The 53246-nt window shown below is 56.6% G+C and carries 67 protein-coding genes and 1 tRNA gene (2 of these 68 running past the window's edge); 27 read left to right on the top strand and 41 right to left on the bottom strand.

Translation table 11 applies throughout. From position 1 onward, the window contains the following. The 26 genes from ACVDHI_RS04750 to ACVDHI_RS04625 all read right to left on the bottom strand — a co-directional run. Positions 1–188, bottom strand: the beginning of a protein-coding gene (locus tag ACVDHI_RS04750) for a hypothetical protein (RefSeq protein ID WP_324046026.1). Its footprint begins 193 nt before the window's first position; only the first 188 of its 381 coding nucleotides appear in the window; the start codon lies at positions 186–188; its stop codon lies off the left edge, out of view. A gap of 9 nt (positions 189–197) precedes the next feature. Next, positions 198–764, bottom strand: coding sequence for a hypothetical protein (locus ACVDHI_RS04745; protein WP_323931826.1), 567 nt, complete (start codon positions 762–764; stop codon positions 198–200). A 76-nt stretch (positions 765–840) separates the two neighbouring features. Further along, a complete protein-coding gene (locus ACVDHI_RS04740; protein WP_447211767.1) occupies positions 841–1116 on the bottom strand; it encodes a hypothetical protein in 276 nt (91 codons plus the stop codon). An 80-nt stretch (positions 1117–1196) separates the two neighbouring features. Continuing rightward, a complete protein-coding gene (locus ACVDHI_RS04735; RefSeq protein ID WP_447211766.1) occupies positions 1197–4190 on the bottom strand; it encodes a phage tail tip fiber protein in 2994 nt (997 codons plus the stop codon). Further along, on the bottom strand, positions 4190–5851 hold the full coding sequence (locus ACVDHI_RS04730; RefSeq protein WP_447211765.1) for a hypothetical protein: 1662 nt from the start codon (positions 5849–5851) through the stop codon (positions 4190–4192). Before ACVDHI_RS04730 ends, ACVDHI_RS04735 begins: the two co-directional genes overlap by 1 nt. A gap of 46 nt (positions 5852–5897) precedes the next feature. Further along, a complete protein-coding gene (locus tag ACVDHI_RS04725; RefSeq protein ID WP_447211764.1) occupies positions 5898–6251 on the bottom strand; it encodes a hypothetical protein in 354 nt (117 codons plus the stop codon). Continuing rightward, positions 6248–6574, bottom strand: coding sequence for a hypothetical protein (locus tag ACVDHI_RS04720; RefSeq protein WP_324046022.1), 327 nt, complete (start codon positions 6572–6574; stop codon positions 6248–6250). Before ACVDHI_RS04720 ends, ACVDHI_RS04725 begins: the two co-directional genes overlap by 4 nt. A gap of 24 nt (positions 6575–6598) precedes the next feature. Further along, a complete protein-coding gene (locus ACVDHI_RS04715; protein WP_447211763.1) occupies positions 6599–7984 on the bottom strand; it encodes a hypothetical protein in 1386 nt (461 codons plus the stop codon). A gap of 11 nt (positions 7985–7995) precedes the next feature. After that, positions 7996–8673 carry a phage adaptor protein gene (locus ACVDHI_RS04710; protein WP_261999723.1) on the bottom strand — a complete coding sequence of 226 codons (678 nt, stop codon included), beginning with the start codon at positions 8671–8673 and terminating at the stop codon, positions 7996–7998. Between the two features lie 15 nt (positions 8674–8688). Next, entirely contained in the window at positions 8689–9270 is a 582-nt protein-coding gene (locus tag ACVDHI_RS04705; protein WP_202043853.1) for a hypothetical protein, read from the bottom strand. A 1-nt stretch (position 9271) separates the two neighbouring features. Further along, on the bottom strand, positions 9272–9709 hold the full coding sequence (locus tag ACVDHI_RS04700) for a hypothetical protein (RefSeq protein WP_447211762.1): 438 nt from the start codon (positions 9707–9709) through the stop codon (positions 9272–9274). A gap of 66 nt (positions 9710–9775) precedes the next feature. Then, complete coding sequence (locus ACVDHI_RS04695; protein ID WP_201891280.1) at positions 9776–10165, bottom strand: hypothetical protein; 390 nt, start codon at positions 10163–10165, stop codon at positions 9776–9778. Positions 10166–10232: 67 nt separating this feature from the next. Next, positions 10233–11450: a phage capsid family protein gene (locus ACVDHI_RS04690; protein WP_324046018.1), complete on the bottom strand. Its 1218-nt coding sequence runs from the start codon at positions 11448–11450 to the stop codon at positions 10233–10235. 70 nt (positions 11451–11520) lie between these two features. After that, positions 11521–12447: a hypothetical protein gene (locus ACVDHI_RS04685; RefSeq protein ID WP_324046017.1), complete on the bottom strand. Its 927-nt coding sequence runs from the start codon at positions 12445–12447 to the stop codon at positions 11521–11523. Positions 12448–12686: 239 nt separating this feature from the next. Next, positions 12687–14813: a portal protein gene (locus tag ACVDHI_RS04680; protein WP_447211761.1), complete on the bottom strand. Its 2127-nt coding sequence runs from the start codon at positions 14811–14813 to the stop codon at positions 12687–12689. Further along, positions 14813–16510, bottom strand: coding sequence for a terminase (locus tag ACVDHI_RS04675; RefSeq protein ID WP_447211760.1), 1698 nt, complete (start codon positions 16508–16510; stop codon positions 14813–14815). The genes ACVDHI_RS04680 and ACVDHI_RS04675 overlap by 1 nt, the downstream gene beginning before the upstream one ends. Before the next feature lie 59 nt (positions 16511–16569). Continuing rightward, positions 16570–16971 (bottom strand): hypothetical protein, encoded by a 402-nt coding sequence (locus tag ACVDHI_RS04670; RefSeq protein ID WP_447211759.1) that lies wholly within the window; start codon positions 16969–16971, stop codon positions 16570–16572. Next, positions 16952–17149 (bottom strand): DUF6835 domain-containing protein, encoded by a 198-nt coding sequence (locus ACVDHI_RS04665; RefSeq protein ID WP_109421929.1) that lies wholly within the window; start codon positions 17147–17149, stop codon positions 16952–16954. The genes ACVDHI_RS04670 and ACVDHI_RS04665 overlap by 20 nt, the downstream gene beginning before the upstream one ends. 41 nt (positions 17150–17190) lie before the next feature. Continuing rightward, on the bottom strand, positions 17191–18072 hold the full coding sequence (locus ACVDHI_RS04660) for a terminase (protein WP_447211758.1): 882 nt from the start codon (positions 18070–18072) through the stop codon (positions 17191–17193). Continuing rightward, positions 18073–18258, bottom strand: a complete 186-nt coding sequence (locus ACVDHI_RS04655) for a hypothetical protein (protein WP_045525841.1) — start codon at positions 18256–18258, stop codon at positions 18073–18075. A gap of 35 nt (positions 18259–18293) precedes the next feature. Continuing rightward, positions 18294–18848 carry a DUF2514 domain-containing protein gene (locus ACVDHI_RS04650; protein ID WP_447211757.1) on the bottom strand — a complete coding sequence of 185 codons (555 nt, stop codon included), beginning with the start codon at positions 18846–18848 and terminating at the stop codon, positions 18294–18296. Then, complete coding sequence (locus ACVDHI_RS04645) at positions 18848–19339, bottom strand: lysozyme (RefSeq protein ID WP_323911996.1); 492 nt, start codon at positions 19337–19339, stop codon at positions 18848–18850. Before ACVDHI_RS04645 ends, ACVDHI_RS04650 begins: the two co-directional genes overlap by 1 nt. Beyond that, positions 19336–19548, bottom strand: coding sequence for a hypothetical protein (locus ACVDHI_RS04640; protein WP_047234869.1), 213 nt, complete (start codon positions 19546–19548; stop codon positions 19336–19338). The genes ACVDHI_RS04645 and ACVDHI_RS04640 overlap by 4 nt, the downstream gene beginning before the upstream one ends. Positions 19549–19698: 150 nt before the next feature. Continuing rightward, positions 19699–20718 carry a hypothetical protein gene (locus ACVDHI_RS04635; protein ID WP_323918944.1) on the bottom strand — a complete coding sequence of 340 codons (1020 nt, stop codon included), beginning with the start codon at positions 20716–20718 and terminating at the stop codon, positions 19699–19701. 343 nt (positions 20719–21061) lie between these two features. Continuing rightward, positions 21062–21436: a hypothetical protein gene (locus ACVDHI_RS04630; RefSeq protein ID WP_323918946.1), complete on the bottom strand. Its 375-nt coding sequence runs from the start codon at positions 21434–21436 to the stop codon at positions 21062–21064. Continuing rightward, positions 21433–21627 (bottom strand): DUF3283 family protein, encoded by a 195-nt coding sequence (locus tag ACVDHI_RS04625; protein WP_201894766.1) that lies wholly within the window; start codon positions 21625–21627, stop codon positions 21433–21435. The genes ACVDHI_RS04630 and ACVDHI_RS04625 overlap by 4 nt, the downstream gene beginning before the upstream one ends. Before the next feature lie 123 nt (positions 21628–21750). On the opposite strand from ACVDHI_RS04625, the gene umuD reads away from it, so the two are divergent. Both umuD and umuC read left to right on the top strand, forming a co-directional pair. Beyond that, positions 21751–22173: a translesion error-prone DNA polymerase V autoproteolytic subunit gene (umuD, locus tag ACVDHI_RS04620; protein ID WP_201894767.1), complete on the top strand. Its 423-nt coding sequence runs from the start codon at positions 21751–21753 to the stop codon at positions 22171–22173. Continuing rightward, positions 22170–23450: a translesion error-prone DNA polymerase V subunit UmuC gene (umuC, locus tag ACVDHI_RS04615; RefSeq protein ID WP_447211756.1), complete on the top strand. Its 1281-nt coding sequence runs from the start codon at positions 22170–22172 to the stop codon at positions 23448–23450. The genes umuD and umuC overlap by 4 nt, the downstream gene beginning before the upstream one ends. Here the strand turns inward: umuC and ACVDHI_RS04610 are convergent. The 7 genes from ACVDHI_RS04610 to ACVDHI_RS04580 form a co-directional block, all read right to left on the bottom strand. Continuing rightward, positions 23422–23766, bottom strand: coding sequence for a hypothetical protein (locus ACVDHI_RS04610; RefSeq protein ID WP_447211755.1), 345 nt, complete (start codon positions 23764–23766; stop codon positions 23422–23424). The two genes, umuC and ACVDHI_RS04610, sit on opposite strands and share 29 nt — an antisense overlap. Before the next feature lie 983 nt (positions 23767–24749). Beyond that, positions 24750–25448, bottom strand: a complete 699-nt coding sequence (locus ACVDHI_RS04605; RefSeq protein ID WP_447211754.1) for a TIGR02642 family protein — start codon at positions 25446–25448, stop codon at positions 24750–24752. Next, a complete protein-coding gene (locus ACVDHI_RS04600) occupies positions 25445–25867 on the bottom strand; it encodes a hypothetical protein (protein WP_447211753.1) in 423 nt (140 codons plus the stop codon). The genes ACVDHI_RS04605 and ACVDHI_RS04600 overlap by 4 nt, the downstream gene beginning before the upstream one ends. Next, positions 25864–26181 (bottom strand): Ref family recombination enhancement nuclease, encoded by a 318-nt coding sequence (locus ACVDHI_RS04595; RefSeq protein ID WP_135320222.1) that lies wholly within the window; start codon positions 26179–26181, stop codon positions 25864–25866. The genes ACVDHI_RS04600 and ACVDHI_RS04595 overlap by 4 nt, the downstream gene beginning before the upstream one ends. Further along, complete coding sequence (locus ACVDHI_RS04590) at positions 26178–26837, bottom strand: hypothetical protein (protein ID WP_447211752.1); 660 nt, start codon at positions 26835–26837, stop codon at positions 26178–26180. The genes ACVDHI_RS04595 and ACVDHI_RS04590 overlap by 4 nt, the downstream gene beginning before the upstream one ends. Continuing rightward, positions 26834–27277, bottom strand: coding sequence for a recombination protein NinB (locus ACVDHI_RS04585; protein WP_266136932.1), 444 nt, complete (start codon positions 27275–27277; stop codon positions 26834–26836). The genes ACVDHI_RS04590 and ACVDHI_RS04585 overlap by 4 nt, the downstream gene beginning before the upstream one ends. Further along, the gene (locus ACVDHI_RS04580) at positions 27274–27888 is read right to left on the bottom strand and encodes a Rha family transcriptional regulator (protein WP_322146727.1); all 615 of its coding nucleotides are present in this window, start codon (positions 27886–27888) and stop codon (positions 27274–27276) included. Before ACVDHI_RS04580 ends, ACVDHI_RS04585 begins: the two co-directional genes overlap by 4 nt. Before the next feature lie 432 nt (positions 27889–28320). On the opposite strand from ACVDHI_RS04580, the gene ACVDHI_RS04575 reads away from it, so the two are divergent. From ACVDHI_RS04575 to ACVDHI_RS04545, 7 genes are all read left to right on the top strand, one after another. Next, a complete protein-coding gene (locus tag ACVDHI_RS04575; RefSeq protein ID WP_135319743.1) occupies positions 28321–28653 on the top strand; it encodes a hypothetical protein in 333 nt (110 codons plus the stop codon). Positions 28654–28679: 26 nt separating this feature from the next. After that, a complete protein-coding gene (locus ACVDHI_RS04570; RefSeq protein WP_447211751.1) occupies positions 28680–29069 on the top strand; it encodes a hypothetical protein in 390 nt (129 codons plus the stop codon). 78 nt (positions 29070–29147) lie between these two features. After that, entirely contained in the window at positions 29148–30092 is a 945-nt protein-coding gene (locus ACVDHI_RS04565) for a hypothetical protein (protein ID WP_201891215.1), read from the top strand. A 149-nt stretch (positions 30093–30241) separates the two neighbouring features. Continuing rightward, positions 30242–31189 carry an HNH endonuclease gene (locus tag ACVDHI_RS04560; RefSeq protein WP_447211750.1) on the top strand — a complete coding sequence of 316 codons (948 nt, stop codon included), beginning with the start codon at positions 30242–30244 and terminating at the stop codon, positions 31187–31189. A gap of 387 nt (positions 31190–31576) precedes the next feature. Next, positions 31577–32221 carry a hypothetical protein gene (locus tag ACVDHI_RS04555; RefSeq protein ID WP_447211749.1) on the top strand — a complete coding sequence of 215 codons (645 nt, stop codon included), beginning with the start codon at positions 31577–31579 and terminating at the stop codon, positions 32219–32221. 26 nt (positions 32222–32247) lie between these two features. Then, positions 32248–33153 carry a DUF4365 domain-containing protein gene (locus tag ACVDHI_RS04550; RefSeq protein WP_336565690.1) on the top strand — a complete coding sequence of 302 codons (906 nt, stop codon included), beginning with the start codon at positions 32248–32250 and terminating at the stop codon, positions 33151–33153. Between the two features lie 545 nt (positions 33154–33698). Next, positions 33699–35165, top strand: a complete 1467-nt coding sequence (locus tag ACVDHI_RS04545; protein ID WP_447211748.1) for a KAP family P-loop NTPase fold protein — start codon at positions 33699–33701, stop codon at positions 35163–35165. Positions 35166–35304: 139 nt separating this feature from the next. On the opposite strand, the gene ACVDHI_RS04540 is transcribed toward ACVDHI_RS04545, so the two are convergent. The 6 genes from ACVDHI_RS04540 to ACVDHI_RS04515 form a co-directional block, all read right to left on the bottom strand. Continuing rightward, positions 35305–35712, bottom strand: coding sequence for a hypothetical protein (locus ACVDHI_RS04540; protein ID WP_447211747.1), 408 nt, complete (start codon positions 35710–35712; stop codon positions 35305–35307). A gap of 52 nt (positions 35713–35764) precedes the next feature. After that, a complete protein-coding gene (locus ACVDHI_RS04535; RefSeq protein WP_447211746.1) occupies positions 35765–36526 on the bottom strand; it encodes a helix-turn-helix domain-containing protein in 762 nt (253 codons plus the stop codon). Beyond that, on the bottom strand, positions 36523–36768 hold the full coding sequence (locus ACVDHI_RS04530) for a hypothetical protein (RefSeq protein ID WP_045525500.1): 246 nt from the start codon (positions 36766–36768) through the stop codon (positions 36523–36525). Before ACVDHI_RS04530 ends, ACVDHI_RS04535 begins: the two co-directional genes overlap by 4 nt. 197 nt (positions 36769–36965) lie before the next feature. After that, a complete protein-coding gene (locus tag ACVDHI_RS04525) occupies positions 36966–37184 on the bottom strand; it encodes a hypothetical protein (protein WP_045525499.1) in 219 nt (72 codons plus the stop codon). 3 nt (positions 37185–37187) lie between these two features. After that, entirely contained in the window at positions 37188–37577 is a 390-nt protein-coding gene (locus ACVDHI_RS04520; RefSeq protein ID WP_135319752.1) for a hypothetical protein, read from the bottom strand. Between the two features lie 41 nt (positions 37578–37618). Further along, positions 37619–37825 carry a Cro/CI family transcriptional regulator gene (locus tag ACVDHI_RS04515; RefSeq protein WP_202043880.1) on the bottom strand — a complete coding sequence of 69 codons (207 nt, stop codon included), beginning with the start codon at positions 37823–37825 and terminating at the stop codon, positions 37619–37621. Positions 37826–37990: 165 nt separating this feature from the next. Between ACVDHI_RS04515 and ACVDHI_RS04510 the strand changes: the two genes are divergently transcribed. The 14 genes from ACVDHI_RS04510 to ACVDHI_RS04445 all read left to right on the top strand — a co-directional run bounded on the left by ACVDHI_RS04510 (position 37991) and on the right by ACVDHI_RS04445 (position 49148). Then, positions 37991–38575 carry a helix-turn-helix domain-containing protein gene (locus ACVDHI_RS04510; RefSeq protein WP_447211745.1) on the top strand — a complete coding sequence of 195 codons (585 nt, stop codon included), beginning with the start codon at positions 37991–37993 and terminating at the stop codon, positions 38573–38575. 4 nt (positions 38576–38579) lie between these two features. Continuing rightward, positions 38580–38804, top strand: coding sequence for a hypothetical protein (locus tag ACVDHI_RS04505; protein ID WP_447211744.1), 225 nt, complete (start codon positions 38580–38582; stop codon positions 38802–38804). Positions 38805–39010: 206 nt separating this feature from the next. Further along, on the top strand, positions 39011–39190 hold the full coding sequence (locus ACVDHI_RS04500) for a hypothetical protein (RefSeq protein ID WP_183148640.1): 180 nt from the start codon (positions 39011–39013) through the stop codon (positions 39188–39190). A gap of 295 nt (positions 39191–39485) precedes the next feature. After that, positions 39486–39731 carry a hypothetical protein gene (locus tag ACVDHI_RS04495; RefSeq protein ID WP_408782671.1) on the top strand — a complete coding sequence of 82 codons (246 nt, stop codon included), beginning with the start codon at positions 39486–39488 and terminating at the stop codon, positions 39729–39731. A gap of 286 nt (positions 39732–40017) precedes the next feature. Next, on the top strand, positions 40018–40299 hold the full coding sequence (locus ACVDHI_RS04490) for a helix-turn-helix domain-containing protein (RefSeq protein WP_201891285.1): 282 nt from the start codon (positions 40018–40020) through the stop codon (positions 40297–40299). A gap of 2 nt (positions 40300–40301) precedes the next feature. Further along, the gene (locus tag ACVDHI_RS04485; protein ID WP_201891284.1) at positions 40302–41969 is read left to right on the top strand and encodes a PD-(D/E)XK nuclease-like domain-containing protein; all 1668 of its coding nucleotides are present in this window, start codon (positions 40302–40304) and stop codon (positions 41967–41969) included. Further along, positions 41966–43018: a RecT family recombinase gene (locus tag ACVDHI_RS04480; RefSeq protein ID WP_323943716.1), complete on the top strand. Its 1053-nt coding sequence runs from the start codon at positions 41966–41968 to the stop codon at positions 43016–43018. Before ACVDHI_RS04485 ends, ACVDHI_RS04480 begins: the two co-directional genes overlap by 4 nt. A gap of 52 nt (positions 43019–43070) precedes the next feature. Continuing rightward, entirely contained in the window at positions 43071–43250 is a 180-nt protein-coding gene (locus ACVDHI_RS04475) for a hypothetical protein (RefSeq protein WP_447211743.1), read from the top strand. Between the two features lie 20 nt (positions 43251–43270). After that, positions 43271–44173 (top strand): recombination-associated protein RdgC, encoded by a 903-nt coding sequence (rdgC, locus tag ACVDHI_RS04470; RefSeq protein WP_323943718.1) that lies wholly within the window; start codon positions 43271–43273, stop codon positions 44171–44173. 301 nt (positions 44174–44474) lie between these two features. Further along, positions 44475–45269 (top strand): tetratricopeptide repeat protein, encoded by a 795-nt coding sequence (locus ACVDHI_RS04465; RefSeq protein WP_342018445.1) that lies wholly within the window; start codon positions 44475–44477, stop codon positions 45267–45269. A gap of 156 nt (positions 45270–45425) precedes the next feature. Beyond that, positions 45426–45779: a hypothetical protein gene (locus ACVDHI_RS04460; protein ID WP_342018446.1), complete on the top strand. Its 354-nt coding sequence runs from the start codon at positions 45426–45428 to the stop codon at positions 45777–45779. Positions 45780–45912: 133 nt separating this feature from the next. Further along, positions 45913–46317, top strand: coding sequence for a hypothetical protein (locus tag ACVDHI_RS04455; RefSeq protein WP_342018447.1), 405 nt, complete (start codon positions 45913–45915; stop codon positions 46315–46317). A 169-nt stretch (positions 46318–46486) separates the two neighbouring features. Next, positions 46487–47740: a site-specific integrase gene (locus ACVDHI_RS04450; RefSeq protein ID WP_216987506.1), complete on the top strand. Its 1254-nt coding sequence runs from the start codon at positions 46487–46489 to the stop codon at positions 47738–47740. A gap of 64 nt (positions 47741–47804) precedes the next feature. Beyond that, positions 47805–49148, top strand: coding sequence for a dihydroorotase (locus ACVDHI_RS04445; protein WP_447211742.1), 1344 nt, complete (start codon positions 47805–47807; stop codon positions 49146–49148). Here ACVDHI_RS04445 and ACVDHI_RS04440 read toward each other — a convergent pair. After that, positions 49138–49452 (bottom strand): hypothetical protein, encoded by a 315-nt coding sequence (locus tag ACVDHI_RS04440; protein WP_270665135.1) that lies wholly within the window; start codon positions 49450–49452, stop codon positions 49138–49140. The genes ACVDHI_RS04445 and ACVDHI_RS04440 overlap by 11 nt on opposite strands. A 33-nt stretch (positions 49453–49485) precedes the next feature. Here ACVDHI_RS04440 and ACVDHI_RS04435 point away from each other — a divergent pair. From ACVDHI_RS04435 to ACVDHI_RS04425, 3 genes are all read left to right on the top strand, one after another. Next, positions 49486–49562 (top strand) — tRNA-Pro (locus ACVDHI_RS04435). Positions 49563–49682: 120 nt separating this feature from the next. Then, the gene (locus ACVDHI_RS04430) at positions 49683–50159 is read left to right on the top strand and encodes a CC0125/CC1285 family lipoprotein (protein ID WP_438414137.1); all 477 of its coding nucleotides are present in this window, start codon (positions 49683–49685) and stop codon (positions 50157–50159) included. A gap of 203 nt (positions 50160–50362) precedes the next feature. Beyond that, the gene (locus ACVDHI_RS04425) at positions 50363–51622 is read left to right on the top strand and encodes a dicarboxylate/amino acid:cation symporter (RefSeq protein WP_447211741.1); all 1260 of its coding nucleotides are present in this window, start codon (positions 50363–50365) and stop codon (positions 51620–51622) included. A gap of 70 nt (positions 51623–51692) precedes the next feature. Here ACVDHI_RS04425 and ACVDHI_RS04420 read toward each other — a convergent pair whose 3' ends face one another. Further along, positions 51693–52139: a methyltransferase family protein gene (locus ACVDHI_RS04420; RefSeq protein ID WP_447211740.1), complete on the bottom strand. Its 447-nt coding sequence runs from the start codon at positions 52137–52139 to the stop codon at positions 51693–51695. 179 nt (positions 52140–52318) lie between these two features. Between ACVDHI_RS04420 and alr the strand changes: the two genes are divergently transcribed. Continuing rightward, positions 52319–53246, top strand: the 5' portion of a protein-coding gene (alr, locus tag ACVDHI_RS04415; RefSeq protein ID WP_041212842.1) for an alanine racemase. Its footprint extends 299 nt past the window's final position; the window shows 928 of its 1227 coding nt (coding positions 1–928); it begins with the start codon at positions 52319–52321; its stop codon lies beyond the right edge, outside the window.

Raw genomic sequence — 53246 nt, 5'->3', positions numbered from 1 at the left:
GCCGTAGCCTGCCGAGCTGAGCGGAGCGCGTTGGCGTTGTTCTCATCCACCCGTCCCAGTTGCTCCCGCAGTAACTGGCCGTTAGTGGCCAACTCCATCAGCTCCTGCTGCTTGGGGTAGAAGCGTGTCTTCCAGTCCTGGTACTGCTCTCGGGTGATTTTGGCGTAAGTGTCTGCGGCGTAACCCATGGAACCCCCTTAGTAACCCTTGCCCTGCAGCACTGATGCAGTCGGGCTGATTTTCTTGATCTCCGTTGCCGCCGGCGCTTTCAGGCTGGCCAGCCCATACGAGGTGGCAGCTCCTGCCAGAGTCCCCACCAAGCCAGCTGTCGCCTGCTGGCTTTGGTAAGAGCTCTGTGCGTCACTGGTTGCCTTGCGCAAGCTGGTTGTGGCCACATCCCCCATACCAGCCATAGATTCAGCCTTCTGCCCCGCGCCAATACTCACAACATCCTTGAGCCCAGCCACATGCTTGTCCTGCTGGCTGGACTGCGCTCGGTTGGCGGTATCGGTCTGGCTCAATGCCTGGTCGGTTGCAAGACCTTCCATAGCCTCCTGGTACCTGCCGCTGGTTGGATCTACTCCACTGGCCGCCATGGAGTCAGCCAGCCCGGCGCGCGCCTCACCAAAGGATTGAGCAGTGCCAAGCGCTGCCGTGCCTGCCAGTTTGTCGTACTTCCCCTCACCGTTGAGGTCATCCACCTTCTCGATGAAATAGTCCTCGTACTGCTGCAGGTCGTTCTTGTAGAGCTCCCACTGTTCCATCGCTACACCGGCCGCAGCCCTCTGAGCCTCGGTCTCCTTGATTTCGTTCGAACCGCCCTTCCCCATCACCTACCCCTCACAGGTTGATCTGAAACACATAGAACCCGTCAGCATCATCCGGCTGACGAACCCATCCCATTCTTGGTGCGACCTTGAGCCACCCCATACGCGCCGAGTGGAAGCGCAGCCAGCGTGCCCCAATCAGACGCGCCAGACGCTTCACTTCCGGCAGGTGCCGCTCAGGCGCCCCGCCATCCCCCCACCCCGCCCAGACCAGGACACCGATCACGCCATCTTCTACCTGTGGCTTAAGCACAAACCCGTCATCGCCACGCACAAACAAAAACGCCATCCGGTTTCGGATGGCGTCTTGTAGTTCGAGAGGGAGATTAGGACTCCCGGTATCCCTGGCGATGCGGTTCAAAGCAGCCCTCACCATAGACCCATCAGCCATAGGCTCTCCCCGATAAGGCGCTGGTTCTGGATAGATGACCCAGGATAGGCCACCACTTCGAAGGTAATGTTGACGGTCGCAGTCCCAGCGGGGATCACAAAAGCATCTTGGAAGGTCACACTCATTGGCGCTCTATTCGTACCCACAGGGAACGAGGCTGTGGACGTAGCCCTGGCTACTTCAGTGCCGTTGAGCTTGCACAACAATATAAGCCCTATCGTGCCGGCTCCGGAAACCTCTGCGAGACCTGTGAGTGGTTTGATACAGACCATGTTTCTGGCTCGCTTGTAACCTGCCAAAGAGAAGTTACCTGGCGCCCTGATCATCCTTGTGATATCACCCACAATCCGATCCGCTTCCAACGTCCCCAGGACCACGCAATCGGCAGCAATCGTGCAGTTGTTCATGGTCATGTTCTTCACATAACCGCCTTCTGCACGAAGTCGATTGGTATAGATGCTGCCGTCCGCATAGATCATCGTGTACCAGCCGAATCCCCAACTGGCATAAGGCCCGCCTTTACCGAACCCTGCTGCCCCACCAGACAGGAAGGCATTGCCCATATCGATGGAACCGCCCGAGATCGCAGGCGCCGACATGCTGACCCCTGCTTTGATGTAGTCCGCCGTGATTTTCTCGGACGTCAGGATCTGGATAGTGGCCTTGCGGATGATGGCCTCTGCAATGACCGCCTGGCCATTGTCGATGGCAAACAGCGGCGCCATGGGCGTTGAGCTATTCGGGTTGAATACGAACACCTGGGAAGCAGAGATAGCCACCTGGCTCGTGCCATCAGACTTGGCAATCAACCCGATCCCCGAAGAGATCTGACCGGCATTGGCTTTCGCTGTCCACATGGCCTGTGCACCATTTTGCAAGTCGGCAATGGCCTGGCTCTGGAGTTGAACGGCTGCGGCGTTGGCGGCGATCCGTGGGTCGTCAGTGGCGACCCAGGCCGTACCACTGTAACGGTACGGCCTGTTGTTGTTGGCAGTATCGAACCACAAGTCGCCAGTCCCCATGCCGGAACTGGGTGCCGTGGCTTGAAAGTGGGTTTTATTCTTGCTGCCGGCCACCGCCGACACAGTGTCGATCTGGCTGCTCATTGCACTGATTGCATTCGCTCTGGCCTCTGACTCTGCAGTGATTTGGCTTGAGAGCTGTTGGTCTGCGGCCTGAAATTCAGTAGTGATTTGCTGGATCTGGTTTGCCGTTGACTCGGTCGCGTTCGCAGCAGTCCTGGCAACTTCTGCAATACTCGCCTCGAGAGCGCGGTCTGCTGCGTTGAAGCTGGTTTCGTTTACCGTAATGCGCTGAGATAACGCCTCCGTTTCCGAGGCCCGCACCGTCTGCTCGCTGAGGATTTGCCCACGAAGGTCAGCAGACTCCGCCTGGAAGGTCGCTCCCAACTGCTCGATCGTAGTGGCCATGGCCTCCTGCTGACCGCTCAGCACTTTCTGCTCTCGCCGGATTTCACCGGTTGCTTGGCGCTGTCGGTTCGCTTCGGTGGCAGCCCCCAGTGTCCCCACAATTTCGGCTTCAGCAGCAAGATCCACGCTGGCACTCAGGTTCTCGAATTTGCTCGCCAGTGATTGCCCGTCACTGGTCACCACCTGCTGCAACTCAGTGATGGCCGCAGAGTGTCCGCCGGTCAGCACCTCCAGCGCTTGCAGGCGCTGGGCCTGCGCGCCAGTCGTGCTGGCAACGGCTTGCGCTAGGTCAATCACAGAGGCACTGATCGTCGCGTCGGCCTGTTGCAGCTCCGCCTTTACCTGCTCGATGCGCTGGGCGTTGGCTGATGTAGCGTTGGTGTTGGCACTGAGCTGCTGCTCAGCAGCCGTCAGGCGCTGCCCCTGGGCATCCACCGCGCTCTGGGCTGCCTTCTGGCTCAGCGTGCCCTTGACGGCATTCAGCTCCAGCCCCACCTGGGTAGCTTGCGCCCCCACCGCTGTGACTTCCGACTTGGTAGCCGTCTGAGAGAGTGCGCCATTGATGCCGTCGATCTGCTGCTCAACGGAGGTGATTCGCTCGAACTCAGCGCCAATCTCCGCTCTGGTTACGCATGTTTCAACAATGGCCTCCACAGCATCGAGGTGCTGGCTCACTGTCGAAATCTGAGCGCCCAACTCGGAGCGAACCGCATTGATGGCCTCCATCGTGATCTCCCCGGTGCCGGGGTCAACGCTGAACACGGCGTCACGGAAGCTCTCAAAATCGAGATTGTACTTCTCAATTTTCTTGCGAAGTTGCTCTTGAATGAGCGTGACATTGATGTAGTTGTCACCGAGCTGTGCTTGTGCGGAATTGAGCAGGTCATTCACCTGCTTTTCTCTGGCGTCCAGCTGAGCCAAGTTGGCCTTGGTCTCGTTGATCATCGCTGTGAGCTGGGGAACATCCTGGATCGGTTTCAGGAGCTCTTGGGCAAGATGGCTACCCTCAATCTTCCCCTGCAACTCATCCAGAATGTCCTGCACATCCCGACTGGTTTCGGCTACAACACCATTCACACCCTGGAATGGCCCCTTGTCATCAGCGCCATTGACGAAGCGCACCCAGTAATAAAACTTGGCCCCTTTCCCTATCGCATCCGAAAAGAGATTGGCGGAAGTCGTGCCCACCAGAACGGCATCGGACTGATTGTTCACCTCTGCTCGCCAGATCTCGGCATGAGCATGCCCTCGATACTTCGGCGGATCCCATTCCACTAATACCGTATGAAACGCGCCATTCGCGATCACATTGACTGGAGCGTGGGGAAACTCCATCTGACCGGGCGGGAAAAGGTCCGGGTTCTTGCCCGGGACAAACACACCGCCAGCCCCTTGGCGCAGGGTGGACAATCCCAGAGCAGCCAGTTCCCGATAGGTGACCGCCTTATCCAGGCGATCCCCACGCTGGCCCGTCAGCAGCTCTACGTTTTCTGATGTGGCGGCCTGATCCCGGCCAGCACGATATGCAGGCTTCTTCGACATCAGTTCACCATCTCCATCATGCTGCTCGCCAAAGTGATGCGGCTTACCAACGAGGTTCCGAAGACCTCTACCTGCCAGCGTCGGCCGCGAACTGGTGGCAACCGAAATGCCCCTGCGACCAGGTTTCCAGGGGGGAGCTCCATCACGATCTCTGCGTCCACAAATAGCCGGATCCCGACCAGGTCGATCTCGTCTGCCAGCACACGGCAGCAACTGAATGAGGTACCTTCTGGCACCATGAAGAGCTTCGACCGCCAGATAAACTGACCATTGCTGGCGTTACCTCCCCGCCAGATGTGCAGGTGACGCCCCTTGGTTACGAACAGAGAATCACTCTCCATATCGGATACAGCCGCATCCCACCGATTCGTCAGCTCTCGAAGGTCGCCGCTTTTCGGATCAAAAATCAGTCCATGGGTATCCGTCATGGCCACATACTTGCCTTCGTGGTGCCATGCCCGCATGGTCTCAGGTTTCATGGCGCGCCACTGATTCCGAGTGATGATCTGTTCGGTCACCACCTGACCGCCATTTGCACCGATGCCTACCAGTCCATCTGGGGAGGCATAGAGCACCACCCCATCCATCGCCACCATCGAGCGCGCGCTGATACACGCTTGCGGCAGTTGGCTCAGCTTCTGGGTGGTCACGGATGCCGGGCTGACCCCCTGTGCCAGATACGGGTACCCCTTGGTGCCGATGACCAGAGTGGTGTCGATGGCTGCGATCGCAACAATGTCATGCTCAGTGGTGAGGCGGTACTTCTCTGGCCAGGCATAGGGTAAGTAGGGTTCGCACAAATAGAGAGAGTTGCCCGCAATGCCGGCGCACATGCCGTTCGCCATCTGGCATAACCCACGCAGCGAAGCAGGCGGAGGCGTGTAGCCATAGGTCTCCAGAACCGGACCAAGCTGCGCGTCTGCACGGTTATCAGCAAAAGCCGCCTGCGCGATCGGCAACTCTGCAACCAGCAGATAATCGGCCAGCCCGCCACCTGATACTGAGCGATAAATACGGCGCTTCGTAATGTTGCTGTCTTGGGACTGCGGCGCAGAAAGCACGAGGTTGACGGTCGAGCCGGGAATAGGGATGGTGACCTTGCCACTTACCGGGCCTGGTGCCCCCTCCTCCCCCATGGCGGTCACATAGGTGTCCACGTAGTAGCGGGTTTCATCATCAGTGAGATCGTCATCTGTCCCACCCATCGGTGGAGTAACAGCCCCTATCCCGACAGGCACGCCCGGTGCCGGCACGCCAAGGCGATACCATGCTGTCGGCTTGTTTGCGCCGCCAGTGGCGATTTGGGCATGGGTCACCTTGGGGTATTCACCATCCGTGTAATAAACCCGGCCATAGGGATCCTGGGCGACCGGGGAGCGGATGGCCTCCACAACCTTGTTCCAGGCAAACCAGTGCTGGCCATATCGAAAAATAGTGCTGGGCACGACAGGCAATTCGGTGCCTGCGCTGATGTCGTCTTCAAGCGGGGATATGACCCCATGGTCAAAATGACAGTCACGCGCAATGACCGCGACCTCATCAGACAGAAGGTGTGGCTCCACGCGCGGCATAGTCCCTCGCATGGTGACGATATCGAGTACGGGCATGGGGTTCTCAGAGAAGCAGAAACGAAAAAGCCCCGCTCGAGAGAGCAGGGCCATGATGGGGAAATCGTAACGCCGGGAGCGTCACGAGGCAAGGTTCGCGTCAGGGATGCGAAGTGATCTCTCCTGGTGGAGCGGGTCGATCAGCATTCCAAATTGCAGTGCGAGCTTCAGTAGATAGGCGCAGCGCCTGCTTGAGCTGCTGCACGGTCACGACCACCACTCGGTTGTCGGCCAGCGTCCACTCCGTGGCATCGGCCAGGTCATCGGCGGCGGCGATCAAATCAGCCATGCGCCGCGTGCTGATCTCGTTGCCATCGAACTCCAGGCCATCCACCTCGACCACCAGAGCATCTACCCGCGCCTGCCGTTCAACCTTCCATGCCTCGTAGTCGGCCAGCGCCTGCTCAGCGGCGCGGCGCTCTGACGTTATGGCCTGGCTCCAGTCAATGCTCATGCCATCACCTCCGGCTCAGTCTCATACGGCGGCAGGGGAACGGGGCCAGCCATTACCGTCATCGGCACATCGAAAGCGGCGGGGAACAGTGTTTCACGCGGGGCATTCGCCCCGTGGGGTACGCGGAGGGTCAGCGATATCTCACCATCCGTTCGCGTCACATCCGATGCAATCCACGGGGAGTCGATGGCGGAAATGGGCAGGATGTCGCCCTCCCCCAGGGGGGAGAAATTCAGCGGCGTGCCGTTGAGTACCAGGGTGTCCCCATTCACATCGGCTGTCAGGCGCTCCTCGGTACTCAGGGGGCTCAATTTGATTTTCATCTACTTTTTGCCTTCAACGTTGACTTAGTGCCAGCGGCCCATGACCCCCACCAGGAGGTTACCGTTGAAACTGGCCATGGATAACCCGGATTGGAGGACGTAACTGGAATAGGATGTCCCTTGCGTAACCAACACAGGCCAAGGCCGAGAACCGCCGCCGCCATACAAGGCCTCTGCGAAGCTGCGAACCACACCAACAAAGGTGGCGGGATAGTTCACCGTCACCACGGTGCTGCTCTGGAATATCCCCCCCACTGCCGCTGTCACAGCAAACGACGAAACTGACAGGTTGCAGAAACACACCATCAAGCCGCCCAAGAACTTGATGTACATGCCGTTCGCGTTTTCACCTGTTTCAACAATGGCGCCGGTGGGGAGCCCGTTATCCTGGGAGACGGTGCCCACGGCGTTTTTGCTATCAAACTGGGTATAAATCAGGCCGGGAGAACTGTTCGCGGGAGTCTCAGTGCTTCCCGTATTTACAAGGGAGAGCTCGACACCAGGGCTGCATCGCGCCCGGATATTCTGCGTGTAAATATTGCCGGGGATTGCATAAATGTCATACACATCACCGCCACCCGGATTGGTGAAGCAAATAGCTGAAAGAATAGCATTCTGCTTTCCTGGGTTTCTGGCGATAACGCCAATGGATTTGGGGCTGCCGTTAAACCCACGAATGATGATTTCCACCTTCTGAGCCCATTTGTTGGAGCTAGTGTCATATCCAGCATTTCCAAATAACTCAATGATTTCAGTCCGTGCTTGCGGAATGGTCACGGTGGCAATCTTGCACCAGTTCAGCGAGATCGGAAAACTCAGGAAGACCTCCTGCTGTTTGGCTTCCAGCTCCGCCCGTGCCAATGCCGCCGTCGTCGCCTTGCTCAGAAACGACTGGGAGAACGCAGGCAGGTCGATCAACTTGGCCGCAGTGACGGAGCTGAACACCGGCAACTTGTCCGGCGCCGGCACTAGAGCCTGCAACGCCTTGAGTGAGGCAGAGGTGGGCTGGAACGCTGACAGCGCAGGGACTTGAACCTGCTGGCCATCCGGCGCCGTCAGCGTCACCATCCCTGTGCCTGTGAGCACCTTCTGCCAACTGTCATACTGCCCTTGGGCGTATGCGCTGAACGCTGAAATTTCACGGCTCAACGCCGGGATGGTGCCTGTTCTTGTGACATCAATGGCATACGCCTGACCTGTTGCCGTGGGCCCGAGATAGGCCGTGACGAGGTACAGCACTGTGTCACTCTCGACGTAATCCAGCTCGTAAATCCGTCCATCCGGCCCCTGGAACGCATGTCCCTTGTCTGGCTTGAGCACGGAGGTTTTCCAGGTAGTACCCGTGCCCACCACCTTCTTGCTGCCGTTGGTGACGGCGATGGAACCGGCTCGATACCAGATGCCCGCCATTTATCGCCTCCTTACTGTCCGGTGACTCGGCCAAAGCTGGCCTGCTGGCGTGCCTCCATGCTCGCGTCAGCTTGGGTTTTCTCCCCGAGCTGTTGCAAGAAGGCGTTGTAGTGACCAGCAGCCCGATTGGAGTTGGCCGAATACTCCGCATCCTTGGAGAAGCAGCGGTAGAGCATAAAGTCGATGATCGGGTTGATGTAGATGTCATCCAGGTCAGCCAGCGCCGGGCTCTGAGCACTCTCCACTTCGGCCAACGCCTTGGACTGAGGGGCAACCGAATAGATCACATCCACTTTCACCGCCGCGGCCGGGCCTGGATGCAGATAGAAGGTCTTCGGATCCCGCTCCTCGTAGGTGTAGTTGTCCACCGTGGTCGCGGTGTTGCTGGAGTGCCAGTCAGGGTAGCTGTCATCCAGCGCCTTGCGCACCACGTAGCGGATCACCTTGCCGTTGGCATTTCGCAGCACCTCGATGAGGCGAAGAGCGTCGGCCGGCAGAGTCTGCTTGGTACCGGCCGCACAAGTGAACTCGGTGTTCTTGGTGTGTGCGTCAGGGCGCACCAGCACGATCGCCTTGGTCGCGTCGTTGTAGTAGTCCAGCAGCTCCTGCTTGGGCCAGCGGGTAAAAGTAGGATCGACAAGCAAGGTGTTTACCCGCTTGAGGATGGTTGCAACGGTCACGGTAGCCATGATGTGTCCTTGGGATCAGAAAAAGCAGTGCTTGCGGGGCGGGTTGTAGAACTCGACTTGGGTCGGGGCGCTATGCTGCTTGCGGAACCGCCCGGCACGACGCCATCCCTCGACAAACTCGGAACGGTGATAGCTGGCGCGCTTGGGGTCAGACCAAGGGCGATCAGGCTGGGCATAGAGCAACGAGGCAACACCATGAGCGATGGCCTCGGCGTGCTCGTGGTAAAGCTGCGCGGGGAGCTCCTTGGCGCCTTTTACCGGGGTGGCCACATACCAGATCCGCACGTTGCTGAGATCTGTCAGGATGCTCAGCTCATTGGCAGAGATGGCGAAGTAGTCACGTCCAGAATCCAGGGGTACGCCCCCCGCATCAGTGAGGTGCAGCACATTGCAGGAGGTCACCCCGTCCACATTGCACACCACCTCCAGGCTGCCGGCTGACGCGCTGGGCAGCAGGCGATCGAGGGTGATCAGCTCAGACTCACGGCAGAAGGTGACCGCCGCCTCGGTAACGGCCTCCTCCAGCAGCATCTCGAGCGGGCCGGTGATGTGCATCCTGACGGTGGGCAGGAACTGCTCGCGGGGCACCATCTGCATGCTATTCCTCCTGCTCTGCCAGCTTGGCCTTCAGAGCATCACGCACGCGCACCCGGTATTCTGGCACCTTCTCTTGCGGGCCCTGCGGCTCGATATCCAGTTCTTCCCCCTCCACCAGGGTGGCCAGTTGGGCAGAGGTCATCTTGGCCAGATCGCGCTCACCGACCACCATGCTCTGCTCTTCGGCCAGGCGGGCTGCTTCAGCGGCGAGGCGCTCCAGCTCCAGGGCTTCCATCTCGGCAACAGTCTCCTGACGCGCCAACTCGCCAGCCAGTGCCTCATGGCGGATCCAGACGGTCGGGAACTCCAGCAGTTGCATGGCGATGTGACTCTCCACATCCACTGCGGTATGGCGCGGGAAGACCAGGCGGCTGCCGGTGACCGTGTCTTTCTTGCTCGGCTTATCGCCGATGTAAACCACGGCAATCTTGTCGCTCATGGCGATGACTCCTATTTAGAAACGAAAAAGCCCGGCACGGGGCCGGGCGGACAGTGATCGGCAGCCTTACAGGTTGCCGACTACCTCGTAATGCAGTTTGAGCTTGACCGTGCCCGTCGCAGCGCCGCCGCCAACGGTGAGGGTGAGCTCCTGGTCAGGCTCGGTCATCAGGTCATCGACCGGGTAATACTTTGCCACCGTCCCCACCGTACTCTCGGCGTTGATGATGGTGGTCGTGCCGATCTTGGCTGTGATGGTGGTACTCGCGCCCAGCGCAGTGCTGAACATCGTCACACCCACCACTTTCAGGTTGGGCTCCACCTTGTCGCCGTATGCGACAACATCGCCAGCGGGTACTGCAGCCAGCTTGGCCACCAGGGTCGGGGAGATAGAGAGGTTGCCGAATGCGCCGACAAACCAGCGGTACGCTCGGGCGATCAGGGTAATCTTGGCCATGATATGGCTCCTTGTCTGGTCAGATATCAACAGGAGGGGGCATCGCCCCCTCGCTCTGGTGGGTGGATTAGCGGCCGACGGCGCTGACGGCGGTATCCAACACCATGCAGCCATGATCCTGAATGTTGCCGTTGCGCTGTTTGAAGCGGATCTTTTGCAGGCCGGAGACCCAACGGATCGAGATCTCGTTCGAGTTGCCATGGTCGGCCGGCTCTTGGTGCATGCCAAAGGAGCCCCCCTGCTCACCGGAACCGAAGGCGTTGGCCAGCGCCTGGCCACCCAGCAGCACGGCGCGGTCGATCAAGGTGCTGGCAACCTTGTCCACTTCCGCCCCGGTCGTGGAGTTGGCGGCACACACTTTGACGGTGCTGCCCTGGTTGAAGCGAATCGGCATGCCCTTGTATTGCTTGACCAGGATGCCGCGCCACATGGCGCCTTCCCCACGGAAGATGGGGTGATTCCAGCCCTTGCTACGCTCCATCGCGGAAGCCAGCATTGCCTGCCAGTCCTTGCCGGAGCTGGAGGTGTAGAAGTCGTGCCACTGGCGCGGGGTCACGTAGAGCACATAGAGCGGCTCACCACCGGACGGGTCCGCCACCATGCGGATCGGCTGGATAGGGTTGGCCATCTCGGCCAGGAACAACGACATGTTGTCCACGCAGCCGAGGTTGAAGCGATCTGCAGCGTCGATGGCTTCGAAGGAGGTTGCATCCCCGCCGAAGAAGTGGCGCTCGTAGGTTGGTGCCGTCAGCGGGTTGATCATGATCTCAGCAAACTCGGGATCATCCGCCAGCGGCAAGATGATATCGGTGGCCGAGTAATCACCGCGAGCACCGGCCAACTGAGCAAAGCCTCGCTGATCTACCAGACGACCATAGTAGCCGTCTGCCAGCAGGGCACGAGCGGTCTTGATCAGGTCGTGTTTGGTGCGCTTCTGGCTCATCTTGCCGCCCGCATCCACGCCGTGGCGAGTCTGGCTGATCTTGAGAGAGAAGTCCGCGAAGGACATGTTCTCGAGGCGCCCTGCCAGCTTCTTGTCGCCCATAGTCGGACGGCCAGACAGTTGGTGGAACAGCTGCATATCCACTTCATCGCCCGCCCCCTTGGCGAGATCGGTAATGCGGACAACGGGGGCGCCATGATGGGTCTGCTTACCGTCATTAATTTTCACGCCCTTCGGCGCCTCTTCGGTCAGCATGTTCACCAGCGATTGGGAACGGTTGGCAGACGTAAAGAGTGCAGTCTGCAAAATCTTGTTGGCTTGCGCCGAGGTGACTTGGGTCATGATCCTCTCCTACATGAAAACAAAAACCCCGACACAGGGTCGGGGTTGGCTTGTATAAACGGGTGGTGTTTTAGTACCCGACCTGCTCCAGCAGCGCATCCATTTGGGCGTCTGTCATGGCACCCATCTCGCCGATAAGCTCGGTCTGAGACATGGCGCCAAAGCGCTCCACTCCAGTGGGGGCAGCATGATGGGTCTGGCCGAGTGCCGAAGGGCTGGACGGGATGAAATCGGCTGGCTTATCCGCTTCCTTGCCGGGTGCCTTGGTGGGAGGGGTAACCTCGTCACCAAAGGCCAGCTTGGTGCGGCGTGCCGCCTCTGCGAATCGCTCATCCAGCGACTTGCCTTGCCACACGGGGTCAGCCTGGAGCTTCTCATCGACGATGATGGCGAAGTCGAAGCGGTCCGGGTCTTTCTCCCGCCAGCTCATCAGGTCAGGTACCGCCTGCAGTGCGGCCTGAACCGGATTGATGGCGAGGGGAACCGGCTGCGGTGCTGCCTGCTGCTCCAGCCTTTGAAGCTTGCTGGCTATGGCTGCAATCGACTTGCCCAAATCCGGGTAGTCCTGTGCCAGTTGTGCCAGCTCCTCCTGGCTGATGTCGTCAGGGTCAACATCGGGGTTGATCCCGTGCTTCTCCATCAGCGCCTGCAGCTTGTCCCGCTCGGCCTGGGCTTGCTGCGACTGAGCCAACTGCTCACGCAACTGCTTGGCTTCATTACGCGCCTGCTCCAGCACTTCATACGGGATGGTGTGTTGACCGCTCTTGGCCAGGATCACCTTCTCAGGCTCCGCGGCCCCTTCACCGCCCTGCTCGGTGCCGGCTTGTTCGTTACCGGCTGTCACCTCGCCCGCCGACGGCGCGGGTTGTACGTCCGTTTGCTTGGTGCCAGTGCCATCATCCAGCTCGCTATCGGGCTCACGCTCGATCGCCTCCAGTATGGCTTCCAGTTCGTCCAGGCTTTCAGTCCCGGTCAGGTTGTCGATGCTCGTATCCATGGTTGTCCTCGTGGGTTTTCAGTGGGTGGTATCGCTGCCCAAGCGGGGGAAAGCTCTCAGTGAAAGCCCTCCCCGGCTGGGGCTGGGCACAAAAAAACCCGCACAAGGCGGGTTCATTCATCGTCGCATTCGAGCTCTGGCGCAGCACGGCACTGGGCTCAGAAATGAAAAAGGCCCAATCTCGAGAGACTGGGCCATGTTGGGGAAATCGTAACGCTGGGCGGTGAGGAAAGCAACTATCAGAGCGCGATGGCGTCGATCTGCTGCTGGATGGTGTCCAACAGCTGAGCCTGCAGCACGGCCTGCTCCCCCTGGATGCTCTGCTGCTCGGCAGCGAGCCGCTCCATCTCCTGCAGCGTCTTGCCGGTCTGGGCCTGCTTGAGGGCATCCTCGAACCGGATGGAGTCGGTCAGCTTGGCGATGCGCTGGGCCTCAGCCTGCCACTTGGCTGCCTTGCCCTCCAGCTCTGCCAGCTTGGCCTGCATCTCGCGCATGGCCAGCTCCTGCTGCATCTGGGCCTGCTGAGCCTGCTGCTCGGCGGCCGCGCGCTCCTCGTCGCTCATCTCGTCCGGGTCTTTCGGGATGTTCAGGGCATTGCGGATCCGCTCCACGAACTCTGCCTTGCGCGGGACATCCATCAGCTCGACCAGCAGGTCAAAGCAAGCACCTGCCGCCGCGGGCGGAAGTTGGGACATGGCCTGGGTCATCCGCTCGGCCAGTTGTTGCTTGTAGGCGGCAGTCTGCTGGATCGGCGCCAGTGCGATATGTGCCCGCAGCCGGGTCACATCATTGGTGAGTTTGCCATCCTCCTGCTCCACATTGACCACCACAGCCTTGCGGCGGCGGGGGTCTTCCCGATTCACGGTCACCTTGTAGTTGCGCTTGCTGGCCATGTCTTCCAGCAGGTACGCCAGCGCCAGCTGCCCCACTTGCTGGCAGCCCATCCGGTAGTTGTCGTTGATCTCGGAAAGCGTGGTTGCCCCCTGCTCCACCAGGTTGCTGATCGCCACGCCGGACTGCCCGGTGGAGCCCTGCCCCAGGAAAGCGGCATAAACCCCCATGGTGTCCTGGATCAGCTTCACCGAGTCCTGCATCACCTGAAACTGCTGGGCCGCCACGTTGAAGTCCTGCTCCACCTTGAAGGCATCGCTCACGCTGGTCTTGTTGGCGCGATCCGGGTTGAGCTCGATGTAGCCATCAGGGCGCTCGACCTGCTCCAGCACCTGACTCTGGCTCATGTTGGTAGCGTCCTTGTCCATGATGACGCGCTTGGCCTGCAGCAGGAACGTCAGCTTGATGCGCCGCAGGTTCACCTCGTCCTGCGCCGGCATGGCTCGAACAATCAACCCATAGGGCTCACCGGTGCGGTCTTTGCGGTACCCCCAGAACGGCACCAGCGGATACATGTTGTGCGGAGCAGAGCAGGGTCGATCAACCAGATGATGAGGGCCGACGAACCAGGACTCCCGGATCACGGCCACCGGGCAGCGCTCCAGCTTGGCGCGCCCCATGGCCACAGCAGCCAGGTGCAGTTGATTGGCCTTGTCGTACTCCAGTGCCCGACCGGAGTCCAGCATCAGCACCTGACGCATGGTGTAGGTGCGGTAGTAGACCACCTGCAGAAGCACCCGATCCCGCTCCCGGCTGCACCACTCGATCTCCTTGCCGCTGAACTGGCTCCACTCTTCATAGGCGCTGACCAGGTTGGGGTCCAGCCCATCGATGGAGGTCAGGCTCACGACCCCCTCCCAGTCGTTGACGCCCCACTGCAGCACCTGTGCCTTGCTCGGGAACATGGTCTTGGCCTCATCCAGATCGACCCAGCGGCGTCGCATCAGCCAGCGGCAGTCGCTCAGGTCCGGCTCCCTGCTGTGCCAGTCCCAATAAACCTCGTCACGGTGGACGTTGCTGAACTTGTAACGTGGGCCGAACGGGTCATCACGGCGACACACCTCAACCCAGCCCAGGCCGGTCTTGATTTGGCCGCCGTAGGCCTCGCCCCGGGCGCGGTCCAGTCCGCCAAGGCGGCACATATCGGCGTATTCGGCGTTGACGGCCTCGGCCAGTTGCTCCAGCTCATCGTCGTGGTCATCGGCGATTACCATCAGATCGGTGCGGCTCTTGGCTTCCATTCCCAGCACGCCGTCAATGGTCGGTGCGATCAGGTTGTGAATGGTGATGGGCTGGCCCCGCGCCTTGAGCACACTCACCACCTCGGGCGGCAGTTGATCGCCGTCGTAGTAGGCGCACGCCCGATTGGCAAGGCTTCGCCAGTCCGGCTGGCCGTTGATATCGCTCATCAGTTTGAGCAGGCGCGGGGTATCGAGGCCGCCTTTTTCAGGGGCCTTGGGTTGGGCGTTGATCATCAGTTGGCCATCCAGTGCTTGGGTTTGCGGAAGGATTCAGGTTTGACGATGCGGGCCGGCATCCGGGCACGCATCTCTTGGGCAATCATGTAGCTCATGAGCTGGTCATCAAAACAGCCGTCCTGGGCGTTCATGCTGCCGCTCTTGTCGTAGACGTAGGTGGTGGCTTCGGAAATGGTACCTATCCAGCGGATCCCGGACTGCCCGGCTCGCAGCAGGGCCTTGAGGCCATCAACCAGGATCGGCTTGGACTGTCGAGTGGTGAGCCAGCCGAGGCGCGGCGTCTCGTCGTCGCGGTCCCGGTCGATGTGCTCCTGGGTGTAGATGCGTCGGGTCGGGTAGATTTCACGGAGCTTGAGCAGCACAGCGTGGCCGTGGTTGTTGCGCTCCGGGCCGATGTAGGCCGGGCCATGCTCCGCCGTGCCATAGAAGCGGCCGACGTGGGCCAGCAGTTGGGCAAACAGCCCGGGATCCAGATGCCCGAACCAGTGGGCCACCTGCCGGCCGTCGCTCTTGGCCGTCACGTCGAGGCTTGAGCGGTCGCCGTGCTCCAGCCCTTCCGCCACGTCGGCGCCGATGGCGTAATCCTCGTCGGGATCTGGCAGCTCCCAGACCAGCAGCATGTTCTCGAGCGAGCGCTGTCCCTGCTCGTCCAGCTTCTCCGGTTTGCGGGCCTTCTCGCGCTTTCCGGTCACAGGGTCGATGTCGTAGACGATGAGCGGGGCCATGCAATCGCCCTCTGCTTCCATCGTGGCGATGGGGTCGAACACCCGGCGCCCGGAGGTGAGGAAGGCTTCCAGCGGCGTGCTGGGGAACTCCTGCTTCATCTCGGCGCCCAAGGTGGACTCTTTCAGCACGTACCACTGCCGCTGCTCGTCGGTAATGGTGCAACCCATCGACTTCTCCACCGCAGTGAAGTATTCAGCCTGGGTCTTGCTCATCACTACGCCGGATGCCGGCACGTCGGCGCGATACTTAGGGTCCTGCCACCAGGCGAAGAAGTGGAACTTCCAGTCGAGCTGACTGAGTTCACCGGATGCCCTGGCCAGCTCGAGGGACTTCATGCTCATGGCGTGGAAGTCGCCCCCTACCCCTTCGGCTGTGCTCTCGATGAAGGCCACGGCGCCCGGGTGGATCGCCTGCAGCGTCCCGGTTCGCACCTCCTTGGCCTTCTCGGGATACTTGGCGCAGATCTTCCCGTGCTCGGAGACATGCAGGCGCTGGACTGTACCGGACCGGAAGGAAGTGGCCACCTGGATGCTGGAGCCGTGCCGGAACAGGATGTGACCGCCATTCGCCCCGCCGCGCCGGGTCACCACCTTGAACTGGGCCTTGAGCCAGCCCGGCAGGTTATCAAAGGGCACTTCAATCTTGGTGCGGTAAATCTCGCCTGCGGCCGTCAGGTCCTGGGCGATGATCCCGCACTTGAGGTTCTTGTTGAACAGCGCCTCGTCCAGCAGATAGATGTCGATGGCCGTGGAGAACCCAAGCTGGCGCGCCTTGAGGATGATGTTCAGCCACCACATGGTCTTGAACAGCAGCTCCTGCGCTGGGCGCAGCCGGAAGCGCACCAGCTGGCCCTGCTCGTTCTCGATCATGTAGAGGTTGTTCATCCGCCACCACTTATCGCTGAGCTTCGAACGGATGTAGGCCATCTGCTCCTGCTCAGTCATGTCGGAGTTATCGAGTTCGGTCATTGGTGGATCTCAAGCAATAAAAAACCCGCCGAAGCGGGTTGGTGTGGGGGATGCTGTAGTTATGTTTGTTCTTGCCATGCTGCGGTGATGGCGTTGACCTCAGCCCTAGCTGCGGCACGCTGCTGAATGTTTTCGGCCAGCATCCTCACATGACTGGGATCTGCAATCATTGCGCCCATCTCGACCAGCACGCCGTTGCGATAAAGGCGGTATGGCTCAAGAAGCACGCGCTCAATGGTGACAGTAGCAGCGTAATCAGGTTCGATGTCATAACCAATGTGTCGCGAAGGCCCCCGCACAGGCGGCAACTCGTATTGCGCCTCACGCCCTGAATCAACGGCGTCGCACACCTCCTGCGGCAATGAGCAGTCGGCGATGTAAACCGCCTCCCCAGCCTCATTCTTGCGATAAATTCTCATTACTCCCCCAGCAAAAGCGAGTTCAGGCGATCGGGCTTTCATCTCTTATCCACCGCTCAAGTTCTGTAATCTTCTCATCCCAGCGCTTAAAGTCAGCCGTTGCCTGCTCATCGTCAAGCCCGACATCCTCAACACCAAACAGCTCAGACACTGAGCGAAGTTTGGCGATCGCCTCAATAGCCAAAATCCGTTGTGCGGCCTGACGCTCTCTTTGTTTCATGGCTGGCTCCTGCATTGGGGTGAACTCTGGCTCGCATTTTATCACGACATCAGCCCGCCAGTCCCCATCCCCTGCAGCTCGGTGACCATCTCGCTGACCGGGGTGGACTCGCTGCCGCCATCCTTCTCGAGCCGATCGGCTTCGGCGGTCAGCTTGCGCGCAGCAGCCCGGATCCGGCGAGTGTCCTCCTCAATCTTCGGCACACTTACCTCGTCGATGCGAAGGGCGCTCAGGGTCCGCTCGATGGACTCAATCCGCTGGATGTTGCGGTCGAGAGCCTGCTCGGCCTTCAGGATCTTGTCGTAGAGCGCAATCCGGTCGGTCATCTCGCTGGCCGTGACCAGGTCCTGCTGCAGCCCCTTGAGCAGCTTGGTGACGGAGATGACGCGAGCCCGGGTGAAGTCCAGCTCGTCGCGCAGTTGCAGCTCGCGAGCCTGGTCGAACAGCTCCTCGGCATCGAGGAACTTGGCATAACCGCCATGGGTCTTGGCTATCTGCATGCCGGGCTTGATGTTGGCGGGCGGGTTCGGGTTGCCCTCGTACTCGCCCCGGACGAAGCGGCCAGCACCATCCCGCCCTTTGTTTTTCGAGGTCTGGTCAGGCTCGGGCTGGGATTGCGTGGATGCGGAGGACTTCTCCTCTCTTCGCTCTCCCCCTTTGGCCTTGGCCTCATTCCCCTTGGCTTGCGCACTTTGCGCACTTTGCGCAGATTGCGCAGTTTTGCGCACTTCGGAATGCGCAGATTGCGCAGCTACGCGAGATTTGTCAGGTTGCGCAGGGGATTGCCCCCGAGATTTCAAATAGCGACGCGCCGAGTTGTAGTTCAGGCCGCGGCTGTCACACCAGTCTTTCGCACTGATGCCTGTCGCTTCATGCTCCTGCAGGAACTCTGCATTGAGCTGTGCCCAGTCGGTCTTTGCCATTTAGAGAGATAACTCGCCTTCAACGATGGTATCGCCAGGTACCGGCTTGTGGGCTGCCGCTACCACCACAGAAACACCAGAGGAAAGAACAACCACCGCCTCGACTCCATCGTAGTGCTCAACACGGGTGATAATCCCAGTCACATCGATACCGCTTTCTACTTCACTGCTCCAGTTCATCTGCATCACCTCTTCCCTCCCCAGAAATACAAACCCCGCCGTTACTGGCGGGGCTTCATGGTTGCGGTGCGCAGAGAGTCATAGGCCTGCTCGCAGGCTAGTCCTGACGCTCGAGCTCTGTCATACGCTGCTGCCAGCTCACCCGCTCTTTCGTCAGCCCAGCTGAGCAGGTCGGCGAGCACCACGGCAGGCTGTTCGGCTGTCGGGCTTCCTTGGGGAGCGCTGGAATGGCTGGCGCACTGACTTGCTCGGGCTGCCAGGCGGCGGGCTTGCTCGCGCAGCCGGCCAGACTCAAGGTCAGCAGCAGCGGCATCAGCCTGCGCTTGGGCGATTTCTTCTTGTGCATGGTCTCTCACCTCATCGATTTCAGCCTGCCGGCGTTGCTCTTCCTCCCGAGCCTTCAGCTCAGCCTTGGCTCTGGCTGTGGCAAGGCGGGCAACCTCTTCATTCCACCTTGCCTGCCAGGTCTTTCGCTCCCCCTCCTCCCCAGCCGCATGGCCGGAGCGATAGAGCGCCACACCGCCGCCGGCCAGGGCAGCTATCACCAGGGCGCCGGCCAGGAACGGCAGCACCTTGCTCTGCGGAGTCACTCCCATCATCCCCCCTTGCACTTCGCATTGAGGCGCAGCCGGTCTTTCCAGAGCCCGGGGCATACCCGGTTCCCTGGCGCCGAGCAGTCCTGCTTACCAGCACGCTTGAACAGCAGGATCGCCTCGCAGGCACCTGGGTAGTCGCCAGCGTTCAGGCGCTTCACGATGGCCGAGCGGCAGAAGGCGCCGGGACCGATGTTGTGGGAGAGCTCGACATAGGCGTCGAACTCATACTGGTGGAGTGGCACCTTGATGCAGGCCTTGAGGGCATTCTCGAACACCCGCACCTCCCGAAGGCTCCTGTTCACCGCGGCGACGGGCGTGATGGTGTCACCCATCTTGACCCCTTCAGTGCTCCCAAAGCCGATAGTGGGGAGCTTGGTACCGTGTACCGGGTCGGGGTAAGCCGTCGGCTCAAACCCCTCCCGATTCAGGAGCCCCACAAAGCCCGCTGCACTCAGGCTGAGCGCGGCAATGGCAATGCGGACCTTGTTCATTTTGCACCTCCCTGCTGGCGGCGCGGCTTGATGATATTCGACCAGATGAACCAGCCCATCTGAACCGCTATCCACATCAACGTGGCAGCCAGCACCCAGTCATTGAGCGAGTACCCGGCCAGCGTCATGCCGGACACCACTACCGGCGGTGCGCTCTTTGCAACCCCCGCAGCGGCCGCAGCCGTCGCGAGCTCTTCTTCTTTCCCCATGCATCGCCCCTCCAGAAACGACAAAGCCCGCACGAGGCGGGCCAGAAATGAAAAAGGCCAGGGTCACGGGGACTCTGGCCATCTTTGAGCAATACTAACGCTGGGGCAGCAAGATATCAACCGCAGCACAACTCATCATTCTATCATTCGCTAGCTCACCCAATAAGGCTTAATGGACAAGCCAGACTGTGTAAGCTGCGTAAGGACTTCTTTATAAAAAATCATATAAAACTTATTTTCGGGCGTGGGGTTTTTATCTTCTCCAATCCCATTACTATAAACATCCGCGCTATAAACACCATTATTGAATTTATCCAATTCCATGGTGTACATATTTTGTGACTCCACATGAATGAGCCTTCTTTCAATGACTGGGCGAGTAAAAGAAACTACTCGCCCAGCAAAATAGGCTAATGCAGAATCACCCAGGGTTACTTTTAAGCGCAATGCTCCATAATCATAATAATCAGGACGATAAAGCTCCATACTAAATCTCGGAGATATTGCAGCCAAGATTCTTTTCGCCACTGCTGATGATATTGTTCTCAAGCACCCACTATCATTTGTTTGCTGCTGAACATCGTAAACAAAGATAGCACCGCTCCACTCTCCATTGCTACCTGTAACATTGAGTAGGCTTCGGGTAGGATTGCCACGTGTTAGTGCATAATTCCCTACAGATGTTCTCCTGAACATATGATTGGAATCGATTCGATACTTTTCTTCCGTTCCCTGACCAAAAATTGGCATAATAAAATCAAACGGTGAAGTAATACGCTCACCTGAATGTTTACTTACCAAAGCAGTAAAGGAGTATTCCGTATTGGTGTACTTGTCATTGAGTGGGCGCTTAGTGATTTTCACTTCGAGTCTAGAGCCATCTATGATGGAGCCTATGGCACAAACCGAAGTCATATCATCGATAAGGCCATAAAGTCTTTCAATGAAAGAAATATAATCGAAAGCATCAAGTGCAATGGTATAACCATTTGCTCCCTTGAATTGTGCAAGCAATGCAGCGTGGGTGTTAAATCCATAACCAGCAGAGATTGCCTCTTTTACTGTAGACAGTTTGAATTTAACAAAAAGATTAGAGTCGATGACTGTTTTGATATTGCGACACATGTCATCGAATGCAAAAGCAGAATTAATTGTGTTGGTATGTTTCATAAGTCAACTCCATATGAAAACGGTTAGTGTTAAATTATGTTCTTTGTCTGCTTTTTATAATCTAGAACTGTCACTCACCATTTCATTGAAGTGCAGAGCAGATTGCTAAATAACACTGGAGTTGCAGATCCTCGGGCGTGTCACCCTGACCGTTGGTCAAGAATGATTAGAGCTCAGTAGAATTTAATAATCAACTGTTTTTTTTAGTAATGCGGGGGAAGCTATTGCAGCTTGAAATCTCAGTCTCAACATAGGTACACAAACGAAAATGGCTAGAATCATTGATGACTCTAGCCATGTCGAGACAAGCGAGCGCAAGAGCAGTGCCTAATGGGTAATCAAGTTACCTTCCATCACGAGTTCTCCAGCGCTTCACCAAGAGCACGCAGAGGCACAGTGGGCCCAATACTAGAATGAAAACCACGCTCACCATGAACTTTGCAAACTTCCGGTCAATGGAGCTCTGGAATGAGCCGTCATAGACGACCTTCTCCTCCCCATTCCAGTAGCCAATGACCCATTGAACTGCATATCGGCTGTATGGGTACAGCAGTGCAAATGCCAAGAGCACCAACGGTAAAAGCAGCCAGTTCACCATGGACGCGTTGTGGGCTAGTGCCACCGGCAAAGGGAGCACCACAAAGAGGCAGAATGAGACAATGAACTGCCTTTTGAAGAACCAACTTGGCAGCAATAGCAGCGTTTTTTCGTTCGTCATTTCACCTTCCGGTACCGTTCAACCTGCTGCAGGAAATAGGCCTGCATCTCCCCCTTGTAGTTCCCGGCCTCGCTCTCGGCGGGTTGCTTGATCTCGGGGTTCCTTTCCTTCCACACCGCATAGGCAGCGGCCTTCTCTACCTCGACCTTCTCCTGCTCTTCTTTCGGCAGGGAGCACAGATTGAATGACATTGGCGACTCCACGCATAGGGGACTTGCCGATATTACCTGAATCCGGAGTCAATCGCTCCACGGTGATCTTCACCACGGGCATCGCTATACTGTATTTATATACAGCATTGTGAGCCCAAAACCATGTTTGCAGTTCCAGACCTCGACGCCCCGGCGTTGGAAATCCCGTTGTTCCTATCTCCTGCCGCCTGTGGCTTCCCGTCCCCCGCCCAGGACTACGTGGAGCAGACCATAGACCTGAACCAGCTCTGCATCGCGCACCCGGCGGCCACCTACTTCGTTCGGGCGGCCGGTGACAGTATGGTGGAGCACGGGATCCGTGATGGTGACCTGCTGATCGTGGACCGCAGTCGCAAGGCTCGCCACGGCAGCGTGGTGGTCGCCGCGGTCGATGGCGAGTTCACTGTGAAGGAGCTGCAGCTTGATCCCACGGTGGCCTTGCTCCCCGGCAACCCTGCCTATCGCCCCATCCATTTCAGTGAAGGGCAGGAACTGGAAATCTTCGGGGTGGTGACCGGCGTCGTACACCTGATGCCAACACCATGAACAAACACTGCGCCGTTGCCCTGGTCGATGTGAACAACTTCTACGCCTCCTGCGAGCGCCTGTTTCGCCCCGACCTCAAGGGGGTGCCGATCGTGGTGCTCTCCAACAACGATGGCTGTGTTGTCGCCCGATCGGCAGAGGCCAAACGGTTGGGGGTCAAGATGGGCGTGCCCTACTTCCAGATCCGCCAGTTCTTCGAGGCCATGGGTGGGATATGGTTCAGCTCCAACTACGCCCTCTACGGTGACATGTCGAGTCGGGTGATGAGCATCTTGGAGGGGATGGCCCCGACGGTGGAGGTCTACAGCATCGACGAGGCGTTTATCGAGTTGAGCGAGAGCTGGGCTGGCGACCTGGTGGCTTATGGCCGCCAAGTCCGCGAACGGGTGCAGCAGTGGACCGGGCTCATCGTGGGGGTCGGGATCGGCCCTACCAAGACGCTCGCCAAGCTGGCGAACTACGCCGCCAAGCACTGGCCAGCCACCGGGGGCGTGGTGGATCTGCGGGATGAAGCGCGGCGCGCCCGGCTGATGGCTATCACCCCGGTGGACGAGATATGGGGCATTGGCCGGCGGCTCACCGCCAAGCTGGAGGCCCAGGGCATCAAGACCGTGGCCGACCTGGTCGCTGCTGACCCCAAGGCGCTGCGCCGCCGCTATGGCGTGGTAGTCGAGCGCACGGTGCAGGAGCTGCGGGGCATTCCCTGCGCCGAGCTGGAACAGGAGGTGCAGGCCAAGCAGCAGATCATCTGCAGCCGGAGCTTCGGCGAGCGCATCACGCAGATCGGCCCCATGCACCAGGCGCTGGCGGGCTACATGGAGCGGGCGGCCGAGAAGCTCCGGGCAGAAGGGATGTGCTGCCGCCATGTGACGCTGTTCATTCGCACAAGTCCGTTCAGCGACAGGGAGCCCTATTACGGTAACCAGGTGAGCACAAAGTTGGCGATGCCCACCAATGACACCCGGGTGCTGCTGGCCCTGATCCCCCAACTACTTCCCCACATCTGGCGCGACGAACAGCGATATCAGAAGGGCGGCATCATGCTGGCCGACTTTACCCCAGCCGACATGCAGCAGGGCGACCTATTCGCAGCGGAGCAGCAACCCCCCCGCAGCGAGGCACTGATGCAGGTCATCGACAAGATCAACCAGGGGCGGTTGGGAAAGGTCTACTTCGCGGCCAGGGGCCGGGATACCCGGGAGTGGATGATGAAGCGGGAGCAGCTCAGCCCCCGCTACACCACCTGCATCAGCGAGCTCCCCGAGGTGAAGGCATAGCCTTGGAAAGCCGGGCCAGCGTTGAGCGCAGCACATTCAACTTGAGGGGGTGGGATAGAACCGGCGGCTCGGGGTGGATCGCCAGGACTTTGATAAACACTCGCTTTGAGCTTCTCTTGCCCACCTCACGCTTGCAGCTTCTCGACTCCGCCAGCGTCTCCACATAGCGGAGTGACCGGAGATAAATGACCGCCTCGCGGGCCACCTCAGCAGGGACACCCAGCTGTTCGGCCACCTCGTAAAAGTCAAAGAAATCGCCGTTGAGCAGTCCCCAACCGGCGATCTGAAGAGCTGTAGGTTTAAGCTTGCTTTCCATGCACCCTGCTTAATGAATGAGGGATGTCAAGGTCCCGAATCTGACCCAGACTCCGAGACGCAGCTAAGTTCACAGAAAGCAGATTAGCTGACAATGGACTCGTTTTCCCTGAATCCCTTACGTAACAGGGCATGCAGAGTGATTTCGCTACGAAAACCACACGGTATTTGCAAGCAAAAAATGTTCAATAAAATTACCGCACATAAAAGTCAGACTTGCATTTACCGGATCAATCTGGTGTAAACCCACTCACAGTGAGTGCCCACTAACCCCCAACCCGATACCCACTCTTTATCCACAGCCAATGCGTTATCCACAGATTGCAATGCCGTACAGACCTCACTATCGTGTATTTCGAAGAGAGAAAGGCACTACATTATTGTGTCGTTACCGTCACTACCAAGAGGGAAAAGCCATGCCGAAGAGCAGAACAACAGACAGACGTATCACGGGCGTCTCACCGCCCACAACCCGGCAAACAAAGGGGGTTCCCCATGCCACAACCAAAGCGGCCACCTGGCCGAGACTGCAATCCAACCCAAAATGAAAAAACCACCTTTCAGAAACTGATAAGGTGGTTCTTAACAAAGCTCCACATAACCTTGGCCGAGGTTTTTGTGGGAACGCTAATATCAATTGTGGTTGCTGTAGTGCAGCCTTACTTACCAGATAGCTCTTGGGGTCGAGACCCAGAGGCCATCAAAGTGCAGTACTACCAACTTTAACCAAGGGCCTTCGGGCCCTTTTTCTTTAACGCCTACGACTATCCGATTGGTAGCCATTGGTGTCGAGTTGCAGGTGAATCATGGCCAATGCTATCCGTAACGTCAATAAAATTATTGCGTAATAAACACTGTCGCCCGTCTCACAGAAAGCATAAAAAACATATAAATCAAAATCTTATCATCTCATTCTCATCATACACCTTCTCGGTTCACGTATGGAAATAACATACTCAAGCCCACATGGTGTATGAAACCAGCCTATGCTGCCCGCATCTCCCTCACCTGTCGCTCCATGAGCTTTGACAGGTCTGACGCTTGGTGGATCACTTCATCGACCGCTTTTTCAACGAACCGGCGCATCTCCTGCCCGAACCGGCGCGCGACCATATCGGCATGGGGTACCACTCGCCCGGTGCCGTGGCACTTCGGGCACTCGTCACCCTTGCGGGGGCGGATACCAGTCCCTTTGCAATGCGGGCAGCGGCCGGATTGCAGCATCTCGGCGACACAGTGGTCGTGGGCGAGAGACAAGATCTCGTTCCGCTCGGCCAGAAGGCGCTGGTACTCGTGGCCATTGCCACCGCGGTGAGCTCGTTTGGCCTTCTCCATCACCACGGCGGCCCGGCGGCGCTCCTTGTCATAGTGCGGGTGAGACAGCACCAAGTGTTCCAGCTGCTCAGGCAGGGGGCGGCGCAGCAGGATAGCCATGGCCATACCACCGGCCTCTTCGCTGCCCAGCGTGGTGCTGAAGTGCGTCAGCAGCGAAGCCAGTGCCTGCTCGTCCCCCAGGTGGTCGGCCATGAGGAACTGGAGCCCTTGCGGGTTGCTCTTTGCGGCCACCTGCAGGGCTCCCAGAAACTCCTCTCTCCCCAGCGTGCTGGAGCGACCGGACGAGGGTTCATGTAGTGCACCTTTCGGCGAGAAAAGGCGCAGAGCCATTTCGATAGCGTGGGTCATGGTTTGGTCCTCTGGTCTGGGTCCTGATTGAAAGCGGCGAGCAGCCAGGCACGCAACTGGCCGGATTTGATGTGTTCCGGGGCAACTTCCAGCACGGTCCACCCGAGCAAGGTGGCCTCGTTCATCTTGGTCCGGTCCTCTACGAACCCCCTCCCCCGGGTGTGCCGGCCACCGGAGTGGATCCCGCCGTGGACCTCAAGGGCGACCATACGGGTGGGCCAGGCGTAGTCGAAGCGCCATTTGCGCTTGGGGTGAAACAACAGCTCGGTGGCGGGGTCAGGAAGGCCGACCAGCTGGATCAGCACCTTGTCGTGCAGGGACGTGACCTGCTGGGCCTTGCGCACCTGGTTGGCTGCGGTCCTGACCTTCGGGCTGCTACCCAGCAACCGGGCCGCATCGAGGGCGGTGAGGTGGATCATGCAGCCCTCCCGATGGTGTTCTTGCGCAGTTCGGTGACTTCTCTGGCCACCTGCTCCAGCAGGGTCTCCTCACTGCCGTGCTCTTGCTGCCAGGAACGCGGGGCGGCGTGGAACCCTGTGGGGTAGCAGGCACGATGATGTCGCGGGCATAGCGGTAGCACCCGGGTGTGCTCGGCGCGCTGGGCCATGCCAGACCCAGAGCGCACGTGATGGATTTCCGCTGGCGTGGCACCATACCCGGCATTGCGGCAGGCAATGCAACCCAGGGAGGCGACGTCGGAGAGATGCTGCTTGTCAGCCTTGGTCTTGCTCATGCTGCAGCCACCTCCCCACCCTGCGCATCAAGCAACTCGCCCATGCTCTTCACCTTCCAGCGCAGCACCTGCATTTCACGCTCTTGCCTGTGGAAATCATCGTGGTAGCGGGCAAGGCGTTGCGCCTTCTGTTCGGCATCGCGCAGCCGGCGACTCATCACCTGAGGATCCCCGACCCGGCTCAGTACGAGGGCCATCATCTCCAGCTCAAGCTGGTCATTCTTCTGGTGCGCCCAGACGGTTTCGGCTCCGGGTCCATTGTGGCCGAGCAGCATGCACACATGCCCGGCAAGCAACTTCACATGGCCGCGGCTGTTCACCCAGAGCAATCCCCAGCCATGCGGCAAGTCGTCCAGAGTGATGATGCCCTCTGGGCACATGAAGTACCGGTAGGTCCCCATCCCCAGAACCTTGCCATTGCGGTGCGGCTTCTTGGCATCGACGAGGAAGTCAGATCGGGATACCTTCACCTCGACAAGGACTGAACCACCGTTACATCCCCAGCGGTATCCCCATGCGTCAGCTCGCTCTCCACCATAGAGACCACCTACCTCAATCATGGCGATCTGGCAGGCTGGCCCCTTGTTGCTCATTGAGCGTTTGAGCCATGAGCAGGCAATCTCAGACAGGCGAGAATGGGTGAATTGATCGCTCATGCCGCCGCCCTCCCGTAGGCCGCCACCCAGTCGAAACCTCGGCGGGATTCATCCCCGAACTTCACGCCCTGCTCAGCACCAAAGGCTTGGGCCAGCTCGATGAGGTCGCGCATCTCGCGCACGGTCATCTTGGAGGTGGACTTGCCCAGCACCACGAAGCCGTCCCCGTTGAGGTTCGGCACAACGTCCTGCTGGTACAGGGCGGCGCTGAGCACATGCTTCCAGTCCTCCTTGGAGAGCTTGCGGCCGTGCCAGTTCACCTGTTCGGCGATGTCGGTCATGACGGCCCAGAACAGAGCGTTCTGGGCCAGGCTGCGGGTCAGCTCCTTGATTTCGATGACCAGCGGCTTGTCCTGGTCAACCGGCAGGTCAGCGACCAACTGGCAAGCGCGGGACCGGATTTCAGGGCTTCGTAGGAAATACTTGGGATAGGAGCTCATGCCGCATCTGTCCCCGTCAGTACAAGGGAAAGCTGGGATCTGGCTTCGAGCTGGGCTTGTTCAAGGCTCAACGCCCGCTTCTCGATACGGCGCCGGGCCAAGCCCTGCCCATGGAAAGTGCCATTGGAGACGGAGACTGCTTCACGCTTGGTGAAGTCGTGCAGGAGCTGCTGCAGTTCCTGCTTATCATAGAGCTGCCCTATGGCCCAGTTGAAGGCCAGGATGTAGAGCTCTTTTAGTTGGGCAGCTTTCTTCCCGGTGAAGCCCATCACGAGGAAGACCATTCCATCTTTGGTGATGTTGTAATACTTTAGCCGCTTACCATTCTGTAACTCACTGTTTTCAAAGCAAAACTCAAAATTGAGTTTTGCAAATTCCTTACTGCACTCTAGCTTTTCAATCGCAGCCAGCACGTTGTCATGGCGCTTCCCAAACAGCTCAGCAATTTGACGAGAGGTAGTGAACACCTCCCCATCCTGGGCGCTCACCAATTTCTGGAACAGTTCGATCTGCTCGGGAGTGTACTGAGGGGCGATAGGCTTGATGCTGCGGATACTGCCGCAGCCGCGAGGGCGTGCCGCAGATAGATCACGGGTATGTGCTTTGGTCATGGTCTGGGTCCTTTGGTTACTCAAAGCCGGGTGGTCTAGGTCCGACATTGGCAATGGTACCCAGTGTTGAGAATTTCTGTCACGCACCAGAAGCTATCGGCACCGCAGAGTTATCTACTTCCCCCCGAAGTAGAGACGAATCCAGTTTCGTAAATCTGTGATCTCCTCCTAGTTCAACATTCATTTAGCTAAACAAAAGGAACCATTTGGAATACCATCCCGTAAGGAGTAGGGTTCCAGGAAAAGCCTAGTAATGGGGTATCACTCTCAACAGAGTAAGTGGCTAGGGCGCGGAAATTTCAGGGCGGTAGCTTTGTCATTTTGAGTAACCTAAAGCACGTCAACACCCATCACGCGAGACCAAGAGGCCCCACAAGGGGCCACCCAGATCCAAACGGTCACATTTTCAGAAGCACTTTGTGGGAGACAAGAATGCCAACGGCTTTAGAGGACCAATTTCACGCGGCCATGCTTCACATCTATGAGTCTGCAACTCGGCTCAATCCACCATATCGAGCGACGCGCTTTCTTAAAATGGTTCATAGCATTGGTGGCCGAGCTACCGCAAATAAACTACTAGCCTCGACAGACGTTTCAGCTGGTTTTACTGAGCTTTTTCTACGCGGGAAAGAGAATCTAAAACTCAGCGTCGAGTACCTTATTTTGCAAGACCCCTGGAGAACCCTCTTCACCGAAGATCAGCATTTGGTAGCTCGTGAGCGTCTGATAAAGGTTGGCATTACTCCACCAGATGCTGGCATTTGAATAGCATTCAGCAACAAGGAGATCTGATGAGCATTTCTGAGACAAACAATGAGATTGGCCAGACCGTTGCCGCTGGTGTTGGGGCCACAGTTGGTGCCGGCGCAGGTGCTGCCTTCGGCGTGACGACTGTTGCTGCGGCAGCCGAGGCAGCAGCGGCTGCGACACTAGCATCTGCAACAGTGGCATCAACAACAGCCACTGTTGCAGGCGCTGCCGCAACGACAAGCGCACTAGCTACAGTCGGCGGCGGCAGTATTGCAGCAGGTGGGGCTGGCATGGCTGGAGGTGTCAGTACTATCGCAGCTACAGCAGCAACATCCGCAGCGGTACCAATCGTTGGCTGGGCCATCGGCGGAGCCATTCTTGCCGGCGCAGGTGCTTGGGGAGTGTACAAGTTAGCTACACGTAAAAAATAGAATGAACATTATAAGCCAGTGCTGTTCTACAGCCTGGCTTACTCTAATTTACACTTGAAGAGTCATAAGGAGTAACGTTTGAGCAAAGGCATTAAGATGGAGTTCGCGAGAAAAAATGACTCTGGCGATGTAGTTTTCCACATTTCTAAGTTACACAAATCTGACAACGGTAATTTAAACTGCAGATACTGTGGAACCAATGTTCAGTATGTATCAGCCTACACTAGGCAAGCCTCAAATACGCCAGTGGCAGCATATTTAAAGCTATGGCAGGAGTCTAAACATGCTATAGGATGCAGTTACTCAGTGAAGGGGGCCGTTGATCTGCTAGTAGCAGATTCAAATGCAGTGGAGTCTACTCACCCTGTATTTGAACTCCAACGTGATGGCAGCTATCTATTTAGGATGAATATCCTATTGGACGCACAACGAGTGGCCCAGTACCTGATAGAGTCAGGGGGGGATTTTGACTCTATCGAACATTTATCAACGCCCAGAAACTACATTCGCTCTGAACAACAACTAGCTTCATATTTTCGTTCGGCTGCCGGCATAGCAAAGATCAGGTCATTAATTCAGGACTCTGAAGATGCGGAAGAATTAAGCCGCTTAGTAAAAATACAGTTCAAGGATGACTTTATCGATTGGAATGACTTCTACTACGATGAAACGAGGTATCACGTTTTATTTAAGCGTTTAACAAATGGCCACCTTCCACATCCAGTTGCAGTAAACCTCACCTTGAAAGGCCAAGTCAACCACGCAATTAATGCAAAATTATTTCATTGGAACTTCCAATGCTATAGTCAGATTAGAAAGCGGGATGACAAAAAAATGGTCTACATCCCTAAGTTACATATGGCTAAAGAAAACTTCACCAAATCTATTTCTGGTGATGATACCCTATTGGTGGTTGGTAACGCTTGGGCAAATGAAGTAAAAGACAAATCATCAATATTCAGAGGTTTCAACGTTTCTGTCTTTAATAAATCTCAATTTAAAAAAGAGATCGATAGCGAGTAATACGTATATCTCTTTTAAATAGTGCTAACTCTCGAGGTGGTTCCAGTGCAACTACCTCTTAGTTTACTAAGTCTCCCCCTCAACAAATGGAACCATTCGAGTTACCATGAAGTCCTTTATCCGTGGTCAGCAGTCTCGAGGGGATTACAGTGGCATTCTGGTGGGTAAACCATAAGCAAACGTACAGTGCTGAGGTCGGTGGCGGCTACATCTGGTCGCCAAAGACGAACAACGAAGGCAGGAAGAACCAGACCTATATCAACCTCACGCTGACCCGGCCTGGGGACATTGTCATCTCTTACGCCAATGGACTCATCAAAGCCATTGGCCTGGTTACAGCACCTTGCAGAGAGAAATCCAAACCCTCTGACTTCGGCAGCGCTGGCGATTCTTGGTTATATGCCGGCTGGGAAGTCCTTATTGATTGGGAGCTCCTGGAGAGGCCCATCCGCCCGAAAGACTATCTGGAGTTGATAGCTCCCCTCCTCCCGACGAAGTACTCGCCTTTGCAGCCCAACCTGAATGGTAACCAGGGGTGCTACCTTGCCAGCATCAGTAACGAGCTGGGCAGCCTGCTGCTCTCACTGGCCAATCGCGTGAATCCCCACTTTGTTGATGACATCGAGCAACACCAGGCCGAGCTAGAAGCCGACGCCATTGAGACGGACATCAAGGCCTCAACCCTGGAAGTCACAGAGAAGCTGCAGCTCACCAAAGCTCGCATCGGCCAGGGCAACTTCCGGAGGGACTTGGAGAAGATTGAACCCAAATGCCGAGTCACCGGCGTCACCAACAAAGCCCTGCTGATTGCCAGCCACATTAAGCCCTGGTCTAAGTGCGACAATAACGCCGAACGCCTGGATGGGAACAACGGCCTGCTGCTCTCCCCTCACATTGACAAGCTGTTCGACCGTGGCTGGATTACCTTCACTGACGCCGGCGACCTGCTGTGTGCCGAGCACAGCATCGAGCAGGCGCTGCAGCAGTGGGGCGTTGAGCTGCCCCTGAACGTCGCTCCCTTTGAACCTAAGCAAGCCCGATACCTCGCCTATCACCGTGACGAGATTTTCAGGGCCGAACCGGTCTCTTCTGCTTAAGACTACCCGCCCAGGAGCAGGGCTTTATCCCTGCTCCACTAACTTCCTCAGCAGCCCCCCTCCCTGCGAATCTGTGATCCCCTCTCAAATCCCCCTTCTTTTCGCTCAACAACCAGAACCATTTGAGGTACGATTTCCGCACGGTACCCAAGCTCCATGCAAGGCCTACCCATGACAAGGAACTGTCATCTGATCACAGGTCGAAAGCAGCAATTTGGGGGCTGTAACCTAAGGGCGGTAGCTAAACATTCACCAACTCAATATATTGGAGAATTATTGAGAAAGTGAGATTGTAATCCAAACTTTGAGACTTCGCAGGCTCAGCACCACCAGATGAGATTAAAATACTCTCTGTAAAAAGATTTTCTAACTAGAAAGGGATTATTAATGCCAGATTGGATGTATGTTGTAATGATTTGTATTGGTGTTATAGGCGTATCTGCCATTTTTGCCTGGTTCTTAGTAAGTATACTTGGTGAGATATTTGAAACGATCGCGCTATCTGATTTTTCGAAAGACTTCAAAGATACTGTAAAGCATAGTACCCCCACATGGGATGATATAAAGGAGATAGCATCATCAAGAGGTTTAACTCAATCAAAAATTCAGAACACAATAAGGAAATATCATCGTGAAATAATGGCTGGAAGAGAGGTGGACTTATCACCTCACAAAGAGTTAATAAAAGGCTATATTAATCAATACAAAAATGATGAACCTTTTGAGGGTCTCCCAAGCGAAATTAGAATTCATCTGGAGCGATTGAGAGACCAAACAAATGGAAACAATCATCTTCTAGAGCCACTGACATCTCAAATTAAAGACCTCCTAACAATTAACGAGAAAGAAAAAAGACATCAAAAATACTACACTATTGGCGGCTTTTTTATAGGGCTTGCTGGATTTGCGTTCGCATTATATACAAGCCTTATTCAGCCTCAGATTGCATTGTCAAACAAAGAACAACTTACGCCACAGATAGAAATTACTAGTAAGTCACTGCAATCAGCCACTAAAACTGAAATTAAATGAGTCGCAACATATCCTGGAGATAGAAATTGAAAGTACCCCATACTGAGTTGACTAGCAGGGCTGGCGTTTATTTCACAGGATATGCCCTCGCCATGTCAGGTATGATTTTTAGAGAAACAAGTTCGAGTGATGTTGGCATTGATGGACAGATCGAGTTAGTCAATGATGACGGTAGTGCTACTGGCATGCTGATAGGTGTTCAGATTAAAAGTGGTGAGTCATTTGTAAATCACAAACAAAAAAAATTTACTTTCACATCCAGCAAAGAACATTATAAATACTGGTCTAGTTTTATAATGCCAACTATAGGTATCGTTTTTTCCCCTAAACTTGAAACTGCCTCATGGTTTGTTTTAGAGAGTCATTATAAAGATATTCTTGAAAGGGATGCATCTTGCAGCATAACTCAAAAGCTCCATATATCAAACGAGCTCTCTATTAATAACAGTCCTTTGCCATACATTTCCACATACATCAGAATGTATTACGAAAGCCCGATAACTCAGGATATAATAGACAGGTTTGATTCATTAAGGGATGGAGATAGTGATGATTTTAATAAAATGGAAAAAATGATCGCATGGAATAAAATGATTGCGGCATTTTTCTCATTGGAGAGTAAAGCAAAAATAATTTATGATGTTGGATTCAGATTGTCATGGCATTTCCCAGTCGTTACTGAAAAACAGAAGGAGATATTTAAGTGCCGTATAAACAAAATGACACCACCAGAATTACACAATATATTGAAGGGTGTTAAATTTGCATTAAAGCATGACAGTGAGAGTGGTTTCTCACTAATAATGGACCTTCTTATGTATAAAGACAATATTATAGAGATGTTATCAACCCTCAAGAAATCTAATTTAACAACTAGAAATGAAAAAATCCAAATTCAAGATTTAATAGAATATATTGAGCAATTTTCATAGCGAAAAAAACAAACAACTTTTTCGCTCATTGGACGGGCTAAAGCCCGCTTTCTCACTGCATGCTAGGTGGAATCAATCCATACCTATCAATTTCCCTACCAGTAACCCAGCAGTATCTCCTCCATCACACACACCCTCATCGATACCTGATAGCCCACCGTGGCAGCTCGAAAGGCAGGACCTCATTGCAGAGACGGCTACTCATCCCCTACAACCATCAAATCTGTGATCTCTTCCTGACTTAGAACTCATCTAACTCAACATGGATAAGCATTCGGAGTACCATTTCCACAGTGAAGATATAATTTGATAAGGAGATTGTTCATGAGTGAGTCAGCAATAAATATATTGGTTTTGCTCTTGGGCTCTGTTGGAATAGCGATTGCGGTGTTCTCCTACAACTCTCGCCCTGATCTACACAACTGCCATTCATGTGGAAAATACCTCACAATCAAAGCCCAACGATACTGGTATAAAGTCAATGGGAAAAATGTCCCATTTTGCGCCAAATGTAACCGAAAACAAAAATAACAGAGTGAAATACTATGCCAAAGTCATTGATTGAAAATGCAAAATACGCATCATGGAAAGAAAGTCATACGTTCGATAATTGCAAGTTAAATCGAAAAGATTATGGCCAGTTTCTTGCTAACTATCTCATAGGAGAGAAGGATGGCTTCGTATTGAATTTGAATGGTTCTTGGGGTACTGGTAAGACCGAGTTTTTGAAACGCTTATATGTTGAGTTAATGGGTCGAGGTCACCCAACCATTTATATCGATGCATGGGAAAGTGACTTCTCCCAAGAACCGCTCACAGTCGTCGCATGTGAACTGCTGAATCAACTTGAAAGACTAATGGAAGGAGCTATCTCAGAAAGCAGAATAACAGAGGCTAAGAGAGCACTAGGAAAAGCTCTCAAGGGCACATTGGTCGGATTCGCTGGCATTGCATCTGCCAAACTCCTTAATGATTCAGCGATAGGAATGGAAGCTGTAAATAAATTATTGGAAGAAGCACCTCAAAATATAACAAAGCAGTTGGCAGAAGATTACCAAAGTCAAATCGAGGCTATCATCAATACAAGAAAGGCATTGGGTAATCTTGCAGAGTCATTACAGACTGTAAATGGCTCAGAATTGCCCGTTATCGTTCTCATCGATGAGTTAGATCGTTGCCGTCCAACATATGCCATTGAAATGTTAGAAGTAATAAAGCATTTCTTTTCGATAAAAGGTTTTGTTTTTGTGATAGCCACAGATACAGAGCAACTCTGTCACTCTATCACCTCAGTGTATGGTGACAACTTCAATTCAAATCAATATCTTAAGCGATTTTTTAATAGAAAAGCTAGTCTCGAAGACCCAAACATCGACAACTACGTCGATACAAAATCAAGTAATGATGATTATACTGCTTATGCTGCCTTAGAACTGTTTCCTATTTTGTCAGCAAGTAGTAGCCATGCAGAACTAATAAAAAAAAATATTATAATGCTGTCTACCGCTTACAAGCTTAACATTCGGGATGTAGACCAACTAACAGATAAACTTCACTCATGCTTACGCACAGCGAGTGAAATAAAAATAGCAACTAATGACTTGCAATACATTAATATTGCAGCTCTCATTGTAGGCTTAATTGAGCAAGACTTTAACTTACCCTCATATACCAACCGAAAGAACTATAATAACACGTTCACCCCGCCAATAAATAATTATCATATATCTAATGATATCGACATTGAACGATACATTAAATTATGCATGGAATCCGTAGTATTAACCCAAAAGCAAATACCATCGACATATAGAGAAACATTCCAAACAATAGAAGCCCTTCCTGACTGGGATTACTATCAAGGAGTGAGAGGTAGTCATCCTAGTCACCAACTCACCTATCTATGCAGCAGCCTTTCAAGCAGCACTAATGTATATAGAGATACAAGGAAAAAGTATTGGCTTTGGGCCGATATGAAAAAGGTAATTGAACTTGCAGGAACAATAGAATAATTTACTAAAAGGCACCACTATCAGGCCGGTGTCTTATTTCCTCTTCTCCTGAACAGCGCCTTGAGGCTCGCAACCATCCGCTGCCGAGCCTCCTGGTAGAACTCCTGGCGGTGCAGTGCATCCTCCCTGAGCCCTCAGATTACTTTCTCGTCACAGTAACCCCCTGGCGAGCCTTCTCGGCCAACACCAGCTCCATCTCCCAAGCCACAGCATCGGCAGGCACTGCTCGTTCCCTCTGAAACACCCGTGCTTCGGCAATCACCTCGCAAGCCCGAATCGATATGCAGGGGCCTCCCTGGGCAACCGTGGCAGCAGGGGTAGCTTTCACAATTACAGCCCGCACTTCCGCCGGCCGCGGTGCAAACTGCCGATCGGCATCTTCCCCAAGCTGCAGCACCGCCTCCCGGATCTGATGCGCATTGAAACCCCTGAGCAAACTTCCCCAGGCCAACGCCACGCCGCGGGCATTGCTGTCCAGCTGGTTGGTACTCGCTGGCCAAAGTCCGGCCATCAGCGGCAGCAGCTCCTCGGCCAGAAATACCGACATTCGAGCACTCACCTGCAGAGTGTCCCCTGGGGCGCTCAGGGCCGTCGTCTCGTTAGAGCGGAGTGCTGTCGTCATAGACCCCCCTCCCCGACTCTCTGAGTGCCTGAGCGGCCTGCTGGGCGGCCTGGATATTGGCCAAGGGCTTCCGCTGTGCCGCAGTTCGGAACGAGCTGGCTGCCCGGCGTATCCAGTTACGCCAAGTCTTCTCCCAGTCCAGCTTGACGGCCTTGGCGCCGGGCAGCGCCTGCCAGTAATCCGCGAACGTGGCCGCCTCCAGCAGGATCCGCTCCCTGGGGAGGCCTGTCTCCTGGATAGCCCACCTCCCCCACTCTCCTGGAAGCCTCCAGTCATTCGGCAAGCGGGTACCTCGCCGCGGCGTCCCACTGTCTGGACGTTTTTCCCCCTGGGGGGATACAGGGGGGATCTTTGGTTCAATGACTGGATCTAAAGAGTGACTGATTCTATGTGCATCTCCTGCACCACCCCCTAGTGCAGCTCCTGCACTACCCTGGTGAACCTCCTGCACCTCTGGATGTGCAGCTCTTGCACCATCCAATGTCAGCACATAGACGTTCGATCTCTTCCCTTGAGGCCCAACCCGAGACTCCTTTGTGAGAAGCCCCGCGTCACATAGCGCATCGATATGATTAATCACTGAGCGCCGAGAGATCTCACACTGATCTGCAATGTGTTGGTATGACGGCCAGCATTCGCCGGTATCGCTGGCGTTGTCCGCCAGCTTGATCAGCACCAACTTCCGAAGTGGATTGCCCACCTTGATGCTCATGGCCTTGGCCATCAGTAGCATGCTCATGCCGCCACCTTCCCTTTCTTCTTATCTTCCCTCGCCTGCTGGCGCTGTTTCTTCTGGACCAGCTTGGCCATGCGCTTGGCGACCCGCAGACACTCCGAGAACACGGCCCCCTTCCGGAAACCTGAACTCTTCTCGTAGTGGCTGACAGCCTCCTTACAGGCCAGGTGGGTAGCTTCGGCAGAGAAACCGTCAGCGAGCAGAAGTTTGCGAACATGGCGCTCGATGAACTCCTTAGGATGCATGGCGTACCTCCTGCTCGGTGTAGGCACAGGCCGGGCACTCAAATGCGTGGTCATCGGTACTGGATCGCAGTTCACTGCCGCATCGCGGGCAGTGGTCAAGATCATGAAGCAATGGGTGGCCCCCATGGGCCATGGTTGAATTGGTCATTGGCTGGGTCCTGGTTTGTAAAGCCCGGTGGTGAGGCGGGCCAAGGAAATTAGGCGCTAGGCTGGTTCTCGGCGCGTTCAAGGGTGCGAGCCTCAAGCTCGCGGGCCAGGCGCAGGGCCTGCCGGTCGGTACCGGCGGCATGGGCAGTCGAAATCAGCGGCTCATCGAGGGCCAGGGCCAGCTCATGCATGACCGATTTCAGGATGATGTTGTCCCGATCGCTGACATGCTGGGAAGCCGGGCGCGGCGGGCGGAGTTGCGTGGTCATGGGTTACCTCCCGAGTACGAAGTTGATGAGTTTTTGCAGGGGGCGAAGGGGGCGCTCCTCGTTGTAGGCGGCCTCGTCATCCGGGCTGAACTGGAGCAAGCCGCGCTCGGGAAGGCCGGAGCCGTCCAGAATCTCCTCGACGGTCACGGGCGGATATCCCTGGTCGAGCAGGCTCCGATTGGCCCGTTTCACGGCCCTCGCCAGGATTTGTGGCTCATGTTGAGATATGGCCTTGAGCAGGATCAGCAACGAGGTGCGGGCAAATGCGGTTTCGGTCATGCGCAGTTCTGCGCCGACTTCCTGCCACACCTGGCGCTGGCCCGGGGTGCCACGCACCTTCAGCGGTGACAGCGTGTCGAGTTTTTCATGATCGGGGAGCGATATTCTTCCCATGGAGTTGGTCCTCTGTGTTGGGTAGAAAAGCGGGCCGGTGGTTAGGCGGCCTGCTGGGAGTCCTGTTGAACAGGACGGTAATCTTCCAAGCCGAAATCCAGCTTTCCGCCTGACTTGAAGTGGATGCGGGTTGCAAACTGCTCTGGGATGACTTCAGGCCATTCGGACACAGTGCTTTTGCCTGCACCCAGCGCCCGGGCAAGAGCGTTATTGCCGCCAAAGAAATTGATGGCGTCCTGTTTTTTCATTGGTCAGGGTCCTTTGTTGCTCCCTTGAGTGGAGGCGCCATTTTGGTTCGCTTTTGCGAACAAGTCAACCATCGACATTCCGGACATGTAATAGGTGAAAATACATCAGTGTTTTAATTAGCGAACGGGAACGACATGACCTCTTTTAGAGATCGACTGGAATACATGATGAAGGAGCGTGGCTACAAGCAGGCTGACCTGGTTCGCAAATCAGGGATCAGCAAGGCCGTGATCTCCGTCCTGCTGTCGGACCCGTTAAAAGACTTGCGAGTGAGTAGCCTTCTCTCTATTGCCAAAGCCCTTGGCTGTGACCCGCTTTGGCTCTACACCGGCAAAGAAAGTGGTACCTACGTGACCGACACCAACCTCGGGAAAGTACCTGTATGGGAGATGTCAGAACTGGGGAAGCATCCGTCTGATGCGCTCTCTACCCTGGATAGCGGGCGCCATATATTTAGCGAGTTGGACGGGCAACTCATTGGAGTGGTTGCCAACGATGACAATCTCGCTGGCTCCGGCATTAAGACTGGTGATATCTGCGTAATTGACTTGGCAGACAGAACCCCCAGTCATGAAGACATACTTTTGGTCCAATTGGGTGATAACAAGCAGCGCAGGCTTCTCAAAGCCCTTGATGGCCTATCCGGCATCAGCCTCGTCACTGATGACCAGCGTCTTGGTACAGTGCCAATCAAAGAGGCGTTAGTTTACGGCCGTATGGTTGAACTGCGTCGGGATGTGAAGGAGTAACATCATGGACAAAGGCGCCCACGAAAAAATGGTTAAGCAAATTGCAACAGAGATAAGAGCTGAAAGGCACAAGGAAGAGGAGCGCCTGAATAAAAACGTGACCTTGGCTATGATAGTTGGCCTATGTGCATCACCATTCGCATTCCATGCCATGTTCGATACTGGCTACTTCACATCGATACTTCTTGGGCTTGTAGTTTACTTTGCCATCAATCGCTACCTGAAGTAGCGCCCCCCCTTCAATCTGGCCCGCTCCATGCGGGCTTTTTTGTACCTCCCTTCTGGGGTAGCAACACCAACCTCAAAAAAAGTTCGTTAAAGCGAACATTTTTCATTGACGTCTATGTTCTCGAAGATTAACCTTCAACTTGTTCGGTAAAACAATCGAATCGCTCGCAGCTTGAGCGCAAACAGAACCAAACAGAGGACCAACTCATGAAAATCAATGACCAAGTGCAATACACCAACCCCCGTACCCGCGTCTCCGTACCGGCCGTGATTACCGACATCACCGACCTCGGCAAACGCCGTGGGGGTGGCCTCTTCTACACCGTCAAGACCGAGGCGGGTAAGGAACATCGGGCCCGGGCAGCCAGCTTGCAAGCGGCTGCGTAACGAATCGCTCCCGCCAAGAGCGGGAGCACTCAACCGCATGAGCATTGGCTCAGTGTTCAACCGGTTGAGAAGCATCATCGACAACCAGCAACAGGACCCGGCCCCTGACCAGGGCAGAAGTGAGGCGCCTGACCAGCGCGTAAGAACGACAAAGCCCGCACGAGGCGGGCTTTGAAGGACTGGGGTACCACCCCAATCGGATGTTACTAGGGGACCAACCCTAGCAACAGGACCCAGCATGACGAATCACGTGGGAATTAGCGAGGACCAACTCGCCAATAGGAGTGAATGTACCATGACCAAGCGCATTTTTTCCAGGGCCGCGAAACGTGCAGACCAGATTGTAACTGCCATCGCTGACCGCCTTAACGGCAACGCCGCCCGCCGCCGAGCCATCAAACAGCGCCTGCATCTGGCCATGATGGCCACCGAGCAACACCACATCGTCGCCGCTCGTGCAGCCCAGAAGCGCACCGCCGGCATAACCAAGCATGGCGCCCTCCTCCACTGGCGAGCCGAGTTCCACCGCAACGCCGTCTGACCCGGGTCTGGCGCTTCCCTCATAGCGCCGTAGCCAAAGCCTCTTTCTCAAGCACCGCAAGGATGCTTTGGCTTCGCTCACGCCAAATTCGGCTGGGCTCGCTCTTTAACAACCAGGACAGGGCCGTCACCGCACGCAATCTGCTGGCCCGGCAGATCCCCGCTAACCCGTTCAAACCGGAATGCGGGGCTGGAAGGTGACACGGTGCCGGCTTGCGAGCCGGTATCCGAAGGTGGCTCTGGTGTAGCCGTGGCCGCCTTCGGATAACCACCACAGGACCCAGACCATGAAAAAGCGTACCGACCAAAGCAACCTGACCATCCCTCCGCTCAATGATGCTTGCCGCAAGCGCCTGCGCCAGTTGCGTGAACGCCTCGGCTTCAGCCGGCCGGAGTTCGCCGACAAGTTGGGCATCCCGGCAACCACGCTCAAGAACTACGAGCTGAACTACCGGGAAATCAGCGGCGGCACCCTGCTGTTGATAGCGCAGCACCCCGAGCTTTCGGCCCACTTCACCTGGTTGACCACTGGCCAGGGTGAGCCTCCTGCTGTTGCGATGGAAATGTAGTAATGGCAACAGGCATCCAACATCGCCATTCCGAAAGGGGGCCAGAGCTTGCACCAAAGCCTTGCACCATCCCTGAGCCCTTGCTCATAGGCCCCCCTACCCCGCTGCAGATCATCAACCAACGTCAATTTCGCATCATCACCGAATCCCGCGATCGCATGGATAAAGCAAAAGCGTGCGCGATGGAAAAAGCACTGGCTGCGATGGGCGAACTATTCAACAAACGAGGACCAACCATGGAAAACATTCACCCCAAAAGCGAGATTGCCGAAGCAGTTATCAGCAAGTTTGAACCTGCTGGCCCCGGCATTTACCACGGGATTCCCGGCGATGCCTACCACGGCGGGCCGGGTTTATCCAAGAGCGGCTTAGACTGGGCCTTGGTGTCTGGCCAGCACTACCACTACTACCAGATTGAAGGCCACGACCAGAAGCAAACAGCAGCCCTTCGTGAGGGCAAGATCCTTCACAAGGTCGTGCTTGAGTTCGATGACTTCAACAGCGAGTTCATCGTTGAGCCCGAATGGCCTGCTCATGCCCTGGCTGGTGCAGAACAGATGAAGGCCGTCATTCAGGGATACAACGATAGCCTCGAGCAGAAACCTGCAATCGAGGAACTGGTCCAGGCCATCGAGGAACACAACAGCAAGCTGCCAAAACCCATAGATGCAGGAAAGGGAGTGGGTGAACACGAAGCTGCCTATGAGCTGCTTCCAGAAGCATTCCAGACCCTGGGCGAAGATGACAAGCGCACTGGCGCAGCGCTCAAAGCCTGCATCAAGGCTTACAACGAGAGCCTGCCAAAGCCCATCAAAACGTCCGGCGGCTATCAAGCCGTGCTCGAGAATTTTGCCCTGCTGGGTATCCAGCAGGCAGAGCGAGCTGCACATATCAATGCCCTACCCAGCACACTCCCCTTGAATGGCACTAAAGCGGAAATGGCCGAGCGGATCCGCACTTTCAACCCTGATGCTGTGTTCCTCGATGAGCTCAAGGAGCAATTCATGCAAGAGGCCGGCGGACGCGAGGTGTTGACGGCCAACGAGTATCAGCATGCCCTTCGATATCGAGAGGCAGTCATGGCTCATCCCGAGGCTGCTGTGCTGCTGGATGAAGGAGTTGCAGAGTCCAGTCTCTACTGGCATCACTCCGAAACCAAAGCCCTGCTCAAGTGCCGGCCAGACTGGATGCGCCCGGATCATGTCCTGGTTGACCTCAAGTTCGTGCGCAATGCCAGCCCCAGCGGATTCGCCCGCGATGGTAGCTCCCACAACTATCACGTGCAGGATGCCCACTACTCCGATGGCTATGAAACCCTGACTGGCCACAAGCCTAGCTTCGTTTTCATCGCAGTTGAGAAAGATGGTCCCCTGGGGCGTGATGTGTTCAAGCCCATTCTGGTTGGCGTCTACTACTACGGTCAGGACGACCAGCGCCGGGCGCTGGAGTTGCGCAACATGGCTGTGCGTAATGTGGTCCGCTGGAGCCAAGACAATTACTGGCCTGGGCACGACGGTATGGGGGAGATTGTCGTCCCTTCCTTCCAAGCCAATGCAGAGCGCCTGGCCCTCAATGAAGATGAGAGTGGCATCGTGCTTACTCAATCCACTGACGCAGGGCGGCCTCTTGACGCCCTTCCTGACTCCCTTTTTGGTAGCGAGGCAGCATGATGAACAACCAAGTTGCAACCCAAGAAACCAGCCAGGTCTTTGCCAATGAACGTGGGCAAGCAAACATGCTGAACCTGATGATGAACGTCGATTTCATGGCGAGCATCGACAAGATGGCTGACATGATGGCCAGCGGAAAGACCACCGTTCCCCAGCACTTACGTGGGAACAAAGCTGACTGCTTTGCAATCTGCCTGCAGGCCATCCAGTGGGGGATGAACCCGTTCCCCGTTGCGCAGAAGACCCATCTGGTCAATGGCACGCTCGGTTATGAAGCTCAGCTGGTCAACGCGATTGTGGTCAACTCCGGTGCGATCAAGGGACGCTTTGACTACGAGTTCTTCGGCCCCTGGGAGCGAGTGATCGGTAAGTTCAAGGTGATCCGAAAAGAGAAAGATGGGAAGCCTGTCGAGTATCGTGTGCCTGACTGGACCTTTGCCGATGAGGCGGGTTGCGGGGTCAAAATCATCGCTCACCTTTCCAACGGCCAATCCCGTGAAGTGACCCTGTTGCTCCAACAGGCCCGCACTCGAAACTCCACTCTTTGGGCAGATGACCCCAAGCAACAGCTTGCATATCTGGGTGTCAAACGCTGGGCAAGGCTCTACACCCCCGATGTAATCCTGGGGGTTTACTCTGTCGATGAATTGGAGGAGATCGACGTGACGCCCCCAGGTAACGGCCCACAAGGTGGCAATGACGCAAAGGCGTCGCTTGCCCAAAAAGCTGCGGAGCGACGCGCTCAGCAGCAAAACGGCCAGGTCATCGAGGGGGAAGCACAAATCGTCGCGGCGGTAAGTGAACCTGTTTCAGGCAACACCCAAAATGCAGACGACCCCGCCCCCGAGAAAGATCTCGAGGCAGAAGATTTGCTCGCCGAGATCCTGTTCAAAATGGATCAAGCCCAGTCTGGTTCAGAGATGAAACAACTGGTCAGCGAGGTAAGTTCGCTGGGTCCCCGGCTCACTGACGATCAGAAGAAGTCAGCATCAGCCATCTACCAGAAAAACGTTGACCGCCTCGGTCTCGCGACCAGGAAAGCTGCGTAACAGTTCAAAAAGCCCCTTCGATCAACGGGGCTTCCAATTTCCGAGGACCAACATGCAAGCCACTGAAAACCCCTACTGCGGCGCAGTAGTCATCGGGTTGGGTGTCATCATGCCCGATCCCAAGCAGCCGGGCAGGTTCATCCTGCCCGGCGGCTCGACCTGCGACCGACAAACTGCCGAGGCCGCAGCCAAGAAGATTCACGACCTGCAGACCAAGAAAGCCCGCAACTAACCAACAACAGGACCCAGACCATGTGGTTTAAAAACCTTCAAGTTTACCGTTTCACCCGCCCGTTCGAGTTGACCGCCGAACAGCTGGAAACCCAACTGGAGGCGTGTGCCTTCACCCCCTGCGGCAGCCAGGATATTTCCCGCTTTGGCTGGACCCGACCCTTCGGCAAGCTCGGCCACACCCTGACCCATGCCGCCAACGGCCAGATTCTGCTGTGCGCCCGCCGCGAGGACAAGATCCTGCCGACCGCCGTCATCAAGGAAGCGCTGGCAGAGAAGGTGGAGGCCATCGAGTATGAGCAGGGCCGCGCCCTCAAGAAGAAAGAGAAGGAAGCGCTCAAGGAGGAGCTGCTGCACACCCTACTGCCCCGGGCGTTCAGCCGTACCGCCAACACCTTCGCCTGGATCAACCCGGCCGACGGCCTGCTTATGGTCGATGCCTCCTCCGCCAAGAAGGCGGACGATGTGCTGGCTCTGCTTCGCAAGTCCATTGGAAGCCTGCCGGTGGTGCCGGTGGCGCTCAAGAACCCACCCGAGATCACCATGACCGCATGGCTGCAAGAGGGAAATCTGCCAGCAGCTTTCACCCTGGAGGATGAATCCGAGCTGCGCAGCGCCATGGAGCACGGCGGGATCGCCCGCTTCAAACAGCAAGACCTGATGACCGACGAGGTAAAAAACCACCTCGCCAACGACAAGCTGGTCACCAAGTTGGCCCTGAACTGGGGTGAGCGCCTCAGCTTTGTACTGGGCGACGACCTCTCCATCAAGCGCCTCAAGTTCAGCGAGGACATGCGCGAGCAGAACGACGACATTGCCAGCGAAGATCCGGCCGCACGCCTGGACGCCGACTTCGCCCTAGTTACCGCAGAGCTCTCCCAGTTCATCCCGGCCCTACTTGCCGCTCTGGGCGGCGAGGAATGAATGGGTGCGCTTCAGAGAACCAATTATCCAAACAGGGTTAACTCTAGAAGAGGCTGTGAGCGTGAGGGAGCGATATCTACTCATCAATCCCGGTGCCCGTGTCACCATCGACAGCCAACCAGATAATCCCCAGCTCAAGACCCTGATAGCCCACCTACCCGTCCTGCCCCTCCGGCAGGTGCTGGCGCCTGGCTTTATCGGGTACCGCGGCTGGCGGGCATGACAAGAGCCCCGGCAAGTCCGGGGCATTAACGCCTACCCTGTTCGGTGTCATAATGGCCCCATTTTTAAGCAGGGAAGAATGATGGAACGATTGGGTAAGATGTTAAATACCATAGTACTGGGCGTGGCGTTGTTGGCTGGGCAAGCAGTGCTAGCAGAGCCTATCGATGTATCAAAAATTGATCCGATAAAAGTAAGAACTCAGGCGGAACAGGGCGTTGCCAAGATGCAACTTTTACTTGGTGTGATGTATTCCCAAGGGGTTGGCATTCCTAAAAGTGAGAAAGACGCCGCTTTCTGGCTCACGAAAGCAGCCAAACAAGGTAACGATAGAGCGCAACATTTGCTCGGTCTTGCATACTACCAAGCCATAGGCGTGGCTAAAGATGATAAACAAGCCGCTCACTGGTTTGGTAAAGCGGCTGAGCAAGGGTTCGCTGATGCGCAAAATTGGCTAGGCCTCTTGTATGCATCTGGCCAAGGAGTACTCCAAAATGATGAGCAAGCCGCTTACTGGTTTGGTAAAGCGGCTGAGCAGGGTGTATCAATGGCTCAGATGAAGCTAGGCATGCAATATTATGAGGGGAAAGGTCTACCCAAGAACATTCAGCAATCGACAGTATGGTTTGAAAAAGCAGCCAAACAAGGTGAGCCCTTAGCTCAATCAATGATGGGTTATGCCTATTACGAGGGGGCCGGCGTACCTCAAAACGAGGTGCAAGCATATGCTTGGTTCTCCGTTTCATCGGCCAACGGCAATATTTCAGCCATTGAGAACCGCGATATCGTGGCTAAGTCGTTAACTCAAGACCAGTTGGCACAAGGCCAGGAGCTGGCAGCCAACTACTACGAGCAATACCAGCCTAAAGAATAACAGCCTCACCTCATTCCCAAGCCCAGCCTTCGCGCTGGGCTTTTTCATGGATTGACAACCATGCCAATGTTTCTAGATGCTAAAAAAGCAACGACAAAATCCGTTGCCGCGATTGGTCTCTTCGGTAGCGATTCACTTCTACAGGAGAATCGAACCATGAACACTCAAGCCATTGCCCCTGCCACCATGCAAAACCTCGTTGCCGTTGTTGAAGGTGGCGCCCTGATGACCACCGCCATCAAAGTTGCCGAGGCCCTCTGCTACAAGATGGGCACCACTCGTTACATGCTCAGCACAGAGCCAGACAGCGGCAGCATGAGCGGCCGCCATGGCGGGGATAGTATTACCCTCTGGCCGGTGGCAGAACGCGCCTGCGTCATCAACCCAACCGACCCGCGCGACATGCAGCGCATGCTCGACCTGATGAGCAATGACGACCTGGCCGACCTGATGAAGCTGACCCTTGCTTCCGTCACCCGGCGCCCCAAGGCGCTGATGCAGTCGCACTGAAGCACCACCCATTTCAGCCCAGACCCCGGCCCTCGTGCCGGTTTTTTTGTTGGATCCGCAAGCCGCACGGCCAATAGCGGCCCTTCCTTCAACTCAACCGGCGCTCCATCCTCTGAAGCAGGAGGGCCACGCCATGCAACAACTTCAACTGACCATCGACCAGGACAGCCAGCTACTCAACGACCTGGTCAGCACCGTGCGCTCCCCCACCCTTTCCCGATCGGCCAAGCTCGCCGAGATCGGCCGCATCCTGGCGCACTTCGACCTGCCCATCGAAGCGCCCCGGGTTGCCGGCCAGCTCTGGAGCGCCACCGACCTGGGCAAGGAGTTGGGGGTCAGTGCCCAGGCCATTGGACGGCTGGCCAACCAGCACCAACTCAAACGCCCGGCGTTCGGGGAGTACCGTCTTGACCAGGCGGTCAGCAGCAGGAAGCAGGTTGAATGCTTCCTCTACAACCGAGCAGGCCGGGATGAAATAACCAGACTAATGAGGACCAACAAATGCAGCAATTCGTCTACCCATGTGCTAGGTGGGTGAGGCCGAAGTTATTCGCCGAACTGACAGGCATGACAGAAAAAGCCGCCGAGGGACGGCGCTTAAAAGGAGAGTGGCCGGAAGGGCGGGTATGGTGCCGAGCCCCGGATAACCAGATTCGTTACAACGTTGCGGAGTATGACAAGTGGGTCGAGTCAAACATGATGATCTAGTGGCTGGAGTCACTGGATTGGAGGTTCATGGCAAAAAGCTGCGCATTACCTTCACCTATAAACGGGCGCGCTGCCGGGAGGTCCTCGACCTCCCCATCACCAAGGCGAACGTGAAGTTTGCCACCAACAAGCTCGCAACCATCAAGCATGAGATTGCGATCGGTACCTTCAGCTACGCACATCATTTCCCTGACAGCTCAGCACTGACTCGATTTGGAGGAAGCCGGCGAAACGTCACCATCTGGGAGGCCTATCAGGATTTCTGGCGGCTTCACAAACCTATGCTGAAGCCAACCTCTCGACATGGCTACCCGTTCGCCATTGAGGCGTGCATCAATGTCCTGGGTAAAGACCGACAGGTCTCAACGCTGATGCCCAAGGACATAGAGCTGATCCGCAATGAGCTGCACATCTCACTCAAACCCAGCTCCATCGTCACCTACCTCGGGCGATTCAGGCAGTTGCTTCGCTGGTGTGAGAAGAACAACTTACTTGCGGATGCAGCAAGACTCACAGGAGGTGTGAGGCCAGTCACCACCAGAAAAACCTCACCGGCAGACCCTTTCGAATTTGATGAATACACCCGGCTGCTGGAAGCATGCTCCCACGAGCAGCAACGAAACATGATCACCCTTGCCATCTATACTGGCCTTAGAACAGGTGAGTTGAGGGCTCTTGCTTGGGAGGACATCGACCTCGAAAAAGGGGTCATGGTCATCAGCAGGAACATCAGTAACGAATCGGACTATTTCAAACTGCCCAAGACCAACGAGCCCCGGGAGGTTGATCTGCAACCGCCCGTGATCGCAGCTCTCAGGTCACAGATGGCATTGTCGTTCATGCGTGCTGTGGTGTCGGTAGATGTGGACATGAATGGTCGCATCGAGCGCCAGAGCATCAGGCCGGTATTCACGCCTAAGGTGACGGGCCCCCATGTTCCACACGCCAAGGAGTTCTTCACCGCCGCCGGGGTGTCTCATGCCTGGAGCAACATCATGAGGAGAGCCGGAGTAAGATACCGGCGCTTCTATCAACTTAGGCATACGTTTGCTAGTTGGAACCTGACGTCGCATGGAAATCTCGCGTATATTGCAGCGCAAATGGGTCACGCTGACCTTGAAATGTTACAATCCGTCTACGGAAAGTGGATCGCCTCGGCGAGCAAATCTGAGGCGGTCAGGATCTGGGAGCAGATGCAATCAAAAGGCCTTTTTGCCCCAATGACGCCCCAAGAAAAAAAGATCCAACAGTAAGCGATTGATTTATTAGATGAATAGTCAACCCCCACAATTCCCGGCAAAGGAACTGGAACCCCCCATGAACAAATTGCTTATCAAGAATGCCACCCTGGTCAACGAAGGCCGCATCTATGCCTCCGACGTCCTGATCGAGGGTGAGCGGATCGCCCGCGTCGCCCCGGACATCAGTGCCCCCGATGCCGTGGTGATCGATGCAACGGGCCGTCATCTCATCCCCGGGATGATCGATGATCAGGTCCACTTCCGGGAGCCCGGCCTGACCCACAAGGGAACCATCGCCAGTGAATCCCGGGCCGCCGTGGCCGGTGGCACCACCAGCTTCATGGAAATGCCCAACGTCAATCCCCAGACCACCACCATCGACGCCCTCGAAGCCAAATACCAGATCGCCGCCAACTCCGCCGCCGCCAACTACAGCTTCTACCTGGGTGCCACCAACGACAACCTGGAAGAGATCAAGAAGCTCGATCCCAAGCAGTCCTGCGGCATCAAGATCTTCATGGGGGCCTCCACCGGCAACATGCTGGTGGACAACCAGGAGACCCTGGCAGCCATCTTCCGCGAGAGCCCGGTGATGATCGTCACCCACTGCGAGGACACCCCGTCCATCAAGGTGCTGGAAGACGAAGCTCGCGCCAAGTGGGGCGAAGACGTGCCCATGCGCGAGCACGGCCGCATCCGCAGCGCGGACGCCTGCTACAAATCCTCCAGCATGGCGGTCTCCCTGGCCAAGCAGTACGGCGCCAAGCTGCACGTGCTGCACCTGACCACGGCGAAAGAGCTCTCGCTCTTTACCGCCACCCCGGATCTGAAGGATCTCAAGGACAAGAACATCACCGCCGAAGTGTGCGTCCACCACCTCTTCTTCAACGAGGCGGACTACGACACCCTGGGCAGCCAGATCAAGTGCAACCCGGCGGTGAAGAGCGCTGCCGACCAGCACGCCCTGCTGGATGCGGTACGCAGCGACGTGCTCGACATCATCGCCACCGACCACGCCCCCCACACCTGGGAAGAGAAGCAGAACAGCTACTTCAAGGCGCCGTCCGGCGTGCCCCTGGTGCAGCACTCCCTGCAGGCGCTGCTGGAGCTCTACCACAACGGGGTCTTCAGCCTGGAAACCATCGTCAAGAAGACCTCCCACGCGGTGGCCGAGCGCTTCCAGGTGCAGGATCGCGGCTACATCCGGGAAGGCTACTTCGCCGACCTGGTGCTGCTGGATCTCGGCAAGCCCTACGTGGTCACCGACAGCAACCTGCTCTACCTGTGCGGCTGGTCCCCGTTCAACGGCTACCGCTTCCAGAGCACCATCGAGATGACCCTGGTGAACGGCCAGATTGCCTGGCAGAATGGCCAAGTCACCGACAAGGTATTGGGCAAGCGACTCACCTTCAACCGCTGATTTGGATGATGACCGCTTCCAGCGCGCCTTGCTTGAGATGACCCTGGTCAACGGGCAAATAGCCTGGCAGAACGGCCAAGTCACCGACAAGGTATTGGGCAAGCGCTTGACCTTCAACCGCTGATCTCGGCTTGAGAGCATCACGCCAAACGGCCACCTCCGGGTGGCCGTTTTTCCTGCAAGACAGCGGTGAGGTGCCGACAAAATGCACCACTGGTCGCACTTTGATCCGAAGTTGCTCGCAAAGCAGGCAAACGATCTCGAACCTGAATTTCCCCTGTTGACAGGGTCGGGGCATCTCCATAAACTCCCTCCCCGTCAGCCGAGCTGACTCCGTCGGTGTGTAGCGCAGCCAGGTAGCGCATCTGCATGGGGTGTAGAGGGTCGGAGGTTCGAATCCTCTCACACCGACCAAATTCCCCGAGAAAGGCCTTGTCAGACGACAAGGCCTTTTCTTTTATGGTCTTCCACCGCGATTGTCTCTCCGATCCCTTTGTGCTGTAGTAAACCCCCCTTTGCCAAGCGGCCCGCATCATGTTGCCTTCCCTTCGTACTTTCTGCACCCTTGCCCTCAGCGCCCTGCTGGTCGGCCAGCTCGCGGGCTGCGCCACCGCCTATGACAGTGAAAAATCGTTCTGGAATGGCCAGACCGGTTTTTCACAGACCCAGCTTGGCCCGGCCCGCTGGCAACTGGAGTTTGTGGGCAACGATCTGGTGGACAGGGAAACGGCGCGCAAATACGTGCTCAAGCGGGCCGGTGAGGTGGCACTGGCAAAGGGATACCCCTGGATTCGGGTCGAGACGCTGACCCTGTCGCGGGATGCCGTCAGGGTCACCCCGACCCGCCCCCAATTCGGGTTCGACGAGTACGAGCCAGACACCTTCATGGACGACATGCAGGTGGAACATCGCACCTCGGCCCTGCTCGTCTTCACCCTGGAGGCCAGCCCCCGGGACGTACAGAGCATGGAAGCCGTTTATCTCGCAAAAATTAAAATAAACAGCGATTAATACAAATAAATCACAAGATGCATGTCAAATGCAGCTAACAACAGCGCAAAACTCCGAAACAAGTCACTGGATTTCCCCTTCGCGATTAGGCATGCTCCAGCACACCGGCGGTCTGGATTCCACCGCCCGGATCACAAAAAAGGACTGAGGCGGCCCCTCGCCGCCTGCACAGGCATTGCACCTATCGAAACCGGAACTCCCCCATGAAAATGAACAAGTTGACCGTTGCCATCCTCATTGCGATGTTGCTTGGCATCGTGACCGGGCAGGGTTATCGCCTGCTCGCGCCCGCACAGGCCGCAGGCTTTGCCGATGACATCACCCTGCTGACCGACATCTTCCTGCGCCTCATCAAGATGATCATCGCCCCCCTGGTGTTCACCACGCTCGTGGTCGGCATCGCCAAGATGGGCGACACCCGCACCGTGGGCCGCATCGGCGTCAAGACTCTGGGCTGGTTCATGCTCGCCTCCCTGATGTCCCTGACCCTGGGGCTGGTCATGGTCCACCTGATGCAACCCGGGGTGGGGCTCTCCCTCTCCCTGCCCGATGACGGCGCCAGCTCCGGCGTGGTTGCCACCGCCATCTCCCTCAAGGATTTCGTGACCCACGCCATCCCGAAAAGCGTGGTCGAGGCGATGGCCACCAACGAGATCCTGCAGATCGTGGTCTTCTCCCTCTTCTTCGGGCTGGCCGCCGCCGCCCTGGGGGACGACGCCAAGCCCGTGGTCAAGCTGATGGCCAGCGGCGCCGAGATCATGCTCAAGGTGACCGGCTACGTGATGAACTTCGCCCCGTTCGCGGTGTTTGGCGCCATCGCCGCCATGGTCGCCAAGGAGGGGCTCGGCATCCTCGCCACCTATGGCACCTTCATGGCCCAGTTCTATCTGGCGCTCGGCTGCCTCTGGCTGCTGCTCATCGCCATGGGCAGCCTCTTCATCCGCCGCCGCATCCTGACCCTGCTCGCCCTCATCCGCGAGCCCATCCTGCTGGCCTTCTCCACCGCCAGCTCCGAGGCTGCCTACCCCAAGACCCTGGACAGGCTGGAGAAATTTGGCTGTGACAAGCGCATCGCCAGCTTCGTGCTCCCCATGGGCTACTCCTTCAACCTGGACGGCTCCATGATGTACTGCACCTTCGCGGTGATGTTCATCGCCCAGGCCTATGGCATCGAGCTCTCCACGGCCCAGCAGATCACCATGCTGCTGCTGTTGATGGTTACTTCCAAGGGAATGGCCGGGGTGCCCCGCGCCTCCCTGGTGGTGATTGCAGCCACCCTCAACCAGTTCCACATCCCGGAAGCGGGCATCCTGCTGCTGCTCGGCATCGACCACTTCCTCGACATGGGGCGCTCCGCCACCAACGTGCTGGGCAACGCCATCGCCGCGAGCGTGGTGGCCAAGAGCGAAGACAGCCTGGGTGAGACCGCTCCCCTCGGCGAGGTGGACTCCGCCAAGGCGTGATCCCCTGACCACCATGACAACGGCCCGCCTCTGCGGGCCGTTGTCATATGCCTGATGGGCACGCCGCGCCTCAACACCAGCGCCTGACCTGCCGGCAATAGTCGTCATAGGCATCGCCGAATTGTCGCCGCAGCGCCTGCTCCTCTGCCAGGATCTGGAAGCGGGTAAGCCAGCCCCAGAGCAGCAGCGGCCCGAGCCACACTGCCATGCCTCCCAGATAGCACGCCAGCGCCAGGGTCCAGCAGAGCAGCCCCAGGTACATGGGATTGCGGCTGATGCGATAGACGCCCCGGGTCACCAGCACCCGGCTGCTCTCCAGCCGCTGGGGGTGCACGGTGGTGCGCTGCTGCCAGAAATGCAGAAGCGCACCGCCTCCCAGCAGGGCTCCCGCCAGCCACAGCGTGGCGACCAGCACCAGCCACAGGGGCGCTGCCCTCCCATCGCCCCGCCCCAGCCACATGGCGAGCACGATGGCGACGAACAGCAGCAGCGGTGGAATCCGCAACGTCAGCTTCATATTTTCTTCCTGCAACACGTGCCACGATTGACGCCGTTGAGATACACTCCCAGAGTCGGCATCTGGATGAAAAGTGAAATATATCATTAGCATAGCAACATGCTATGACCAGCCCTGCCGCAGCTCGCCTCAGCGATGAGCCCAGCCTCAACTCAAGACAATAAGAAAGGACTTGCCCCATGCACAAGAAAACACTGCTCGCGACCCTGATCTTTGGCCTGCTGGCCGGCCAGGCGGTCGCCGCCCCCTATCTGCCGCTCGCCGACGACCACCGCAACGGTCAGGAACAGACCGCCGCCAACGCCTGGCTGGAAGTGGATCTCGGTGCCTTCGAGCACAACATCCAGACCCTGAAGAATCGCCTCGGTGACAAGGGCCCGCAGATCTGCGCCATCATGAAGGCGGACGCCTACGGTCACGGCATCGACCTGCTGGTCCCTTCCGTGGTCAAGGCAGGCATCCCTTGCATCGGCATCGCCAGCAACGAAGAGGCCCGCGTGGCCCGCGAGAAGGGCTTCGAAGGTCGCCTGATGCGGGTGCGTGCCGCCACCCCGGATGAAGTGGAGCAGGCCCTGCCCTACAAGCTGGAGGAGCTCATCGGCAGCCTGGAGAGCGCCAAGGGGATCGCCGGCATCGCCCAGCGCCATCACACCAACATCCCGGTGCACATCGGCCTGAACTCCGCCGGCATGAGCCGCAACGGCATCGATCTGCGCCAGGACGATGCCAAGGCCGATGCCCTGGCCATGCTCAAGCTCAAGGGGATCACCCCGGTCGGCATCATGACCCACTTCCCGGTGGAGGAGAAAGAGGACGTCAAGCTGGGGCTGGCCCAGTTCAAGCTGGACTACCAGTGGCTCATCGACGCCGGCAAGCTGGATCGCAGCAAGCTCACCATCCACGCCGCCAACTCCTTCGCCACCCTGGAAGTACCGGAAGCCTACTTTGACATGGTGCGCCCGGGCGGCATCATCTATGGCGACACCATTCCCTCCTACACCGAGTACAAGAAGGTGATGGCGTTCAAGACCCAGGTCGCCTCCGTCAACCACTACCCGGCGGGCAACACCGTCGGCTATGACCGCACCTTCACCCTCAAGCGCGACT

The organism is Aeromonas sp. 25-248, from assembly GCF_053005425.1.
This window is presented reverse-complemented; position numbering and strand designations above follow the sequence as displayed.

Excerpts from the sequence above, each read along its gene's own strand:
- ACVDHI_RS04580 (WP_322146727.1), bottom strand. The coding sequence starts at position 27,888 with ATGACCAAAGCACATACCCGTGATCTATCTGCGGCACGCCCTCGCGGC.
- ACVDHI_RS04570 (WP_447211751.1), top strand. The coding sequence starts at position 28,680 with ATGAGCATTTCTGAGACAAACAATGAGATTGGCCAGACCGTTGCCGCT.
- ACVDHI_RS04425 (WP_447211741.1), top strand. The coding sequence starts at position 50,363 with ATGAAAATGAACAAGTTGACCGTTGCCATCCTCATTGCGATGTTGCTT.
- ACVDHI_RS04465 (WP_342018445.1), top strand. The coding sequence starts at position 44,475 with ATGATGGAACGATTGGGTAAGATGTTAAATACCATAGTACTGGGCGTG.
- ACVDHI_RS04525 (WP_045525499.1), bottom strand. The coding sequence starts at position 37,184 with ATGACCACGCAACTCCGCCCGCCGCGCCCGGCTTCCCAGCATGTCAGC.
- ACVDHI_RS04595 (WP_135320222.1), bottom strand. The coding sequence starts at position 26,181 with ATGAGCAAGACCAAGGCTGACAAGCAGCATCTCTCCGACGTCGCCTCC.
- ACVDHI_RS04725 (WP_447211764.1), bottom strand. The coding sequence starts at position 6,251 with ATGAGCATTGACTGGAGCCAGGCCATAACGTCAGAGCGCCGCGCCGCT.
- ACVDHI_RS04600 (WP_447211753.1), bottom strand. The coding sequence starts at position 25,867 with ATGATCCACCTCACCGCCCTCGATGCGGCCCGGTTGCTGGGTAGCAGC.
- ACVDHI_RS04715 (WP_447211763.1), bottom strand. The coding sequence starts at position 7,984 with ATGGCGGGCATCTGGTATCGAGCCGGTTCCATCGCCGTCACCAACGGC.
- ACVDHI_RS04690 (WP_324046018.1), bottom strand. The coding sequence starts at position 11,450 with ATGACCCAAGTCACCTCGGCGCAAGCCAACAAGATTTTGCAGACTGCA.
- ACVDHI_RS04705 (WP_202043853.1), bottom strand. The coding sequence starts at position 9,270 with ATGCAGATGGTGCCCCGCGAGCAGTTCCTGCCCACCGTCAGGATGCAC.
- ACVDHI_RS04645 (WP_323911996.1), bottom strand. The coding sequence starts at position 19,339 with ATGAACAAGGTCCGCATTGCCATTGCCGCGCTCAGCCTGAGTGCAGCG.
- ACVDHI_RS04730 (WP_447211765.1), bottom strand. The coding sequence starts at position 5,851 with ATGGCCCTGCTCTCTCGAGCGGGGCTTTTTCGTTTCTGCTTCTCTGAG.
- ACVDHI_RS04500 (WP_183148640.1), top strand. The coding sequence starts at position 39,011 with ATGAAAATCAATGACCAAGTGCAATACACCAACCCCCGTACCCGCGTC.
- ACVDHI_RS04710 (WP_261999723.1), bottom strand. The coding sequence starts at position 8,673 with ATGGCTACCGTGACCGTTGCAACCATCCTCAAGCGGGTAAACACCTTG.
- umuD (WP_201894767.1), top strand. The coding sequence starts at position 21,751 with ATGTTTGCAGTTCCAGACCTCGACGCCCCGGCGTTGGAAATCCCGTTG.
- ACVDHI_RS04535 (WP_447211746.1), bottom strand. The coding sequence starts at position 36,526 with ATGAGCATGCTACTGATGGCCAAGGCCATGAGCATCAAGGTGGGCAAT.
- ACVDHI_RS04685 (WP_324046017.1), bottom strand. The coding sequence starts at position 12,447 with ATGGATACGAGCATCGACAACCTGACCGGGACTGAAAGCCTGGACGAA.
- ACVDHI_RS04640 (WP_047234869.1), bottom strand. The coding sequence starts at position 19,548 with ATGGGGAAAGAAGAAGAGCTCGCGACGGCTGCGGCCGCTGCGGGGGTT.
- ACVDHI_RS04495 (WP_408782671.1), top strand. The coding sequence starts at position 39,486 with ATGACCAAGCGCATTTTTTCCAGGGCCGCGAAACGTGCAGACCAGATT.
- ACVDHI_RS04735 (WP_447211766.1), bottom strand. The coding sequence starts at position 4,190 with ATGTCGAAGAAGCCTGCATATCGTGCTGGCCGGGATCAGGCCGCCACA.
- ACVDHI_RS04515 (WP_202043880.1), bottom strand. The coding sequence starts at position 37,825 with ATGAAAAAACAGGACGCCATCAATTTCTTTGGCGGCAATAACGCTCTT.
- ACVDHI_RS04695 (WP_201891280.1), bottom strand. The coding sequence starts at position 10,165 with ATGGCCAAGATTACCCTGATCGCCCGAGCGTACCGCTGGTTTGTCGGC.
- ACVDHI_RS04505 (WP_447211744.1), top strand. The coding sequence starts at position 38,580 with ATGGACAAAGGCGCCCACGAAAAAATGGTTAAGCAAATTGCAACAGAG.
- ACVDHI_RS04440 (WP_270665135.1), bottom strand. The coding sequence starts at position 49,452 with ATGGAGATGCCCCGACCCTGTCAACAGGGGAAATTCAGGTTCGAGATC.
- ACVDHI_RS04670 (WP_447211759.1), bottom strand. The coding sequence starts at position 16,971 with ATGAAAGCCCGATCGCCTGAACTCGCTTTTGCTGGGGGAGTAATGAGA.
- ACVDHI_RS04680 (WP_447211761.1), bottom strand. The coding sequence starts at position 14,813 with ATGATCAACGCCCAACCCAAGGCCCCTGAAAAAGGCGGCCTCGATACC.
- ACVDHI_RS04660 (WP_447211758.1), bottom strand. The coding sequence starts at position 18,072 with ATGGCAAAGACCGACTGGGCACAGCTCAATGCAGAGTTCCTGCAGGAG.
- ACVDHI_RS04475 (WP_447211743.1), top strand. The coding sequence starts at position 43,071 with ATGCAAGCCACTGAAAACCCCTACTGCGGCGCAGTAGTCATCGGGTTG.
- ACVDHI_RS04625 (WP_201894766.1), bottom strand. The coding sequence starts at position 21,627 with ATGTCATTCAATCTGTGCTCCCTGCCGAAAGAAGAGCAGGAGAAGGTC.
- ACVDHI_RS04430 (WP_438414137.1), top strand. The coding sequence starts at position 49,683 with ATGTTGCCTTCCCTTCGTACTTTCTGCACCCTTGCCCTCAGCGCCCTG.
- ACVDHI_RS04460 (WP_342018446.1), top strand. The coding sequence starts at position 45,426 with ATGAACACTCAAGCCATTGCCCCTGCCACCATGCAAAACCTCGTTGCC.
- ACVDHI_RS04510 (WP_447211745.1), top strand. The coding sequence starts at position 37,991 with ATGATGAAGGAGCGTGGCTACAAGCAGGCTGACCTGGTTCGCAAATCA.
- ACVDHI_RS04630 (WP_323918946.1), bottom strand. The coding sequence starts at position 21,436 with ATGACGAACGAAAAAACGCTGCTATTGCTGCCAAGTTGGTTCTTCAAA.
- ACVDHI_RS04610 (WP_447211755.1), bottom strand. The coding sequence starts at position 23,766 with ATGGAAAGCAAGCTTAAACCTACAGCTCTTCAGATCGCCGGTTGGGGA.
- ACVDHI_RS04720 (WP_324046022.1), bottom strand. The coding sequence starts at position 6,574 with ATGAAAATCAAATTGAGCCCCCTGAGTACCGAGGAGCGCCTGACAGCC.
- ACVDHI_RS04585 (WP_266136932.1), bottom strand. The coding sequence starts at position 27,277 with ATGAGCTCCTATCCCAAGTATTTCCTACGAAGCCCTGAAATCCGGTCC.
- ACVDHI_RS04605 (WP_447211754.1), bottom strand. The coding sequence starts at position 25,448 with ATGACCCACGCTATCGAAATGGCTCTGCGCCTTTTCTCGCCGAAAGGT.
- ACVDHI_RS04555 (WP_447211749.1), top strand. The coding sequence starts at position 31,577 with ATGCCAGATTGGATGTATGTTGTAATGATTTGTATTGGTGTTATAGGC.
- ACVDHI_RS04445 (WP_447211742.1), top strand. The coding sequence starts at position 47,805 with ATGAACAAATTGCTTATCAAGAATGCCACCCTGGTCAACGAAGGCCGC.
- ACVDHI_RS04700 (WP_447211762.1), bottom strand. The coding sequence starts at position 9,709 with ATGAGCGACAAGATTGCCGTGGTTTACATCGGCGATAAGCCGAGCAAG.
- ACVDHI_RS04650 (WP_447211757.1), bottom strand. The coding sequence starts at position 18,848 with ATGGGAGTGACTCCGCAGAGCAAGGTGCTGCCGTTCCTGGCCGGCGCC.
- ACVDHI_RS04745 (WP_323931826.1), bottom strand. The coding sequence starts at position 764 with ATGGAACAGTGGGAGCTCTACAAGAACGACCTGCAGCAGTACGAGGAC.
- ACVDHI_RS04530 (WP_045525500.1), bottom strand. The coding sequence starts at position 36,768 with ATGCATCCTAAGGAGTTCATCGAGCGCCATGTTCGCAAACTTCTGCTC.
- ACVDHI_RS04575 (WP_135319743.1), top strand. The coding sequence starts at position 28,321 with ATGCCAACGGCTTTAGAGGACCAATTTCACGCGGCCATGCTTCACATC.
- ACVDHI_RS04480 (WP_323943716.1), top strand. The coding sequence starts at position 41,966 with ATGATGAACAACCAAGTTGCAACCCAAGAAACCAGCCAGGTCTTTGCC.
- ACVDHI_RS04520 (WP_135319752.1), bottom strand. The coding sequence starts at position 37,577 with ATGGGAAGAATATCGCTCCCCGATCATGAAAAACTCGACACGCTGTCA.
- ACVDHI_RS04635 (WP_323918944.1), bottom strand. The coding sequence starts at position 20,718 with ATGAAACATACCAACACAATTAATTCTGCTTTTGCATTCGATGACATG.
- umuC (WP_447211756.1), top strand. The coding sequence starts at position 22,170 with ATGAACAAACACTGCGCCGTTGCCCTGGTCGATGTGAACAACTTCTAC.
- ACVDHI_RS04540 (WP_447211747.1), bottom strand. The coding sequence starts at position 35,712 with ATGTCGGTATTTCTGGCCGAGGAGCTGCTGCCGCTGATGGCCGGACTT.
- ACVDHI_RS04420 (WP_447211740.1), bottom strand. The coding sequence starts at position 52,139 with ATGAAGCTGACGTTGCGGATTCCACCGCTGCTGCTGTTCGTCGCCATC.
- ACVDHI_RS04490 (WP_201891285.1), top strand. The coding sequence starts at position 40,018 with ATGAAAAAGCGTACCGACCAAAGCAACCTGACCATCCCTCCGCTCAAT.
- ACVDHI_RS04740 (WP_447211767.1), bottom strand. The coding sequence starts at position 1,116 with ATGGCGTTTTTGTTTGTGCGTGGCGATGACGGGTTTGTGCTTAAGCCA.
- ACVDHI_RS04655 (WP_045525841.1), bottom strand. The coding sequence starts at position 18,258 with ATGCAGATGAACTGGAGCAGTGAAGTAGAAAGCGGTATCGATGTGACT.
- ACVDHI_RS04675 (WP_447211760.1), bottom strand. The coding sequence starts at position 16,510 with ATGACCGAACTCGATAACTCCGACATGACTGAGCAGGAGCAGATGGCC.
- ACVDHI_RS04455 (WP_342018447.1), top strand. The coding sequence starts at position 45,913 with ATGCAACAACTTCAACTGACCATCGACCAGGACAGCCAGCTACTCAAC.
- ACVDHI_RS04590 (WP_447211752.1), bottom strand. The coding sequence starts at position 26,837 with ATGAGCGATCAATTCACCCATTCTCGCCTGTCTGAGATTGCCTGCTCA.
- rdgC (WP_323943718.1), top strand. The coding sequence starts at position 43,271 with ATGTGGTTTAAAAACCTTCAAGTTTACCGTTTCACCCGCCCGTTCGAG.
- ACVDHI_RS04665 (WP_109421929.1), bottom strand. The coding sequence starts at position 17,149 with ATGAAACAAAGAGAGCGTCAGGCCGCACAACGGATTTTGGCTATTGAG.
- ACVDHI_RS04485 (WP_201891284.1), top strand. The coding sequence starts at position 40,302 with ATGGCAACAGGCATCCAACATCGCCATTCCGAAAGGGGGCCAGAGCTT.
- ACVDHI_RS04545 (WP_447211748.1), top strand. The coding sequence starts at position 33,699 with ATGCCAAAGTCATTGATTGAAAATGCAAAATACGCATCATGGAAAGAA.